Consider the following 41,651-nt stretch of genomic DNA (forward strand, 5'->3'; position numbering starts at 1 on the left):
GGATGGCCAGGTAATTTAGGGCCTGAGTGGACGGATAGTAACATGAAGTATAACGTTGGGTTAGAGGACGTGTATGCTCGAAATAAAGGGAAAATGAAAGAGTAGATGCGAAGCAACTACTCTTTCTAGGGCGTGGAGAAAGGGAAATACTACAAAATTATAAAAAGAAACATGGTAATTTGACACGGTGGGGTCGTATAAAGTGGTGAATGAAATTTTATCGACGATTTTTCAAATATATCAATCATTTCTCGCAATATATCGACGATTTTTTAAATATATCAGCGATTCGACAAAGGATATCGACTAACCAACAAAAAATGACAAAAAAACAGGAGCCACCTAGCTCCTGTTTCCTCTGTAAAAGCTTCATTTGTAAATAATTTCTCTGTTGCATACCTAAAAGAATGCTTCTCTTCTTGGAAGTGTAATTCGCCTACTGTAAAGTAATGAATATTTGGATATGATGTAAAGTGGCTTTTCATGTAAGAAAGTTCATCACTCTTCACTTTTTTGTATCACATATTGTTTCAGTTGTTCCTTTACATCTTCCAGTTTTGTAGAAACTTGGGGGACTTTATATCCGACATATAATGGTGAAACAACAAAACGAGGAACAACTTTACAAATAATTTTTTCCTGGAGATGGTAGAAGAATAAATTATAGCTACTACAACCTTTATGGAAGTCTGTTAGTATGTAACGTACGGTTTGCTGAATATAGTGTGCCATCATGTCGATTGATTTTATATCTTTAATAACAATGTTAAACTCAGTAAAACCGATAATTGGATGTGTAGAAATATTAAGTTCAATTTGTTCATCTCTTTGTACGATTACGCCATGAAAGTTTTTAGGCATTATGTTTTCCTTGTAGTCTACATATTTCATTCCGATAATTTGCATATGTGCATGGTGCAAACTTCCGCCTGAAAATGGGCCGTGATTTTTATATAAAATAACAGAAGTAAATTTGTTGCTATTTTCTAAAGCTAACCAATGTTGAATTGAAAAACGGATTAATTTTCGCATATGTTCTTCTGTATAAGTTGCGATGTGATCATCGCAATTATCCGTTTCGATAAGAACTGTTTGGAACGTATCTTTCAGTGTTGGAAATTTATTTTTTAACCAGATAATAGAGCCTTCGGTTTCTAAAATATCAGTAAGGTTTTCTCTATCGCAAAAAGGACAAGCGGTGTTTTTATTGCGAATACTTTCTGGTTTTTGTTTACTAATATCATTGAAAAAATAAAGTTGTTGTGTATCCATTCGTATATGCCCCTTTAAATATATGTGTGAACTGCCCGTTTACTGTATTCGTGAACAGGAAAGGGAAATCCTTTATAGTGAGAAGCGAGGCAGGGGCGGAAAGTTTTAATAGAAAGAACAAAAGACAAGGTATCCTAACTACATAAGGGTATCTTGTCTTTTATTTTTTCTGTAATAATGTGTATGGATAATATAGAGTGTTTTCATTTTGTTTCTTTTTTCTATTTTGTAATGTGTGTAAGACAAAAATTGTGCCTACAACTGTAAAAATGGCTTTCTTCATATTCATTTTCTCCTTTTTATTGTTCATTTAATTCTTGGCTAACTGCTTTTGCGTCAATTAAAGCGTGGAGAATCATTTTTACCATGTTCATCATGTTTCTTCCTCCTTTTATAGTTGGATTTGTTCTTTTACAACTGCTTGTCCATTTACTAACGTTTCGGATTGTATCCTCCTTTAATCTATCTCTTGCTTACACTTTTATTGTATAAAGAGGTACTGTTTCGTACTATCGCTTTCCATTACGTGAACATAACAGTTTTGTAAGTTTGGATGTTATTTTTTGAAATGTTTAGTCTATCTTCATTATTTTCAGAAAAATGACTATTCAAACGTTGAATTGGGGAATATAATAAAGAAGTAAGTATTAAATTCCGTATGAAGGGAGTGAATGAGATGAAACGTTCTTTAGCTGCGCGTGCAAAATTTTTAGATTTTATTTATTTTTGTCGTGCGATTTTTCATGATGTAGTTGTTAACGGGATACGTATGCCCTTTTTTAGCAATTGCATAGTAGCTATTGAACGATAGAAATCTCTTCACCCATTTTATAAAACGTGTGAAAAGGGAGCTATTTGGCTTCCTTTTTCTATGCTAAAACCATGGGGAAAGTTTCTTTTCTTATGGTTTTTTACGTTGAAAGGAGTACGGAAAATGACAATTTGTAGTGTAAATAATGTGACGAAATCTTTTGGTGGAAACATCATATTTGAAAATATATCGCTTGAAATAAAAACTGGCGAACGTATTGGATTAGTTGGCCGGAATGGTAGCGGGAAAACTACGATTTTTCAATTGTTAACAGGAATAGAGAATATAGATGTTGGTGCCATTCATATGAAGAAAGGAACACGTATCGGTCATGTAGCACAAATACCGAATTTTGTTGATGAAACAACTGTATATGACGTATTAAGCTCTGCGTTTACTAAAGAGAAAGAATTAGAAACAGAAATGCGTGAGTTAGAAAAATGTATGGCGGAGAAACAAGATTCAACTCGTTTAGAAAGGTTAATGGAGAAATACGGTATAGTGCAGGAGCAATTTGCATTTCTAGGTGGCTATGAAATAGAGGCAAGTATTATGAAGGTGGCAAATGGTTTGCAAATAATAGATCTATTTCCACGTAATTTTACAGAATTAAGTGGTGGAGAACGAACGAAGGTGAGCTTAGCTTATATGCTATTGCAAAAACCAGACTTACTTTTATTAGATGAACCGACAAATCATTTAGATTTATTTGCAGTAGAATGGCTTGAACAATTTTTGAAAGAGTATGCGGGAACAGCTGTTGTCATTTCGCATGATCGTTATTTTCTTGATGAAGTAGTAACGAAAATTTTGGATTTAGAAGATGGAGAACTTCACGTATACCATACAAATTACTCACAGTTTGTGAAAGAGAAGGAAGAACGGTTACTGCAAGAATTTCAGTCCTATCAAGAACAACAAAAGAAGATAAAGAAAATGAAAGAAGCAATTAAACGTTTAAGAGAATGGGCGAATCAAGCGAATCCTCCGAATGAAGGCTTGCATAAACGTGCTAGAAATATGGAACGCGCATTAGAACGGATGGAGAAGTTAAAGAAGCCAATTATAGAAAGAAAACAGATGGGACTTCAATTCGAGGGGCAAGAGAGAAGTGGAAAAGATGTTGTTGTAATGAAGGAAGTTAGTAAAGGTTTTGCTGACCGTTCTTTATTCCATGGTGCAAATTTACACGTTCGTTTTCAAGAGCATGCAGCTATTGTTGGTCGTAATGGTACAGGAAAAACAACGTTATTAAAGCTATTGTTAGGGGAAATGAAACCTGATGCCGGAGAGATTCGAATCGGTAGTGGTGTGAAAGTCGGTTATTTATCACAGCATGCACATGAAAGTCTACAGGTCAATGTACTGGAAGCTTTTCGTGAGTGTGTAGCTGTAACGGAGGGAGAAGCAAGGCACATATTAGCACGATTTTTATTTTACGGGCCAGCTGTTTTTAAAAAGGTCAATCAGCTTAGTGGAGGAGAGCGGATGAGGCTAAGGCTAGCTCAGCTTATGTATCAAGATATAAACTTCCTTGTATTAGATGAACCGACAAATCATCTTGATATCGAATCAAGAGAAGTGCTGGAAGAAGCACTTGAACACTATAATGGAACAATTCTTGCTGTTTCACATGACCGCTACTTTTTAAATAAGTTATTTGAAAAAACGTATTGGATTGATGAACACAAATTATTTGAGTTTGCAGGAAATTACGCTTGGGCACGTGAAAAATGGACAGAAAAAGTAGAAAGGGAAGAAGTAAAACAACAAGTCCCAAAAATAAAAGTAATGCCTGTAAAGAAGAAAGAAGTTACTAGTGTAGAAGAAATAGAAGCTCAGCTTATGCATATAGAAAAAGATATATATAGGCTAGAGTTCATGATGGAAGAAACGAGCGACATTGAAATCTTGGCACAGTTGCATAAAGAAAAAGAGGAAAAAGAACGATTACGAATGGAATTATATAATCAATTAGATAGTATGATGGAATAGATGAAAGAAAAACAAGCCATTTTCTCGGAATATGTGAAGGTGGCTTGTTTTTTATTCATACCTATTTAACTAAGAAGGAAATGGTATAATTTTCTTGTTGTTACAGAAAGTAATATTTCAAAAACAAGAGGAGACTTTTATGTTAGGATATGCACGTATTATTACGATTGTTATGATTTGCATGGTGTATATAAACCATGTTTCACGTGAAACAGTAGAGTTACAAATTTTTGTTTGGAGTGCATGTTTCATTTATGTTATAAATCATGTTGTACTTATACAACCACATCAGGGGAGATGGCGTGAATTTTATGTATTCCTCACAAACGGATTAGTTACAGCGTTACTAGGTTTTTTATTTCCTGAGACATGTTTGTATTTAATCATATTCGGGATTGATGCGGTAGGAGTATTTATTCATACGTGGCGAAAAGTAGTTATATATTTTTTTGTGAGTTTCTTCTTTTTATGTTGGTTTACTATTTTACTATATACGTATCAATATACCGGAAAGATAGAAGTGGATAATAATACGATTAATTTCATGTTTGTTGTCTTCAGTGCTTTAGCCGGGAACTTAATTAAAAAATTGACAATAGCTCGTCAAACTGTTGACGATCAATATGAAAAATTGACGTTATCACATAAAGCCTTAAAAGAAGCGCATGAACAATTACAGCTTTATGCAAAGGAAGTAGAAGAATTAACTATAGTTCGGGAGCGGAACGATATTGCTCGAGAAATTCATGATACGGTTGGTCATAATATGACAGCGTTACTTGTGCAATTACAGCTTGCTGAAGCTTTATGGAAGCAAAAATCGAATGATACAGAAGAAGTTTTACATACATGTCATGAATTAGCTAGGAAATCCCTTCAAGAAGTAAGGACTTCAGTGCGTGCGTTGAAGGAAGAAAAGGATTTAGGAAATATAGTAGAAAATATGAAGGGAATGCTAAATGATTTTTCAAGGACAACGAAAATACAAGTCACCTTTCATTTGCAAGGGGACCCAGTTATAATTCCGTTGTCGTTGCAACCTACTTTATTACGGATTATGCAAGAGTCATTAACGAATGCGAAACGTCATGGAAAAGCTAGTTTATGTGAAGTTAGACTTTCGTGTTTGAATGAAAAAATTATGCTATTTATCATGGATAATGGTGTTGGCATAAATGAGATGAGCCCTGGTTTTGGGTTAATGAATATGAAAGAACGCGTAGAGGAACATGGCGGAATGATTCGATTTGAGAGCGAAAAGGAAAAGGGATTTCGATTAAAGATTGAATTCCCGCTTCAGGAAAAGACGTGGGTAATAGGAGGAACGATATGATTCGGATTATGATTGTTGATGATCAGTCACTTATTCGGGATGGTTTAGCAGTGTTATTAAATTTACGTCCAGAACTTGAGGTGGTAGGAACAGCTAATGATGGGGATGAAGTAGTTCAAAGGGCTGAACAATTACAGCCGGAAATTATTTTGATGGATATTCGAATGCCAAGGGTAAGTGGTGTGGAAGGAACGCGTTTAATAAGAGAAAGATTTCCTAATATGAAGGTTCTTATGTTGACGACATTTAATGATAGTGAACTAATTTTTGAAGCATTAGAGCAAGGAGCGAGTGGTTATTTATTAAAAGACATGGAGACGGATGCAATTGTTCAGGCGATATTAACAGTTCATGGGGGCGGAGCTGTGCTTCCGCAAGATATAACAGTGCAAATTGTGAAGGAACTAAAAAGAACAAAAGTAGTGGAAATATCAGAGCAAAATCAGCCAAAGCAAATGGAACAATTAACAGAGCGTGAAATAGATGTATTAAGAGAAATAGGCTTTGGATTAAATAATAAAGAAATTGCTGAGAAATTGTTTATTACAGAGGGAACTGTAAAAAATCATGTTTCTAACTTAATTAGTAAGCTCGAGCTGAGGGATCGGACACAAGCAGCTATATATGCGGTGAGATATGGTGTTACAACATACACATGACTTTTGGCATAGAGAAAAATAAAAAAGCAGCAAATTATGCTGCTTTTTTATTTTGCATTTCTATCCTAAGGATGATGGAAGAAAGAGGGTGTTTTTTTACAATGAAACTGTAGATTAATGTAAAGGGGTTGAATCGGCATGTTAGTCGTAGATCATATTACAAAATCGTTTGGGAAGAAGGAAGTTGTAAAGAATGTTTCTTTTGAAGTGGGAAAAGGAGAAATATTTGGTTTGCTTGGTCCAAACGGTGCAGGAAAGTCGACGACGATATCAATGATTTGTGGGCTTATTTCATATGATGAGGGTGATATAAAAGTTGGAGGGCGATCTGTAAAAGAGTATCCATTGGATGCGAAAAGAAAAATTGGTATTGTCCCGCAAGATATTGCTTTATACCCTACACTCTCAGCGAAAGAAAATTTAATTTTTTGGGGGAAAATGTATGGTTTAAGCGGAGCTATTGCAAAGAAACGAGCAGATGAGGTATTAGCATATGTTGGTTTACAAGAGCGTGCGAAAGATAAAATTGAAACATTCTCAGGTGGAATGAAACGCCGAATTAACATTGGTGCGGCACTTATGCACGAACCAGAGTTATTAATTATGGATGAGCCGACAGTTGGGATTGATCCACAATCACGGAATCATATTTTAGAGACGATAAAAGGGTTAAATGAGAAAGGCATGACGGTTATTTATACGAGTCATTACATGGAAGAAGTGGAGTATTTATGTGAACGAATCGCCATTGTTGATCAAGGGAAGGTCATTGCATTAGGAACAAAATCAGAATTGTGCAATCGTCTTGCTGATGGCTTTATGGTGAAGTTACAACTGAATCGTTATAGCCAGGAGTTACTACAGAAAGTAAAAGAAATTCCCACTGTAGAACGAATTATCATTGATGAAGATACGAATACACTCGATATTGGACTGAAGACTGGAGAAGCTGTCGGTACGGTTGTTTCAATTGTAGTAGAAAATCATGTGCAAATTTTAAAGCTTGAAGTACAAGAGCCAAATTTAGAAGCTCTCTTTTTACAGTTGACAGGGCGTTCACTTCGTGATTAAGGAGGCAAAAAAACATGAAAAGTTTTATCATCGCATGGAAAGACTTAAAAATTCGTTTAATAGATCGGCGTGGATTTATGATGATGTTACTTATGCCACTTCTATTAACAGTTATTTTAGGATCAGCGCTAAGCAACATATTTAATAGCGGAGGGTTACCTAAAATGGTAATTGGTTATTATCAAGAAGGAACAGACGAGTTTGCAAATGTATTTCAAAAAGATGTATTGCAATCAAAGGAAATAAAAGATGATATAAAAGTAGAGGTAGTAACCTCGCAAAAGGTGTTAGAGGATATGGTAAAAGAGCAGCAAATTGATGTTGGAATTATGATTCCAGATAGGTGGAGTGAACATGTACAGGATGGAAAATTACAAGAGCCAAAACTGTTTACAGATCCATCAAAAGATATACAAGCAAAAATTGCTGAGTCGCTTATTCGTTCCTTCTCAGAGCGTGTGCAAACAGTGGCCGTTTCTACTAAGACTGTCGCAGCAGACTTAGCAAAGGCACAGCCAGGAAATATAGAACAGGTTGCAAAAGAGGTAAGTGGTAATTTACAAGTAGTGGCGGCTTCGAATACGGATGGAATTGAAAAAGGAACAATCGGTAAAAAAACAGTGGCTGCGATGCAATATTATGCTGCAGCAATGTTAGTGATGTTTTTATTATTCAACATAACAATAGGGGCAAAATCTATTGTAACAGAGCAACGAACTGAGACATTAGCACGGCTATTAAGTACACCTACAAGCTCATTTGCCATTTTATTAGGTAAATTCTTTGGTACATTATTATTCGCTTGTATTCAATTTGGGGTATTTGTAGTTGCTACTCACTATGCATTGCATGTGAATTGGGGCGGGGATATTTCGCAAATTGTAGTAGTAGGAATTGCTTATGCAATTTGTGTTTCTGGTTTATCTATGCTCATGGCGGCATTTATCCGTGAAGAAAAAACGGCGGATGTAATGGGGGGAATCGGAATTCAGTTGTTAGCTATACTAGGAGGATCAATGTTACCAATCTATGCATTTCCAGATACATTGCAAAAACTTGCTAATATTGCCCCGAATAAATGGGCGCTGACAAGTTTTTTAAACATTATGTCGGGTACATCATGGTATGCATTACTTCCGATTATCTTAAGTTTGTCTAGTGCGGGTATTGTTTCCGTTATTATCGGAACTTTTCGCTTACGCACGAGATAGGAGGAGAAATAATGAAAAAAGTTTGGGCGCTTTGTTGGTTGGAATTAAAACAAATTTTAATTAAGCCACGAAGTTATATACTCATGTTCGGAATGCCGATTATTTTTACACTCATTTTTGGTGGACTTTTAGGCGAGAGTGGAAATGAGAAAGTAAATATTAGTTTAGTAGATCAAGATGGATCTACATTATCCAACTCCTACTATAAAGAAATAAAGAAAAGTGATTTAATTTCGATAGAGAAGGTAACGTATGAAGAAGCGGAACAGAAAATTGAAAGTAAGAAGTTCTCGGGTGTTGTGATAATACCAAAAGACTTTCAAAAGAGTATGACAGCAGGAAAGGTAGAGAAGATTACGTTCCAATCAAGCGCTGATTTTACAGGAGGATCACCTGTAGAACAAGTATTACAAAGTGCAATAAAAAAGATGGAAATAGAAGTAGCGGCAGCACGGAATTTGGAGAAACATGGAGGGATGACTTGGGAGGAGACGTATGAAACGATTCATACAAAGGGAGAACCAGTCCCACTTCAAAAGGAATCCATTGTACTAAAGGAGAAAAAGTTGAATAACGTAACAGGGCGGGCTGCCGGATTTTCCATCCTTTTTGTAATGATTGTGATGTTAAGTGCGACAGGAACAATTTTAAATACAAGACAAATTGGTGTGTGGTATCGCTTATTAGGAACGCCTACTGCAAAGGCACAAATACTTTTGGGATATATACTTTCTTTCTTTTTAATTGGCTGGATTCAATTTGGCACTTTAATGGTATTAACAAATGTTCTATTCGATGTACAGTGGGGAAATTTATTAGGGACAATCATACTTGTCTCAGTGTTATTACTAGCGGTCATTGGTTTAGCTCTATTACTAGCAGGTATTGTAAAGACAACGGAGCAACAATCAGCTTTAGGTAATATTGTAGTCGTTTCAACTTGTATGGTTGGTGGGCTGTATTGGCCTATTGAAATTGAGCCGGAATGGATGCAAAAGGTAGCAAATTTTGTCCCACAAACTTGGGCAATGCGCGGGTTTACAGAATTAATTGCAAGAGGAGGTACATTGGCAGATATAGCAGGATATGTAGGTATACTCATGTTATTTGCTGTTGTATTCTTCGTAATTGGTTTAACAAAAATACGTTATGATTGAAAAAAGAAAGCAGAGTTTACGGCCTCGACCGCTGAACTCTGCTTTCCTCTTGTGTACCGCTTTCCCCTATAGAAATAACAATCGCAATGCCGAACATAAAGATAAATGCTAAAAAGAGGACGAACTTTGGAAAGAACGGAAATAGTAGCAACGCCCCGACTATCATGAATGTCAAAACAACATAGTGCAAGACATATTGGAATAGTTTGTCCATATTTTCGCCCCCTTTTTGGTAATTTTTTATTATTCTATGCTTATCTATGGAATAATAGACTGATTTTTAAATAGTTTATTCGGTTTGTATATAAGGATTGACAGAATAAGGATAATGGAATAATCTTGGATTTAATTCATACTATTTTTATAGGAAAAGTGAAAATGGTATAAGGAAGGGGGGGTAGTTCGTTATATAGTTAGAAAATATGAGATAAGGGTGAAGAGTATGAAGAAGGTATTTTCTGGCTTACTTGCTACATTTTTAAGTACGTCTGTACTACTTGCAGGATGTGGTCAAGAAGAAGCGAGTACGAATGAGAAAGTAACTGTTTCAAAAGTAAAAGATGAATTTATTCAAGCAAGTGACGAATCAAAAAATCCAGCAAAAGCGAAAGAAAGAAAAGATACCTTTGTCATGGGAATGCCGAGTCCAGGCGGGATATTTCTTCCGCACTTTATGGAAAATGGTTGGGATGGAAATATAACACAACTCATTTTTTCTCCACTTGTTGGATTAGATAAGGAAGGGAAGCCAATCCCGATTTTAGCAAAAAGTTGGGATGTTTCTGCTGATCAGCTCACATATACATTTCAATTAAGAGATGATGCCAAGTTTAGTGATGGTTCCTCAGTAACGGCAGATGATGTGGCGTTTACATTAACTCTTTTACATGATCCAACGTATAGTGGAGCTACCGATATAAGTCAAACTGCTATTAAAGGTGGGCAAGCATATAAAGAGGGGAAATCCAGTACAATTGAAGGTATTCAAATCGTCGATCCGAAAACGATTAAAATTACGACGGAAAAGGTAAATGCGCAAACATTGGCTCTTATAGGTGGGGAGGTTATATCAAAAGCCTATTATGGAAAAGAGTATAAACAAGGCCAGTTAGACTCTTTAAAAGAGTTATATGGGAAACCGATGGGAGCAGGTGCTTATAAATTAGATAAGTATATTCCAGGACAAGAAGTTCGTTTTGTAGCGAATGAAAATTATTTTGAAGGAAAACCGAAGATTGAGCATTTCATTTATAAAATTACGAAAGGTGATACGAAATTACAACAGTTTCAAACAGGTGAAGTAGATTATGATGGTTTTCAGGCAAATGCGGAAACAGTAGAGCAACTAAAAGGATTAGGATTTGCAAATATCAATGTATATACGGGAAGTTCTTACGGATATATTAAAATGAATTATAGAAAAACATATTTTAAAGATAAGCGTGTTCGTCAAGCCTTCATTTATGGGTTAGAACGTCAAAAGGTGATTGACACATATTTCCAAGGGTACGCTTCACTCGTTAATACACCGATTACTCCTGTTTCTTGGGCTTATACAGAAGAAGGCATTAATAAGTATGAGTACAACTTAAATAAGGCAAAAAAATTGCTTGATGAAGCTGGTTGGAAAGAAGGAGCAAATGGGATTCGCGAAAAAGATGGTCAAAAATTGAAAATAAGTTACTTTTCTGCTCCAGACAGTAAAATGAATGATGTTTTGATACCAATTATGAAAGAAGACTATAAAAAAATGGGTGTGGATTTTAACCCAGAATATATGGACTTTAATACGATGATTGCAAAGGTTATTAAAGGAGAGTATGACTTAGCGATGGTATCTACTCCGATGATTGATGACCCAAGTGGCACAATTGAAGAGTTCGTTTCAACTAGTAAACGGAATTATGATGGATATCATAATCCAAAGATAGATGAATTAGCAACACAAGCATTACAAACGTTAGATATTGAAAAAAGAAAAGAAATTTATAAGAAATTGTATCAAGAACTGAGCGAAGATCCTCCTGTTATTTTCTTAAATAATAGCAAAGAAGTTTCTGCTCATAATGCAAGAATACAAGAATTACAGGAAGATAATTATAATGGGATTTTGTTAAGTTTGCCAAAATTAAAGATTAAGTAAATGAATGATTAAAATATTCTAAAAACTAGCATGAAAATAATTGACAAAATATAACTGGCGATATAAGCTAATAACAATAAAGTCTACCGGAAAGGTCGGAATAATATTGTTACCCCCTCACAAACATCTCTTTTTTTATATTTAAAACCGACTTTTCCGATGGATTATAAAGTGTGTTTTGGGGAAACATACATGGAGGCAATAAGAAAGATAGGTTTATCAAGGGTGGAGAATATTTTAAAGAAAGCAAAGGTGGGGACAATGAAGAAAAAGACAAAGAAATGGGCTGGTGTATTTTCGGTATTACTAAGTAGTTCGCTTGTGTTGTCAGCTTGTGGGGGAGAAGAAGAAAAGGCTTCAACAGAACCTGTTAAGCAACAGGATTTGAAGAATGTGAAGGTTGAAAAAATTGTGGCTACAGATAAGACAAAGATTCCAGATAAGGCAAAAAATCGAAAAGATACATTTATTTCTGGCATTTCCAAACCAGGCGGTGTTTTTTTACCTTATTTCCAAGACAATGGTTGGGATGGCAACGTAACATCTGTTATTTTTGCTCCGCTTGTTAGAACAGATAAGCAAGGCAAACCAGAACCAGTTCTTGCGGAGAAATGGGATGTTTCTTCAGACCAACTAACATATACATTCCACTTACGTAAAGGTTTGAAATTTAGTGATGGATCTCCACTAACAGCAGATGATGTAGCATTTACATTAACACTTCTACATGATAAAGCGTATGAAGGTGGGGATGATGTTTTACAATATGCAATTAAAGGCGGACAGGATTATAAAGATGGAAAAGCAACTTCAATTGAAGGAATTAAAATAGTAGATCCACAAACAATCCAAATTACAACAGAGAAAGCAAACGCACAAGCATTAGTAGGATTAGGGAGAGAAGTACTTTCTAAGGCTTATTATGGGAAAGATTATAAGCAAAATACAAGTTTAGATTATTTGAAAGAGTTATACGGCAAACCACTCGCTGCTGGTCCTTATAAATTTGAAAAATATGTTCCTGGGCAAGAAGTCCGTTTCGTAGCAAATGAACATTATTATGCAGGAGAACCAAAAATTAAAAACTTTATTTATAAAATTACGTCAGCAGATACGAAATTTCAGTTATTCCAAACAGGTGAGGTAGATTATACAGGGGTTGGAACAGGTGATGAAATATTAGAACAAGTAAAGGGTTTAGGATTTGCAAATATTGAAATCGAAACAGCATCTTCATTCTCTTATATAAGAATGAATAGTAAAAAACCATATTTACAAGATAAAAAAGTACGCCAAGCACTTATTTATGGATTAGATCGTAAAAAATATGTTGATACCGCATTGAAAGGTTATGGCACTGTAGCGAATGTACCAATTCACCCAACTTCTTGGGCATATACAGACGAAGGGATTAATAAGTACGAATATAACTTGGAAAAAGCGAAAAAATTACTGGATGAAGCGGGTTGGAAAGCTGGCTCGGATGGAATTCGTGAAAAGGATGGTCAAAAACTAAAGTTAACGTATTATGGTTCAAGTTCAGCAAAAGAGGGAGACTTATTTATTCCGATTGCCAAAGAGAACTATAAAGAATTAGGCGTTGAATTCAATCCGGAATTCATGGACTTCAACACAATGCTTTCCAAAGTGAATAAAGGTGACTATGACTTAGCTAGCGTTTCAACACCAATTACGGCGGATCCAAGTGAAACAGTTGGCGGCTATTCCTCTGAAGGTGAAGGAAATAGCTTAGGGTACAAAAATAAAAAAGTTGATGAATTAATTAAAAAAGGAATTGAAACAGTTGATCTTGAAAAACGTAAACCGATTTATAAAGAATTGTATAAAGAATTAAGTGATGATCCCCCTGTTATTCTATTAAACTATCGTAAAGTCATTACAGCTTATAACGCAAATATAAAAGGTATTGACCCTGAAAAGTACGATGGAATTAGTACAAACTTACCGGTATTATCGATTGAAAAATAATGATAAGGCAGTATAAATAGAAGACATTTTTTCATTGGGCAAGTAGAAAAGCCGCTTTGAAAAAATGTTTTCTATTTTAAGTACATAAGATTGGGGGAAACAAAAGGTGAAAACATATATCATTCGTAGGCTGTTACAGATGATTCCTACATTGTTTGGTACATCAGTGATTATCTTTTTCTTATTCGCGCTCCTTCCAGGTGATTATATTGATTCAAATCCAAAGATCACACCGGAAAGAGCAGAAGAACTTAGGGAACTATATGGATTGAATAAACCGATTGTTGAGCGATACTTTCATTGGTTAGGTAATGCATTGCATGGAGATTTTGGGTTTTCATTACAATATCAAGAGCCGGTAACTTCACTTCTTAATAAATTTATTTGGAATTCTTTTATTGTTGCAGTTATCGCGCTGTTTTTTATTTGGTTTATTGCCCTTATCATTGGTGTGTTTTCGGCGACGAAGCAACATTCTTTATTCGATAAGCTTGTTACCGTTGGTGTCTTTGCAGCGATGTCATTTCCATCGTTCTTTATCGGACTATTTTTAATTAAAATCTTTGCTGTTGATTTTCATTTATTACCGATAGGTGGAATGATTGATGTCGGCAGTAATTCAACAGGATTTCCATATGTATTGGAAGTGCTTAAACATATGATTTTGCCAGTATTCATTTTGACGCTTCTTGGTGTAGGTTCACTAACGCGTTATTTTAGAACGAGCATGCTTGAGGTTGTAAGACAAGATTACATTCGAACAGCTCGTGCAAAAGGTTTGAAGGAAAAGGCTGTCATTTATAAGCACGCATTAAAAAATGCTATTTTACCAGCTATTACATTACTTGCTTTTGAATTACCGGGCCTATTCTCTGGAGCTATTATTATTGAGCAAATTTTTAATTGGCCAGGGATCGGGAGTATTCAATTAGAGGCATTAAATTTCCGTGATTATACAGTATTAATGGGATTTACGATGTTTCTTTCCGGTTTAACAATTTTTTCGAATTTTTTAGCGGATATTGTATACGCCGTTGTTGATCCGCGTATTCGGTTGAAGTAAGGGGGGAGAAGAGATGGAAACTGTTACGGCAATAACAGAGAACAAGATAAAGAAGAAAAAAAGGAATGAATCATCACCGTGGCGACAAGCTTATAAAAAAATAAAGAAAAATAAAATGGCATTGGTAGGTTTTTACGCATTAATTTTTATGTTTTTATTTTGTTTCATTGGGCCGTTTTTATCACCATATGCATCAGGGAAAATACAAGTTACGCTTATCAATAAACCGCCTAGTTTCTCTCATTGGCTTGGTACAGATCAATTAGGAAGAGACGTTTTAACGAGACTGATGCAGGCGGGCCGAATTTCATTAACAATCGGTTTAGCATCTATGGTGTTATCTGTCATACTTGGCGCATTACTAGGAGCTATTTCAGGATTTTATCGTGGTATTGTCGACAATATTATTATGCGTCTTGCTGATATTTTAATGTCGATGCCGGGATTACCATTACTTATTATTATGGGAGCTATCTTATCAGAGTGGAAAATCCCCTCTGAATATCGTCTTTACGTAATTATGATTATTTTAAGCTTAGTAGGTTGGCCGGGGCTTGCTCGTCTTGTAAGAGGACAAATTTTATCGCTTCGGGAACAAGCGTTTATGCAGGCTGCTGATGTTTTGGGGCTGAAGGATTATCGTAAGATTATCTATCATTTAATTCCCAATGTATTGCCCTTATTAATTGTTGTCTCAACTTTAGGTGTTGCAGGTTCCATTTTAGGTGAATCCGCATTAAGCTATTTAGGTCTCGGAGTTGTTCCCCCTACACCATCATGGGGAAATATGATTAATGCGGCAAACTCATTAATCGATTTCCAAAAGCGCCCATGGTTATGGATTCCACCTGGTTTTGCGATTTTTATAACAGTTGTCTCAATTAATTTACTTGGTGATGCACTTCGTGATGCATTGGATCCAAAGATGAAGCGGTAGGTGAGGAAACATGAGTAAAGCAGTAGTTGAGCTAAAGGATTTACAAACGCACTTTCAAACGGAAGAGGGAACGGTAAAGGCCGTTAACCATGTTAGTTTTTCCGTTCGAGAAGGGGAAACAGTTTGTGTAGTAGGTGAATCAGGTTGCGGGAAGAGTGTCACGGCTTTATCTATTATGGGACTTATTGCTGAATCTGGAGGCATCGTTGGTGGTGATATTCTTTATGAAGGGAAAAGCCTGCTCGGGATGAAAGGGAAGGAGCTTCGTAGTTTAAGAGGGAATGATATTGCGATGATTTTCCAAGAGCCAATGACATCTCTTAACCCGGTTTTTACTGTTGGAGAGCAAATTGTGGAAGTGTTAAGAGAGCATGAACTTCTGAGTAAAAATGAAGCGTATAAAAAAGCGATTGAGTTAATTCGTAAAGTTGGTATTGCACGTGCTGATGAAATTATTCACTCCTATCCACATGAATTAAGTGGGGGAATGTTACAGCGGATTATGATTGCAATTGCACTAAGTTGTAACCCTAAACTATTAATTGCTGATGAGCCTACAACGGCTCTTGACGTTACAATTCAAGCGCAAATACTAGATTTATTAAGACAGGTAAAAGAAGAATTTAAAACATCTATTTTATTAATTACACATGATTTAGGTGTTGTGGCAGAAATGGCGGATTATGTTGTAGTGATGTATGGCGGTAAAGTAATTGAAGAAGCGCCTGTTTTAGAATTATTCCAGAACCCGAAACATCCGTATACAAAAGGATTACTAAGATCAAAACCAGTAATGGGAAAACGCACAGATAAACTCTACTCTATCCCAGGGCAAGTGCCCAACTTAGTTGGTTTAGGTGAATTTTGCTACTTTAGTGGGCGCTGTGAGCAGTGCATGGACATGTGCAAAAAGGAAGCGCCGAATTTAGAAGTGTATGAAGACAATCATAAAGTAGCTTGCTGGTTATATGAGGAGCGTGCTGAGCAATGAGCGAACCGTTATTAGAAGTAAAGAATTTAAAAACATACTTTCCAATTAAGGGCGGCGTATTTAGTAGAACGATTGGGCATGTAAAAGCGGTAGATGGAGTGAGTTTTACAATTAATAAGGGCGAGGTATTTGGTCTTGTTGGGGAATCAGGAAGTGGAAAAACGACAATTGGTAAAACGATTCTTCGCCTTGTTCAAAAAACAGAGGGCGAAGTGAAGTTTAAAGGTCAAGATGTGCACACGTTATCGAAAGAAGAATTACGAAAACACCGTCCTAATATGCAACTTGTCTTCCAAGATCCATTTAGTTCATTGAATCCGCGGATGCGTATTGGAGAAGCGCTTGGTGAACCGATGATAGCACATGGCTTAGCGACGAAAGAAAATGTTCGTGAAAAAGTGTTAGAAGTGTTAGATCTATGTGGTTTAGCGCCATATCATATTGATCGTTATCCCCATGAGTTTTCTGGAGGACAACGTCAGCGAATTGTTATCGCGAGAGCAATGGTATTAAATCCAGAATTTATTGTTGCGGATGAACCAGTTGCAGCGTTAGATGTATCGATTCAAGCGCAGATTATAAACTTGTTTAGTGAACTACAGGAGAAAAAAGGTTTATCTTATCTATTTATTTCACATGATTTAAGTGTTGTCGAACATTTATGTACAAAAATAGGTATTATGTATTTAGGAACAATCGTAGAAACAGCAAACCGGGATGAATTGTTTGCGAATCCACTTCACCCGTACACAAGAGCATTACTATCAGCTGTACCGATTCCAGATCCAACTGTTAAGCGAGAACGAATTATTTTGCAAGGGGATATTCCAAGTCCAGCCAATCCGCCGTCAGGCTGCCGCTTTCATACACGTTGCCCGTTTGTAACGGATGTTTGTAAACAAGCTGTACCGGAATTTCGTGATGTTGGAGAAGGACATCTTGTTGCATGTCATCATGTATAAAAGAAAAGGACTCTTTCACATACGAAAGAGTCCTTATTTTATTTACTTGAAGATGGTTGCTTTAATACATACTGTTCAATTGCGTGAGCAACACCATGTTCGTTATTCGTTAATGTAACAACATCACATAATTTTTTTACTTCTTCTTCGGCATTCCCCATTGCAACAGATAAGCCAGCTACTTCTAACATTGGTACATCATTGAAGTTATCGCCAATTGCAATTGTATTTTGAATCGGAATGTTGAAATAAGATGCCATTTCTTGTAATCCATTACCTTTATGACCATGTTTGTCCATAATTTCTAAATTAGTCGGCGCTGACGCTGTCACCATAATTTCTTCATCTTCTTGTAAAGATTGTAGTAATTGTGAGCGCTGCTCGTCATTAAATGTCGAGATAAAGAATTTTGAAATTTCTAAGTCTGGATTATTTACGACATCTTCGATTTTTTGGTAATCGGTAATTAAGTTTGATTTTTTCTGTTTCTCTGTAATTCGTTCAAGTTCTTCCATTGTAACATCAAGCGCATTCTCATTTTCTTTGAATGCCTGCATGACTTGTTCTTTCCAATTATAAGGAGAATAAACGCCGTTATTTGTGTACAGTTTATATGGAAAACCTTCATACTCTAGTAATTTAGCAAGCTTGTATACTTTATCAGTTTGTAAACAACGTGCGTTAATTACTTTTCCGTCAACATATACAATTGCCCCATTGCTTGCTCCGACTGGAAGCGATAACTCATACTCTTCCAATAGTTTTAAAACATCTTCTTTTGCACGCCCAGAGCAAATCATTACAATATGCCCTGCTGCTTTAGCATCACGAATAGCTTGTAAATTTTCTTTGGAGATTTCAAGATTAGATGATAGTAGTGTACCATCCATATCTAGTGCGATTAATTTCAAACTGACCACCTCTTTGCTTTTATTATACATAGTTATCTTTAGGAAACATATTAACTTATCTTGGATTTTATAGAAAAGTTAGTGTGAGGAATGAGGAAGAATTTGTACACCCTACGTTTATTCATAACATTGCTCAATCAAGGATTCAAGAAAACGAAGTTCCTGTAGGAGGAGGTTACAGCTAGTAGTGAAAAAGAAGAAAAGAATCTTATTTTGTAATAAGGTGAAACTTTAATCAGCCCTCACCAATCGGGATTTTACGGGCAGCCCGACTCCCACCTAACTGCTTTGCTGTCGCTGAATTTTGAGGTGGAAGTCTTACTGCCCGCAAATAGCGTGATAAAAGTAGTAAGGCTATTTATAATTCTTTCTACTTATATGTCTTTTACTTTTCCGGCATATAAGTTGTGATTGTGAAAACAAAAGAAGTTCTCCGCATATTTTCTTTTTTTTATTTTCACATAGTATGGGGCTAAAAAAGGAACTGACAGTTCCTGTCCGTGAGCGAATACTCTTTTCACTCAAAAGAAATGGTTTTGTGTAGCTCTTTCAATGAAGATATCTACTTTTTATTTCGTTGTATAACTGTAATGTTACATTAATATTACAAACATATATGCATTGAAAAGCGCTATATAAAAGGGTTTGTGGATATTTTTTGATAATATCGTAAAAAAAATGTAATAATTTTTCCGTATTTATATTGCAGGATGAAAAAAGTTATGTTACATTAATGTTACAAACATTACACAACATAATTCAATGTAACGTTAAGATGAAAACTATGAATGAGTTGTTTCTTATACATATCTATTAATAAGGAGAGAATAACAATGAAAAATGAACAAGTATTACAAGTAACAAAGATGGATTTACTAGGATCAGCAGGTGGAGCAGCAGTATTAACAGCATTAATCGTATTTCTTTCAAGTGCATTAGTATAATAGAGAATTTGTACAAGCAGTAAAACGAACAGTATGAAACAAAAATAAAATTGAAAGGAGAATGGAAATGATGGAAAACAGAGAAGTATTACAAGTAACAAAAATGGACTTATTAGGATCAGCAGGTGGAGCAGCAGTATTAACAGCACTAATCGTATTTCTTTCAAGTGCATTAGTATAATAGAGAATTTGTACAAGCAGTAAAACGAACAGTATGAAACAAAAATAAAATTGAAAGGAGAATGGAAATGATGGAAAACAAACAAGTATTACAAGTAACAAAGATGGATTTATTAGGATCAGCAGGTGGAGCAGCGGTATTAACAGCATTAATCGTATTTCTTTCAAGTGTGTTAGTATAATAGAAATTTTGTATAAGTAATCGCGTAGAACAAAGATTTTAAAATAAAGCTGAAAGGAGAATGAGGAGTATGGAACAAGTATTACAAGTAACAAAGATGGATTTATTAGGATCAGCAGGTGGAGCAGCAGTATTAACAGCACTTATTGTATTCCTCGCGAATGTATTAGTATGATGAGGATAGATAAGAGGAATTTCTCATATATTATTCGTACCATTATTCAAAAAAAATAAAGACTCTAGCATATTATAGATAGTTAATATGTTAGGGTCTTTTTTGTATTCTCCTAGTTTTCTATATGTTCTATATCCACATCATTAAATCTTATCTGTATAAATACAAATTGAAAAACCGACATAAAAACCATTTCCTTTTTAGATGGGAGAGAGGATCTGGCTCAGCATAGAAGCGGTCAGTGCCTTTTTTAGCCCCATTCCATGTAAAAATAGAAGGAGAAAATGAGTGAAGACCTCTGTCTGTTTTTCATAACCGTAATGTATCTGTTAGAAAATCAAAATGGATTTATATATATGTATGAATTCCCTGTTATGAGAAGAGAAAAAAGTCGAATTTTATACGAAAGAAAAAAAGAGGTATTTGACAGAAAAGATAGAAAACTTTAAAGGTCGGAAATTTGTTAGCTTGCTAACTAATTTTTTTATTGGTGGCTGGAAGCGTTTTCGGTTGGTTCTATGTAGTATTCAATTTATTTACAGGGGGATGAAGAATTTATGAAACAAAAATCTATGGATACGTTAGCTGCACAAATGGAGGATTTCTTTCCGGTACGTGATGTCGATCATTTAGAATTTTATGTAGGAAATGCAAAGCAATCAAGTTATTACCTTGCAAGAGCATTTGGGTTTAAAATTGTTGCTTATTCTGGATTAGAAACGGGGAACCGTGAAAAGGTATCTTATGTTCTTGTGCAAAAAAACATGCGTTTTGTTGTGTCTGGAACTTTAAATAGTGATAGTCGTATATCAGAATTTGTAAAGCTCCATGGTGATGGAGTGAAAGATGTAGCTTTACTTGTTGACGATGTTGAGAAAGCATATTCAGAAGCTATAAAACGAGGTGCTGTTGCGATTGCTCCGCCGGAAGAGTTAACAGATGAGCATGGAACATTAAAAAAAGCAGTAATCGGTACGTATGGTGACACGATTCATACGCTTGTAGAGCGTAAAAACTATAAAGGTAAATTTATGCCTGGTTATGAAGAGGTTGAATTTAATATTCCGAGTGAAGAATCAGGATTAATCGCTGTAGATCACGTTGTTGGTAACGTTGAAAAAATGGAAGAGTGGGTTAGTTACTACGAAAATGTTATGGGCTTTAAACAAATGATTCATTTTGATGATGATGATATTAGTACAGAGTATTCTGCATTAATGTCGAAAGTTATGACAAATGGAAGCCGTATTAAGTTTCCAATTAATGAACCGGCAGATGGAAAACGTAAATCACAAATCCAAGAATATTTAGAGTTTTATAATGGCGCAGGTGTACAGCATTTAGCATTATTAACAAATGATATTGTGAAAACAGTTAAAGCTCTTCGCGCTAATGGAGTTGAGTTTTTAGATACGCCAGACACGTATTATGATGAGTTAACAGCACGCGTCGGTGAAATTGATGAAGAAGTTGATAAGTTAAAAGAACTTAAGATTCTTGTGGATCGTGATGAAGAAGGCTACTTGTTACAAATCTTTACGAAGCCAATCGTGGATCGTCCAACATTATTTATTGAGATTATTCAGCGTAAAGGCTCTCGTGGATTCGGAGAAGGGAACTTTAAAGCTTTATTTGAATCTATTGAAAGAGAACAAGAACGCCGCGGAAATCTATAAATTGTTATCTGTCAGTGGGGGGGGATCCCTCACTGATTAAAGTTGTATTTTATATAAATAGTGAGGAGGAATCGTGATGAAATTTATTACATTTCGTCTTCCTTCAGGAGAAATGTGTGCAGGTTGGCTGGAAGGTGACAAAGTAATCGATATGAATCTAGCAAGTAATGGCATTCTTCCTTCATCTATGCTCGATTTTTTAGAGAAAGCGGATGAATATATAGAAATAGCGCGTGGTATTCGAAAACCAACAAGTGGCGTGTACGCTTTGAAAGATGTGCAGCTTTGTGCAGCCCTTCCAAATCCAAGTAGTATTCGAGATTTTTATGCATTTGAACAGCACGTCAAAACGGCTCGTGGACGTCGCGGCTTAGATGTTGTTCCGGAGTGGTATGATATTCCGGTTTTTTATTTTACAAATCATCGTGCGGTTATTGGGCCAAATCAATTTATTGTTGGGCCAAAACGTTCTCAAAAGCTAGATTATGAATTAGAAATAGCTTGTGTCATTGGGAAAGAGGGAAGAAATATTTCACGTGAGCAAGCAGAAGAATATATTTTCGGTTATTGTATTATGAATGATTGGAGTGCGAGAGATTTGCAAGCTCTAGAAATGAAAGTAGGGCTTGGTCCAGCGAAAGGAAAGGACTTTGCTACTTCATTAGGAGCTTATCTTGTTACGAAAGATGAGCTAGAAGTTTATCGTACAGGTGAACGTTATGACTTAGAAATGACTGCTCGCGTGAATGGAGAAGTTTTGTCTAAAGGGAATTTCCGGGATATTTACTATACGTTTGCAGAAATGATAGAACGTGCCTCAGAGGATGTTACCTTATATCCAGGAGATGTAATTGGTTCTGGTACAGTGGGCACAGGATGTATTTTAGAACTTGGTACAGAAAAGTGGTTGCAAGATGGTGATGTTGTAGAACTTACAATTACCGGGTTAGGTACATTGTGTAATGTAGTGAAAAAAGAAATGAAAGCAGGTGATGGGCATGTATTATCGTCACATGGGGGAGCTTCCTCATAAACGACATGTACAATTTCGTAAAGAAGATGGATCGCTTTATCGTGAACAGGTAATGGGAACAAAAGGTTTCTCTGGAACACAATCCATTTTGTATCATCATTATATGCCAACTGAGGTAGGGCATGCTGCGCTAGCGTATTCTTGTCAGTTGCAGTATGAAGAAGACGTGGCGCTTGCTCATCGTCATTTTCGTACGAAAGAAACTAAAAAAACTGGAGACGCGGTAAGTGGAAGGGACTTTATATTAGGAAATAAAGATTTATTAATCGGGGTCGTGAATCCGACGGAAAAAATGGATTATTTCTATCGTAATGGTGATGGAGATGAAATGTTATTTGTTCATTACGGAACAGGAAAAATTGAGACGATGTTTGGGACGATTCATTACCGGAAAGGTGATTATGTAACGATTCCGATCGGAACAATTTACCGAGTGATTCCAGATGAGGGAGAGACTAAGTTTCTTGTTGTAGAGGCGAATAGCCAAATTACAACACCGCGTCGTTATCGTAATGAGTATGGTCAATTGTTAGAACATAGTCCTTTCTGTGAAAGAGACATCAAGGGACCAGAGAAGTTAGAAACATATGATGAAAAAGGTGAGTTTGTCGTTATGACAAAGTCGAGAGGTTACATGCATAAGTATGTTATGCAGCATCATCCGCTAGATGTTGTCGGTTGGGATGGATATTTATACCCTTGGGTTTTTAATGTAGAGGATTTTGAGCCAATTACGGGTCGTATTCATCAGCCACCACCAGTTCATCAAACTTTTGAAGGGCATAATTTTGTTATTTGTTCTTTTGTGCCACGTTTATATGATTATCATCCAGAAGCAATTCCAGCGCCGTATTATCATAGTAATGTAAATAGTGATGAAGTTCTTTATTATGTGGAAGGAAACTTTATGAGCAGAAAAGGTGTAGAAGAAGGTTCAATTACACTCCATCCGAGTGGTATTCCACATGGACCGCATCCTGGTAAAACAGAAGCGAGCTTAGGAAAAAAAGAAACGATTGAATTAGCGGTTATGATCGATACATTCCGCCCGCTTCGTATTGTGAAACAAGCACATGAAACGGAAGATGAAAAATATATGTATAGCTGGATTGAAGACGGTTCATATACTACAAAATAAAAGAAAGAGGCATGCTCATAAGGTGAGTGCGCCTCTTTCTTTAGTTGGAATCGACAATTTATAGGATAACAAAAATATTTATAAAAAGATATAGAGATATAGTTATATACATAATTTGTATGTCGAATCACGAGATTATTTAATGTGGTAAATAAATATAGAAACGGAAGGCTTTCCAGCGTCGCTATATTTTGTTTTTAAAGTTAATAAAATATTTTTTTATTTATTTCGACAAAAGTATTGACTGAAAAACGCACTGTGATTAGAATGGAATAATAAATTAAAATTTCAGAAAATTTAAAAAAGAGGTGCATGCTATGAAGCAAATTTTTCAAAAGAAACCAATTGCAAAACTGATGCGAGAAAGCCAACAGAAAACATTAGCGAGAACATTGGGAGCGCTGGATTTAACAATGCTTGGGATTGGAGCTATTGTCGGGACTGGAATTTTTGTTCTTACGGGTGTTGTGGCAGCGAAACATTCTGGACCAGCTATCATTTTATCATTTGCTATAGCCGCACTAGCTTGTGCCTTTGCTGCATTTTGTTATGCGGAATTTGCATCGTCTGTTCCGGTTTCCGGAAGTGTTTATACGTATACATACGCGACGATGGGAGAGGTATTTGCATTTTTAATTGGCTGGGATTTAATGCTGGAATATTTATTAGCGACATCTGCGGTAGCTAATGGATGGTCTGCATATTTTCAATCTTTATTAAAAGGTTTTGGGATTCATATTCCGACCATTTTAGCTTCTGCCCCTGGAACGGGAAAGGGTGGCCTTATTGATTTACCTGCTGTTATTATCATTTTAATTATGACAGTTCTTTTATCTAGAGGTGTACGTGAAAGTGCTCGCGTAAACAATATTATGGTTTTTATTAAAATAGCAGTTGTAATACTCTTTATCTTTGCTGGTTTTAATTATGTAAAGCCGGAAAACTGGACGCCGTTTATGCCATTTGGTCTTGATGGTGTAATGGCAGGAGCTGCGACAGTATTCTTTGCATTCATTGGATTTGATGCTGTATCAACAGCAGCGGAGGAGGTAAAACGGCCGCAACGTGATTTACCAATCGGTATCATAGCATCATTACTCATTTGTACTCTTCTTTATATTATCGTCTCACTCGTTTTGACTGGGATTGTCCCTTATGGTCAGCTGAATATTTCTGATCCGGTAGCTTTCGCACTTCAGTTTATTGGACAAGATGGTTTAGCGGGTGTTATTTCGGTGGGAGCAATTACAGGAATTACAACTGTAATGTTAGTTATGATGTATGGGCAAGTTCGTGTTTCATATGCAATGAGCCGAGATGGTTTATTGCCGAAGCGCCTTGCAAAAGTTCATCCGAAATTTAAAACACCATTTTTAAATACATGGACAACAGGTGTTATAGCAGCACTTATTTCAGGGCTAATTGATTTAAATGTGCTAGCACATCTTGTAAATATGGGGACATTATCTGCATTTGCACTTGTAGCTGTAGCTGTTATTGTAATGAGAAGAACACATCCAGATTTACCACGTGCTTTTAAAGCGCCACTTGTACCGGTTTTACCTGCATTAACAGTTATCTTTTGTGTATATTTAATGCTCCAATTATCAGGAACCGCATGGATGAGTTTTGGCATTTGGATGGTGATTGGTGTAGCGGTTTACTTCTTATATAGCCGGAAGCATAGTGTTTTAAGTAATACAAAAGATGAGGAAGATGTGGCAAATTTATAGGAAAAAAGATCCGTTCTAAATAGAATAGAACGGATCTTTTATTTTGAAAATTTACATTTTTCTAAAAATAATATAAGATAAGGAGTGGTTGATTAAAGGGGTGTTGTAAATGAAAAAGACGTGGCGCGAGCTACAAGCAATGGATCGTAATGTGTGGATTCGTTTTATAGGAGAAACATTGAATGGAATTGCAATGATGATGTTAATGCCATTTTTTGCATTGTATTTAAAAGATAAAGTAGATTCTTTATTACAAGTAGGAATCATTATGGCTCTTTCTCCTATTGCGGCCAGCTTTGGTTCCCTTATAGGGGGGCGAATTGCCGATATATATGGTAGAAAACCAATTATGATAGTTTCGATGGCAAGTAATGCATTGTTAATGCTTGGATTTTTATTTATAGAAGGGTTTCTGCCTTATGCTATTTTGTCTGTTTTGTTAGGATTAAGTAATTCACTCTTTCATCCAGCGGCGTCGGCAATGGTAGCGGATGTTACAGTACCCGAAAAGAGGACTGAGGCATACGGTTTATTACGAATGGGGCATAATATTGGGGCAGCAATTGGGCCGATTATGGGGGCTTCGGTAGTTGTTCTCTCGAAAAATGTAGTGTTTATTATTGCTGCTTCTTCAATGCTGTTTTATGCACTTCTTGTGCTAATATTGATTCAAGAAACAATGCCGAAAGCTACATTGAAAGAGAACGGGGTTACGAAAAAGGAGACAGAACCTGCTTGGAGAGTTATTTTGAGAGATAGGGTACTGATGATCTATTTATTGGCAGGTATTATTATTTCTATGGGTTTTTCGCAAACAGAAGGTATGCTTCCCCTTCATTTCGATAACGAAATGAAAGAAATATTTGGTGAAAATAACCCGTATCCATATTTGATGGCTTTAAATGGTTTGTTAGTTGTTTTATTTCAATTCCAAATTTCAAAATGGGCAACAGATAAACCGGTTGGAAAGACAATGCTATATGGGGCCTGGTTATTTGGAATCGGGCTGTTATTCATCGGTTGGCTTCCAAGGTGGTTTGGTGAATTGGGAACAGGTGCTACGGTTATTTTCATAACATTACTTGTTGTCTATGCGGTATATACGCTAGGTGAAATGATTATGTCTCCTGTACAAATGACATTTGTTGCAAATTTGGCGCCGGAGCATTTGCGCGGAACATATATGGGAGCGGCAAGTTTACAGTGGATTACAGGGAATGCATTCGGCCCACTTCTTGGCGGCCTACTACTTGATCGATCGCTAGGGCATTTCTTATTCACGATTTTAGGAGTCGGATGTGTTATAGCGGGCCTTGTATATATTTCGTTAGATCGTCTTGTGGAACAAAGGCAAAAGGGAAGTGTGGCGAAACAAACCTCGTAGTCAATAGGTAACATACACAAAAAGAGGTATTTCTTCATATATATTAGGTACATAACGAGGAGCGTAATACAGTTTTCTTATAAGGAAAAGATAGGAATGTAGAATAATTGTGCATAAAAAGGAAATTGGTGAAATTACAAAGCCATTTATGGAACTTTTATTTTGTTTTATTACCCTTGAGCAGCAAAAGTAGGGACAAGAAAAGTTTTACTTTATTTAAATAGGAACTACCTATTTCTATAAAAAGTGCTAAAATAGAAAAATGAAAACAATTGGTTAGGGTGATTTCATTGACGAAAATTAAATTAGGTTTATTATATGGTGGAAAATCAGCAGAGCATCAAGTATCATTACAAACAGCTCTTGCTGCTATTAAAGCATTAAATCAAGAAAAATTCGAGATTCATCCAATTTATATTACAGAGCAAGGTCAGTGGATGCGTGGCGAACGCATTGAAGGTGAAGTAACGAGCGTGCAAGCATTACAAATGAATGGAGAGGAAAATGCAATTTCTCCAGTATCATTAAGTACAGAAATTATCCCATCATCTTCTTCTAAACAAGAAGAGGCAATTGATGTTATTTTCCCGCTGTTACACGGACCGAACGGTGAAGATGGAACAGTACAAGGTTTACTAGAATTATTGAATGTTCCATACGTTGGTAACGGTGTATTAGCATCTGCAGCTGGTATGGATAAAGTTGTTATGAAAAACATCTTTGCTGAAGCAGGATTGAAACAAGCGAAGTATGCATCTTTCATTCGTAGCGTATGGGAGAAAAATCCTCCAACAGCTTATGATAAAGTAGAAGAAAAACTAGGATACCCGTGCTTTGTAAAACCAGCAAACCTTGGATCAAGCGTTGGTATTAATAAATGTAAAGATCGTGAAGAATTAGAAAAGGCATTTGAAGAAGCATTCCAATTTGACCGCAAAATTATCGTAGAAGAAAATATTGTAGGGCGTGAAGTGGAAGTTGGCGTTTTAGGAAATGATGAGCCAAAATGCTCTGTTGTTGGTGAAATCATGCCGAAGAAAGAGTTTTATGATTATAAATCAAAATATATTGATGGCGATACGGCATTAATTATCCCAGCTGAAATTACAGAACAAGAGTCGAATGTGATTCAAAAAGATGCAATTCGTGCATTCCAATCTTTAGATGGCGCTGGATTAACAAGAGCGGACTTCTTCTTAACAAAAGATGGAGAAGTATATATTAATGAAGTAAATACAATGCCAGGATTTACGCCATTTAGCATGTTCCCGTTATTATGGCAACATACTAACTTACCGTATCCAGAGTTAATTGAGGAATTAATTCGTTTGGCGATTGAGCGTCACGAAGAAAAGCAAAAAATTAAATATACAATCTAACAAAAAAGGGGGGAGCACTATTCAAGAGAATAGTGTTTCTTCTATGTAAGGAGTGTTTTTATGATAAAGCGCACGTTAAAACAAGTGGAACAAATGATGAATGGGACAGGATTATTAGAAAAATATGCTGAAATTACTATACAAGGCGTATCAATTGATACACGAAAAATTGAAAAAAATAATTTATATGTTCCGATTCAAGGTGAGCGTTTTGATGGTCATTCTTTTGTAGATAAAGCAATTGAAAATGGTGCTGTAGCTACACTTTGGAAAAGAGATGTGCAAAATCCGCCAACGAATATACCAGTGATTTTTGTAGAAGATACGCTATCTGCATTACAAACATTAGCGAAAAGTTATCGTGATCAGTTAGATGTGAAAGTTATAGGTGTAACAGGAAGTAATGGTAAAACGTCCACGAAAGATATTGTGACAAGTCTTCTTGCAACTAAATTTAAGGTTCAAAAAACAGAGGGGAACTTTAATAACCATATTGGTTTACCCCTTACGATTTTGAATTTAGAAGAAAATACAGAAATGGCTGTATTAGAAATGGGGATGTCTAGCAGAGGTGAAATTGAATTTTTATCTAAGTTAGCTCGTCCAAATGCAGCGATTATCACAAATATTGGGGAAGCGCATTTGATGGATTTAGGTTCTCGTGATGCGATTGCTGAGGCGAAGCTTGAAATCGTTACTGGCCTACAAGAAGGCGGAGTATTTGTATACAATGGGGATGAACCGCTATTAACAAATCGCGTTCCAAAGATGAATTTAGTGGCAGAAACTGTTACGTTTGGTGATGCTAGAGCGAACGATTATTATCCAACTTCTGTAACATTGCAGGCGACAGGGACGTACTTTAAGATGAATCAGGATGAAGGTGTTGTATTTTATCTCCCGGTTCTTGGGAAACATAATGTATATAATACACTGGCATCAATGGCGATTGCAAAATACTTCGGTGTAACGTGGGAAGAAATGAAACAAGGTTTACTAACACTTCAAATGACAGGTATGCGCATGGAGATTGTAAAAACAGAAAATGGGTTAACAATTATTAATGATGCATATAATGCAAGTCCAACGGCTATGGAAGCTGCCTTCCATTTAATGAATGGATTAGATGGATTTTCTAAAAAAATTGTTGTTCTTGGTGATATGTTAGAACTTGGAGATCAAGAAGTACAATTTCATTACGAAGTTGGTAAGTTGATTGATCCGGCTCAAATTTCCTATGTATTTACGTATGGTAAACTTGGTACCCAAATTGCTGAGGGAGCAAAAATTAACTTCCCTAATGAACGTGTAAAAGCGTATGATGATAAAGAAGAGCTTGTGAAAAATTTACAAGCAATCGTTGATGTGAAGGACATTGTATTAGTGAAAGCATCTCGTGGGATGAAGTTGGAAGAAGTTATTACGATGTTGAAATAATTGGTTTATGTAAATAGGGATGACAGATAACGAAATCGCAAAAACTTCTAATAAGCGCTTACAGTAAAAAAATGAAAAATAAAAGTGTAGAAAAAGACCTTTATTATGAAATAAGGTAACAGTTGGGTTTGCTTTTTACACATACAAAACTTATAATTGATAAAGTGTAATAACGTTTAGAAGTATTTTCGTGAAGAATATACGCCCGTTTATATACGTGAGCATTCAGGAAAAGGGCTTTTCCGCAAATTCGGAAAATGCCTTTTTTTAAATGATAAGTATAGGATAGAAAAGGAGAAGTAACATTGACAACATTTCGAGAATTAGGATTAAGTGAGTCTTTACTGCAATCGGTTGAAAGTATGGGCTTTGAAGAGGCTACGCCAATTCAAGCTGAAACAATTCCACATGCTTTGCAAGGTAAAGACATTATTGGGCAAGCGCAAACAGGTACAGGGAAAACAGCAGCATTCGGATTACCACTATTAGACAAAGTGGATACACATAAAGAATCAGTTCAAGGTATTGTTATCGCGCCAACACGTGAATTAGCGATTCAAGTTGGAGAAGAACTTTACAAAATTGGTAAGCATAAACGCGTTCGTATTTTACCGATTTATGGTGGCCAAGATATTAACCGTCAAATTCGTGCTCTAAAAAAACACCCACACATTATTGTTGGTACGCCGGGACGTATTTTAGATCACATTAACCGTAAGACACTTCGTCTACAAAATGTAGAAACGGTTGTTCTTGATGAAGCAGATGAAATGTTAAATATGGGCTTCATTGAAGATATTGAAGCAATTTTAACAGATGTGCCAGAAACACATCAAACATTATTATTCTCAGCGACAATGCCAGATCCAATCCGTCGCATTGCTGAGCGTTTCATGACTGAGCCTCAGCATATTAAAGTAAAGGCAAAAGAAGTAACAATGCCAAACATTCAGCAGTTCTATTTAGAAGTGCAAGAAAAGAAAAAGTTTGACGTATTAACACGCTTATTAGATATTCAATCTCCAGAGCTTGCGATTGTATTTGGTCGTACAAAGCGCCGTGTTGATGAATTATCAGAAGCATTAAACTTACGTGGTTATGCAGCAGAGGGTATTCATGGTGATTTAACACAGGCGAAGCGTATGTCTGTATTACGTAAATTTAAAGAAGGTTCTATTGAAGTGCTTGTTGCAACAGACGTTGCAGCGCGTGGTCTTGATATTTCAGGTGTAACACATGTATACAACTTCGATATTCCACAAGATCCAGAATCATACGTTCACCGCATTGGTCGTACTGGCCGTGCTGGTAAAAAAGGTATTGCGATGCTATTTGTAACGCCACGTGAATCAGGACAATTGAAAAATATCGAGCGTACAACTAAGCGTAAGATGGACCGCATGGATGCACCTACACTGGATGAAGCATTAGAAGGTCAACAACGTTTAATCGCTGAAAAGCTTCAAAGCACAATTGAAAATGATAATTTATCATACTACAAACGTATTGCAGAAGAAATGTTAGAAGAAAATGATTCTGTAACTGTTGTAGCAGCTGCTCTGAAAATGATGACAAAAGAACCAGATACAACACCAATTTCTTTAACATCAGAACCACCAGTTGTTTCAAGAGGAGCTAAAAAACGCGGTGGTAACGGAAATGGATACCGTGATGGTAACCGTAACCGTAATCGCGATGGTCGTGGCGGCGATGGTCGTAATCGTGACCGTAACCGCGATGGTCGTAACCGTGATGGCAACCGTGACGGTAACCGTAGCCGTGGTCGCAAAGGAGAAGGGCAAGGTCGCCCAGGATCTTCAAATGGACGCGGTGAAAGAAAACATCATAGCCGTAAGCCACAAGCTTAATAAAAGAGAGGATGTCCAAAAAAGGGCATCCTTTTTTATTTGTGTAATTGCGCATACTACATAATAAATTCTATAGAAAAGAGGGGCTTTATGCTCGTAAGACTTGGTTATGTAGCGATGAGTATGCACTTGAAAAATGCATCTCCTTCTCAAACGATGACATACGCGCAGTTTCAACGTATGAAAGATCGAGAGGCGGCGATTCATAAGCTTGAAAGAATTGCTAATTCTAATTTAGAAAATTGTTTGCGGTTATTAAAACATAATAAGGGACATGATATATCCTTTTTTCGGCTTAGTTCAAAATTAATTCCTTTAGCAAATCATGAAGAATTGCTCAATTGGAACTATATTCGTCCTTTAAAGGAGAATTTAAAAGGGTTAGGTGAATTTGCACATCAAATGAAGATGAGGATCGATTTTCACCCGGATCATTTTGTTGTATTAAATTCACCGCAAGAAAATATTTTTAAACAGTCGGTAAAAACGCTTCAGATGCACCGGAAGTTGTTAAAGGGAATGGGGATCAAACGAGGACATCGCTGTGTGTTACATGTTGGTGGTGGATATAATAATAAAGAACTTGCATTAGAACGTTTCATTGAAAATTGGTCCAACGTTCCTGCAAGCATTCAAGAAATGATTATGTTAGAAAATGATGATACGACTTTTTCATTAAAAGAAACGTTATATTTAGGTGAAAAACTGGCAATTCCGGTTGTATTTGATTTGCACCATCATATGATGAATAACGATAAAGAGGATTGGTATGAAGGGTGGGAACGTGTAGTGAATACTTGGAAAGTGTCTTTATTGCCAATTAAAATGCATATTTCTAGTCCGCGAAAAGGAAAGGATCCTAGAGCTCATGCGGATTTTATTGATGCAGATACATTTTTATCTTTTTTACAGAAAATTAAAGGTAGTGTTTCGCAAATAGATTGTATGATTGAAGCGAAAAAGAAGGATGAGTCTTTATTTCAATTAATGCGAGATCTTGGTGCAAAACCAGAGGTGGAAATAATCGATGGTGGGAGCTTTTATGTTAAATAAGCTCTACACCATCTTTTTTTTTGTTAAAAATGGAGTATAAATACCACCCATTAGTAGTCCTGTTAAATGGCTAATAGGATTAGCAGAAGGGGTAGAGAAGGTGACAAGAAGTAATAGAAAAATAATTGAAGAAAAGAAAACGAAGTCTTTCGGTTGATAAGGTCGATAGCGACTATATAAAAGAAAAAGTTGTGCACCAAGTAAACCGAAAATGCCACCTGATGCGCCGGCATGGACATATCCGATAGGCATCATAATATAAGAAAAAATATTACCACTAATGCCAGCAGTAAAAAATAAAATAGGGAAACGAACACTTCCTAGTTGTTTTTCGATAGAATGACCGAGGAAAAATAGACAAATGCTATTGGAAAGAAAGTGCTGGAAATTTACATGTATAAATAGCGAAGTTATAAATCGCCACCATTCTCCCTCAGAAATATATTCATTGTAAGCAGCTAAAGTAGGGAAGAAAAAATCTCCTAGTATTATCATGAGGAGTTGCAAGCAAAGTAAAGAGAGGACGACAGGTTGTAAGGTGATCCGAATAGGTGTTATTGGCATTTTATGTTTTCACTCCTTTTGCATCGGAAAGAATCTCTGTTATTCTTACAATATGAATGAAGGAAGACAAATAGAAGAAGGGGAATTTTGAAATGATTATAGGGATTGGAATTGATATTATCGAATTGAATCGAATTGAAAAAATGCTAGATGGAAAGTTGAAATTAATGGACCGTATTTTAACGAATGAAGAACGTAGTGTTGCTTCCGGATTAAAAGGAAATCGTCTTGTAGAGTTTGTAGCAGGCAGGTTTGCAGCTAAAGAAGCGTATTCTAAGGCAGTTGGGACTGGTATTGGGAAAGAAGTGAGTTTTTTAGATATTGAAATCAAAAATGATGATAGGGGTAAACCAGTTCTTATAACAAACACGGAGCATATTGTTCATCTATCGATTAGTCATAGTAGAGAATTTGCAGTGGCCCAAGTTGTTTTGGAAAGCTCGTCACGCTAGTCTGCATATTTCATATCTTTGTCTCATATATTTGAGTTAGCGATAAGGAAGAAGTATCTTCCATTCATTTATAGGGCAAAGGGGTTGAAATGATGAAAAGGCGGCTATTTTTAGTTATTGTCGGTTTATTGACCGTTTTCGTGCTAGCGGGTTGTATGGAAAAGAAACAGGAAGATGTTGTGCGAGATTTAGAGGCAAAGGTTAAGGGGATGAAGAGTTATCAAGCTGAAGCGAAATTATCTATTAAAACAGGGAATGAACCACAAGAGTATAACGTGGAAGTGTGGCATAAAGAACCTTCTTATTATCGTGTGAATTTAAAGAATGCGAAGAAGGATCAGAGTCAAATCATTTTAAGAAACGATGAAGGTGTTTTTGTGTTAACGCCAGCACTTAATAAGAGTTTTCGTTTCCAAAGCGATTGGCCGCAAAATAGCAGTCAAGCTTATTTATATGAATCACTTGTAAGGGATATCCTAAAAGATGAGAAGAATCTTTCGTTTGAGAAAACAGATAAATATTACGTGTTTAAAACAAAAACGAATTATCACCATCAAAATATGCTGCCGAAGCAAGAGATTAAATTGAATAAAAGTGATTTAGCCCCTGTTTCAGTCAAATTGATGGATAATGATCAAAATGTTCTTGTGAAAGTAGATTTTTCAAAGGTGAAGTTTGATACAAAATTTGATAAAGATGCATTTGATACAAAACAAAATATGGCTCGTGCGCAAGTAGATGTACAAACGACAGTGAAACAAGATAAACCGTTCGCGATTTTATATCCACGTGATACTCCGCGGGGAATGGTTTTAAATGAAGAGAAAGAGTTAAAAACAGACAGTGGTAATCGTGCGATACTCACATACACTGGGGACAAGAAATCCTTTACATTAATACAAGAAAAAGCGAAAGTCGCTGAAGCTTCAGCATCGATAAGTGTAAGTGGAGAATTAGTTGATCTTGGCTTTACAATTGGAGCTCTAACAAAAGAATCGTTAACATGGTCGCATAATGGGGTAGAATATATGCTCGTGTCTAAAGGTTTAAAGACAGATGAGATATTAATGGTAGCTCGTTCTGTTGCAGAAAAGCAGGTAAAATAAACTTTTTAGACGTGGTGATGTATATGCGCCACGTTTTTCTTGTCTTTGGGAATGGATTTCATAAAAAGACGAATATAAAAGAATGGACTTCGCATATCGTATATAAGGAAGTGTTTTCTTATGGAAGAGTCACCGTTTTACCGTGATACATGGGTAGAAGTGAACTTGGATGCCATTTATAACAATGTAATGCATATTAAAGAAATAATTCCGAGAGATGTGGAAATTTTTGCTGTAGTAAAAGGGAACGCATATGGACATGACTATATTCCAGTAGCAAGAACCGCGTTGGAAGCAGGTGCAACAAGATTAGCAGTCGCTTTCTTAGATGAGGCGCTAGTGCTTCGCCGCGCTGGAATTACTGCGCCGATTTTAGTGCTGGGCCCTTCGCCGCCACGTGATGTAAATGTAGCTGCTGAGAATGATGTAGCATTAACTATTTTTCAAAAGGAATGGATTGAAGAAGCCGTAGAGATTTGGAGTAGCCCGTTCTCACTAAAATTTCATATTAAATTCGATAGTGGTATGGGAAGGATAGGGATTCGTAAGCGTAATGAGTTAAAAGAGTTTTTACGGATATTAGAGGATGCTGCTCCTTTTCTAGAGTTAGAAGGGGTATATACGCATTTTGCAACAGCAGATGAAGAGGAGACATCTTACTTTGATAAGCAGTATAACACTTTTTTAGAGCAATTGAATTGGTTGAAAGCATTCGGAGTGAATCCAACATTTGTTCATACGGCAAATAGTGCGGCTACTATGAGGTTCCATGGAATTACATTTCAGGCTGTCCGGATTGGAATTGCGATGTATGGGTTATCACCTTCTGTAGAAATACGTCCTTTTTTACCGATAAAATTAGAACCGGCTTTCTCGCTTCATACGACAGTCGCGCATATTAAACAAGTTATAAAAGGTGATGGGATTAGCTATAGTGTCACATATAGAGCGAAGAAAGAAGAGTGGATAGCGACGGTGCCAATTGGTTATGCAGATGGCTGGCTTAGACGGCTTCAAGGATTTAAAGTACTTGTGAATGGGGAAAGAGTTCCGATTGTAGGGCGAATTACAATGGATCAATTTATGTTGCATCTTCCTTGGGAAGTGCCGCCTGGAACAAAGGTTACCTTGATAGGAAAGCAAGGTAATGAGTATATTAGTGCAATTGAAGTTGCTGAGTATTCGAATACCATTAGTTATGAAATTATCGCGACAATTAGTTTTCGTATTCCGCGTATATTTATACGACATGGGGAAGTAGTCAAAGTAATAAATTATTTAAATGATATATAAATGAACATCATAATAATGGTTATGATTTATAGAAAATGAATTATGGGGTCGAATATCGTTGAATGCTACAGTCCTTCATTAATAGAAGGTTTATGTTATTTATTATGAAAAAGAGATAAAAAGTAAATGAAAGTGAATGTTTTGCTAACGAATTGGAAAACATAAACAAGGAATAAGGAAGTCTTTGCAACAGGCTCCATACAATGGTATTATTACAATAGGTGTCATATATATATTTGGGTGTGTAGTTGACGGTGGAGGTGTATTTTTGTGTCCGAATCAAGTGTAACTACTGAAATCGTGGTTCGGTTGCCGAAGCAAGTGGTAACGGAATTGGACGGAATTGGAAAACAAGAGAATAAGAATCGCCATGAACTAATTTGCCAGGCAACACAACTGTTATTGCGTCAACATAAGACAAAGAAACGCTACCAACATGAATCAATGCGACGTGGGTATATTGAAATGGGAAAAATTAATCTTGGTATTGCATCTGAAGCTTTCTTAGCAGAGTATGAAGCAGCTCATACGGTAGAACGCTTAGTTAGCGGGGGGTAATATTTTGATTGTAAAACGCGGCGACGTGTATTTTGCAGATCTTTCCCCAGTTGTTGGTTCTGAGCAAGGAGGCGTTCGTCCGGTTCTTGTCATTCAAAATGACATCGGAAATCGTTTTAGTCCGACTGTGATTGTAGCGGCTATTACTGCACAGATTCAGAAAGCAAAATTGCCCACACATGTGGAAATTGATGCAAAAAAGTACGGATTTGAGAGAGATTCTGTTATCTTGCTCGAGCAGATTCGAACAATCGATAAGCAGCGCTTAACGGACAAAATTACTCATTTAGATGAGATGATGATGAGTCGTGTAGATGAAGCACTGCAAATTAGTTTAGGACTAATAGATTTTTAAATCGGCAGTTTAAGTTGCTCTCTTTTTGGAGCAACTTTTTTTATTAGAGGAGGTTTCGGTTGTATATGGAAATGTTAGATAATCGACAAGCGTTAATGAAAATGTTAGTGAAAGAATTAGGCTTTACAGAAAAGCAAGTTCGTCATGTTATTCAATTAACAGAAGAAGGTAACACAGTTCCATTTATTGCTCGTTACCGAAAAGAATGGACAGGCTCTTTAGATGAGGTGCAAATTCGTGCAATCTTAGAAAGATGGCAATATATGATGCAGCTTGAAGATAGAAAGGAAGAAGTTCTTCGTCTGATTAATGAAAAGGGAAAATTAACAGAAGAGCTGAGTAAACATATTGTATCTGCAACGAAGCTACAAGAAGTAGAAGATTTATATCGCCCTTATAAAGAAAAGAGAAGAACAAAAGCAACAATCGCGAAGGATAAGGGGCTTGAACCGCTAGCTGAATGGTTACTTCTCTTTGCGAAAGAAAATCCGCAAGAGCAGGCGAAAAGATTTGTTAATGATGAGAAAGAAGTGCAATCTGTTCAAGAAGCCTTACAAGGTGCACAAGATATTATTGCAGAACTGGTATCAGATGATGCGGCATATCGTAGCTGGATTCGAAATGTTACCTTTACAAAAGGGATGATTGCATCCGCGGTAAAGGATGAAGAAAAAGATGAGAAAAATATATATGAGATGTATTACAGTTATGAGGAACCGTTGCAAAAAGTTGTACCACATCGTGTGTTAGCTATGAATCGTGGTGAAAAAGAAGAAATTCTAAAAGTCTCGGTTGTTCCGCCTGCTGAAGAGATTGTTCGCTTTTTACATAAAAAAGTAATTCGAGATGCTACTTCTAAAAGTGCAGAATATGTACAATTAGCGATTGAGGATGGATATAAGCGATTAATTCAACCGTCAATTGAAAGGGAAATTCGGAAAGAATTAACTGAAACAGCAGAAGAACAAGCTATTCATATTTTCTCTGAGAATTTACGTAATTTATTGTTACAACCACCAATGAAAGGAAAGGTAGTACTAGCAGTAGATCCTGCATATCGAACAGGGTGTAAGTTAGCAGTAGTAGATGATACAGGGAAAGTTCTACATATTGATGTCGTTTATCCGCATCCACCTGTTCGGAAATATGAAGATGCAAAAACAAAAGTTACTTCTATTATAGAAAAATATCAAGTTCAGATGATTGCAATCGGAAATGGTACAGCTTCTAGGGAAACAGAAGAGTTTATAGTAGATATTTTACAATTAGTGCCGCAAGATGTATTTTATATTATTGTCAATGAAGCAGGTGCTAGTGTATATTCAGCTTCTGATTTAGCCCGTGAAGAATTTCCGGATTTGCAAGTTGAAGAGAGAAGTGCTGTGTCGATTGGACGCCGTCTACAAGATCCGCTTGCAGAACTTGTGAAAATTGATCCGAAATCAGTAGGAGTCGGGCAGTATCAACATGATGTATCACAAAAGAGATTAAATGAATCACTAACTTTTGTCGTGGAAACAGCTGTTAACCAAGTAGGGGTGAACGTGAATACGGCCTCTGTAGCGTTATTACAATATGTTTCTGGATTATCGAAGACAGTTGCGAAAAATATTGTGAACAAACGGGAAGAAGATGGGAAGTTTACTAAGCGTACAGAGTTAAAGAAAATAGCACGGTTAGGTGCGAAAACGTATGAACAATGTATCGGTTTCTTACGTATACTAGAAGGTAAAAATCCACTTGATAGAACAAGTATTCACCCAGAGCAATATAAAAATGTCGAATTATTATTAAAAAGTTTAGGGCTATCGATTGATGATGTAGGACAACCGCATTTACAAAAGTCTTTAGAGGGAGTGGAGCTTTCTAAATTATCTCAAGAGACGAATATTGGTGAACCGACATTAATCGATATTATCGATGCTTTAATTAGCCCGGAACGAGATATGCGCGATGAATTACCGAAACCACTTTTGAAAAAGGGAATTCTCAAATTAGAAGATTTAAAGCGTGGTATGGAGTTAGAAGGAACGGTTCGAAATGTTGTTGATTTTGGTGCATTCGTAGATGTTGGTGTGAAACAGGATGGATTAGTACATATTTCGAAACTTAGTAAACAGTTTGTAAAGCATCCGTTAGATGTAGTGTCTGTTGGACAAATTGTAAAAGTTTGGGTAGATGATGTTGATATGAAAAAAGGGCGCGTTGCTTTATCTATGTTACCTATTGAATAGCGATGCGAAAAGGGCAGGGATAAACCTGCTCTTTTTTAATGAAGTAATGTTAGTAAGAATGTAATTAGTGGGAGGATACCCCACTAATTACATGTTCACTTTATCAGGAATTTTGATGCATTCTGCTATAATAAAACCAGCATTCGTTTAGCAATTTGATTTGATACCGGTTTTTTTCAAAATATGCACGTTGCATTTGTTTTCGGAGCCACGTTGGCATAAGAATCCCCCCTTGTTTAATCCGGCTCTAACAAGCAGCTCCGGAATAGAAGATAGGCTAGAGCCTCATCTTAGGAACTGTTTATAAGAGTTTGGTTAGCGAAATTCTACGAATAAATGAGGAAGAAGATAGTTCATAGAAATTACGCTGTTTGAATGAGGATGGGTATATGTACTATTTAATGTATGTATAGGGATGAAGAAAAGTGTAAGTTTATTTTTAGTTTTTGGGGGAATAAAAATGAATGGAAAAGAAGTTCAAAGACTTGTAGAAGAAATTTCATTACAATATTTCGGAAGAGCCTTTTTGCATAAGGCGATGTTCAATCACCGACTACGCACAACTGGGGGAAGGTATTTGCTTAGAAGTCATAATATAGAATTAAACTGTCGTTATTATGAAGTGTACGGTCAAGGAGAATTAATCGGTATTATTAAGCATGAGTTGTGTCATTATCATTTGCATATTATGGGTAGAGGGTATCAGCATCGTGATCGAGATTTTCGTCAATTGTTGAAAGAAGTTGGTGCTCCTAGGTTTTGTAAGAGGATAAGGGAAGAAAAGAAAGAGGTTAAAACATATATGTATGAATGTGTAGAATGTACTTTTCAATATGTAAGAAGACGTCAAATTAATACAAAAAGATATGTTTGTGGAAAGTGTAAAGGGAGATTGCAAGAGGTAAAAAACACCTTGACAGTTAAAAGTCAATCCAGTATATTATAAACATGTCACGTTTGTACAAGATGTTTTATAAAATACCTTGACTTATAATGTGATTTTTTATAAGATATAAATTGTCTTTCTTATTCCGCAGTAGCTCAGTGGTAGAGCTATCGGCTGTTAACCGATCGGTCGTAGGTTCGAGTCCTACCTGCGGAGCCATACAGAGAAGTACCCAAGTGGCTCAAGGGGCTCCCCTGCTAAGGGAGTAGATCGCTAACGCGGTGCGAGGGTTCGAATCCCTTCTTCTCTGCCATTTATATTGGCCCGTTGGTCAAGTGGTTAAGACACCGCCCTTTCACGGCGGTAACACGGGTTCGAATCCCGTACGGGTCACCACTTTCGGAGGATTAGCTCAGCTGGGAGAGCACCTGCCTTACAAGCAGGGGGTCGGCGGTTCGATCCCGTCATCCTCCACCATATAATGTATAAACAATATCGTCGCGGGGTGGAGCAGTACGGTAGCTCGTCGGGCTCATAACCCGAAGGTCGCAGGTTCAAATCCTGTCCCCGCAACCAATGGTCCCGTGGTGTAGTGGTTAACATGCCTGCCTGTCACGCAGGAGATCGCCGGTTCGACCCCGGTCGGGACCGCCACTTTAACTTCTGCTACTTAAGCAGTTGTTTTTTATTGCTTATTGTGATAAAGTAATCTTTGTCGCTAAAATAGAATTTTTTCGATGGGCTATAGCCAAGCGGTAAGGCAACGGACTTTGACTCCGTCATGCGCTGGTTCGAATCCAGCTAGCCCAGCCATTACGAGCCATTAGCTCAGTTGGTAGAGCATCTGACTTTTAATCAGAGGGTCGAAGGTTCGAATCCTTCATGGCTCATTCTTTTTTATTTTCGCGGGTGTGGCGGAATTGGCAGACGCACCAGACTTAGGATCTGGCGCCTTTGGCGTGGGGGTTCGACTCCCTTCACCCGCATATGCGGTCGTGGCGGAACGGCAGACGCGCTAGGTTGAGGGCCTAGTGGGGGAAACCCCGTGGAGGTTCAAGTCCTCTCGGCCGCACCAAAGAAAAAATAAAAAAGTGCTTGCATTTGAAAATGCAATGTGATAAGATAATTGAGTCGCTGAAATACAACAACGACGAAACATCATGAATAAGCGCCCGTAGCTCAATTGGATAGAGCGTTTGACTACGGATCAAGAGGTTAGGGGTTCGACTCCTCTCGGGCGCGCCATAACGGGAAGTGGCTCAGCTTGGTAGAGCACCTGGTTTGGGACCAGGGGGTCGCAGGTTCAAATCCTGTCTTCCCGACCACGCGGGTGTAGTTTAGTGGTAAAACAAGAGCCTTCCAAGCTCTGGTCGAGAGTTCGATTCTCTTCACCCGCTTTTAGTTCTTTGAAAACTGAACGAAACAAACAACGTGAAACGTCAATTTTTATTTTAGATGCTAGACAAACTAACTTTATTGGAGAGTTTGATCCTGGCTCAGGATGAACGCTGGCGGCG

At 36.8% G+C, this 41,651-nt stretch carries 39 protein-coding genes, 13 tRNA genes and 1 pseudogene (1 of these 53 only partly in view); 47 read left to right on the forward strand and 6 right to left on the reverse strand.

Annotated features, from left to right (window positions below):
• Positions 1 to 105: the 3' portion of a transglycosylase SLT domain-containing protein gene (locus ACX5JI_RS23260; protein ID WP_459503375.1), read on the forward strand. 420 nt of this gene lie to the left of the window's left edge; only the last 105 of its 525 coding nucleotides appear in the window; its start codon lies beyond the left edge, outside the window; the stop codon is at positions 103 to 105.
• 393 nt (positions 106 to 498) lie between these two features.
• Here the strand turns inward: ACX5JI_RS23260 and ACX5JI_RS23265 are convergent, their stop codons facing one another.
• Complete coding sequence (locus ACX5JI_RS23265) at positions 499 to 1,272, reverse strand: DUF4931 domain-containing protein (protein WP_459503376.1); 774 nt, start codon at positions 1,270 to 1,272, stop codon at positions 499 to 501.
• Positions 1,273 to 1,432: 160 nt separating this feature from the next.
• Positions 1,433 to 1,561: a spore coat protein B gene (locus ACX5JI_RS23270; protein ID WP_459503377.1), complete on the reverse strand. Its 129-nt coding sequence runs from the start codon at positions 1,559 to 1,561 to the stop codon at positions 1,433 to 1,435.
• Between the two features lie 387 nt (positions 1,562 to 1,948).
• Between ACX5JI_RS23270 and ACX5JI_RS23275 the strand changes: the two genes are divergently transcribed.
• The 7 genes from ACX5JI_RS23275 to ACX5JI_RS23305 all read left to right on the forward strand — a co-directional run bounded on the left by ACX5JI_RS23275 (position 1,949) and on the right by ACX5JI_RS23305 (position 9,509).
• Positions 1,949 to 2,083: an RAxF-45 family protein gene (locus ACX5JI_RS23275; RefSeq protein ID WP_459503378.1), complete on the forward strand. Its 135-nt coding sequence runs from the start codon at positions 1,949 to 1,951 to the stop codon at positions 2,081 to 2,083.
• 123 nt (positions 2,084 to 2,206) lie between these two features.
• Positions 2,207 to 4,078 (forward strand): ribosomal protection-like ABC-F family protein, encoded by a 1,872-nt coding sequence (abc-f, locus tag ACX5JI_RS23280; protein WP_459503379.1) that lies wholly within the window; start codon positions 2,207 to 2,209, stop codon positions 4,076 to 4,078.
• A 139-nt stretch (positions 4,079 to 4,217) separates the two neighbouring features.
• The gene (locus ACX5JI_RS23285) at positions 4,218 to 5,411 is read left to right on the forward strand and encodes a sensor histidine kinase (RefSeq protein ID WP_459503380.1); all 1,194 of its coding nucleotides are present in this window, start codon (positions 4,218 to 4,220) and stop codon (positions 5,409 to 5,411) included.
• Positions 5,408 to 6,070 carry a response regulator gene (locus tag ACX5JI_RS23290; protein ID WP_459503381.1) on the forward strand — a complete coding sequence of 221 codons (663 nt, stop codon included), beginning with the start codon at positions 5,408 to 5,410 and terminating at the stop codon, positions 6,068 to 6,070. The genes ACX5JI_RS23285 and ACX5JI_RS23290 overlap by 4 nt, the downstream gene beginning before the upstream one ends.
• Positions 6,071 to 6,208: 138 nt before the next feature.
• Positions 6,209 to 7,141: an ABC transporter ATP-binding protein gene (locus tag ACX5JI_RS23295; protein ID WP_459503382.1), complete on the forward strand. Its 933-nt coding sequence runs from the start codon at positions 6,209 to 6,211 to the stop codon at positions 7,139 to 7,141.
• A gap of 14 nt (positions 7,142 to 7,155) precedes the next feature.
• Positions 7,156 to 8,352: an ABC transporter permease gene (locus ACX5JI_RS23300; protein ID WP_459503383.1), complete on the forward strand. Its 1,197-nt coding sequence runs from the start codon at positions 7,156 to 7,158 to the stop codon at positions 8,350 to 8,352.
• An 11-nt stretch (positions 8,353 to 8,363) separates the two neighbouring features.
• Positions 8,364 to 9,509: an ABC transporter permease gene (locus tag ACX5JI_RS23305; protein WP_459503384.1), complete on the forward strand. Its 1,146-nt coding sequence runs from the start codon at positions 8,364 to 8,366 to the stop codon at positions 9,507 to 9,509.
• Positions 9,510 to 9,525: 16 nt separating this feature from the next.
• Here ACX5JI_RS23305 and ACX5JI_RS23310 read toward each other — a convergent pair whose 3' ends face one another.
• Entirely contained in the window at positions 9,526 to 9,723 is a 198-nt protein-coding gene (locus ACX5JI_RS23310; protein WP_459503385.1) for a hypothetical protein, read from the reverse strand.
• A gap of 228 nt (positions 9,724 to 9,951) precedes the next feature.
• On the opposite strand from ACX5JI_RS23310, the gene ACX5JI_RS23315 reads away from it, so the two are divergent.
• The 6 genes from ACX5JI_RS23315 to ACX5JI_RS23340 all read left to right on the forward strand — a co-directional run bounded on the left by ACX5JI_RS23315 (position 9,952) and on the right by ACX5JI_RS23340 (position 17,594).
• On the forward strand, positions 9,952 to 11,652 hold the full coding sequence (locus tag ACX5JI_RS23315) for an ABC transporter substrate-binding protein (RefSeq protein ID WP_459503386.1): 1,701 nt from the start codon (positions 9,952 to 9,954) through the stop codon (positions 11,650 to 11,652).
• Positions 11,653 to 11,913: 261 nt separating this feature from the next.
• Positions 11,914 to 13,641: an ABC transporter substrate-binding protein gene (locus ACX5JI_RS23320; protein ID WP_459503387.1), complete on the forward strand. Its 1,728-nt coding sequence runs from the start codon at positions 11,914 to 11,916 to the stop codon at positions 13,639 to 13,641.
• 106 nt (positions 13,642 to 13,747) lie between these two features.
• On the forward strand, positions 13,748 to 14,704 hold the full coding sequence (locus tag ACX5JI_RS23325; protein ID WP_459503388.1) for an ABC transporter permease: 957 nt from the start codon (positions 13,748 to 13,750) through the stop codon (positions 14,702 to 14,704).
• 13 nt (positions 14,705 to 14,717) lie between these two features.
• A complete protein-coding gene (gene opp4C, locus ACX5JI_RS23330; protein ID WP_459503389.1) occupies positions 14,718 to 15,641 on the forward strand; it encodes an oligopeptide ABC transporter permease in 924 nt (307 codons plus the stop codon).
• A gap of 10 nt (positions 15,642 to 15,651) precedes the next feature.
• On the forward strand, positions 15,652 to 16,632 hold the full coding sequence (locus ACX5JI_RS23335; protein WP_459503390.1) for an ABC transporter ATP-binding protein: 981 nt from the start codon (positions 15,652 to 15,654) through the stop codon (positions 16,630 to 16,632).
• A complete protein-coding gene (locus ACX5JI_RS23340; protein WP_459503391.1) occupies positions 16,629 to 17,594 on the forward strand; it encodes an ABC transporter ATP-binding protein in 966 nt (321 codons plus the stop codon). The genes ACX5JI_RS23335 and ACX5JI_RS23340 overlap by 4 nt, the downstream gene beginning before the upstream one ends.
• Before the next feature lie 38 nt (positions 17,595 to 17,632).
• Here the strand turns inward: ACX5JI_RS23340 and ACX5JI_RS23345 are convergent, their stop codons facing one another.
• Positions 17,633 to 18,505 carry a Cof-type HAD-IIB family hydrolase gene (locus tag ACX5JI_RS23345; protein ID WP_459503392.1) on the reverse strand — a complete coding sequence of 291 codons (873 nt, stop codon included), beginning with the start codon at positions 18,503 to 18,505 and terminating at the stop codon, positions 17,633 to 17,635.
• A gap of 833 nt (positions 18,506 to 19,338) precedes the next feature.
• Here ACX5JI_RS23345 and ACX5JI_RS23350 point away from each other — a divergent pair.
• The 13 genes from ACX5JI_RS23350 to uvsE all read left to right on the forward strand — a co-directional run bounded on the left by ACX5JI_RS23350 (position 19,339) and on the right by uvsE (position 32,686).
• Positions 19,339 to 19,449: a DUF3948 family protein gene (locus ACX5JI_RS23350; protein ID WP_459503393.1), complete on the forward strand. Its 111-nt coding sequence runs from the start codon at positions 19,339 to 19,341 to the stop codon at positions 19,447 to 19,449.
• Positions 19,450 to 19,519: 70 nt separating this feature from the next.
• The gene (locus ACX5JI_RS23355; protein WP_459503394.1) at positions 19,520 to 19,630 is read left to right on the forward strand and encodes a DUF3948 family protein; all 111 of its coding nucleotides are present in this window, start codon (positions 19,520 to 19,522) and stop codon (positions 19,628 to 19,630) included.
• A 70-nt stretch (positions 19,631 to 19,700) separates the two neighbouring features.
• On the forward strand, positions 19,701 to 19,811 hold the full coding sequence (locus ACX5JI_RS23360) for a DUF3948 family protein (RefSeq protein ID WP_459503395.1): 111 nt from the start codon (positions 19,701 to 19,703) through the stop codon (positions 19,809 to 19,811).
• Between the two features lie 60 nt (positions 19,812 to 19,871).
• A complete protein-coding gene (locus ACX5JI_RS23365) occupies positions 19,872 to 19,985 on the forward strand; it encodes a DUF3948 family protein (protein ID WP_459503396.1) in 114 nt (37 codons plus the stop codon).
• Positions 19,986 to 20,542: 557 nt separating this feature from the next.
• Positions 20,543 to 21,661 (forward strand): 4-hydroxyphenylpyruvate dioxygenase, encoded by a 1,119-nt coding sequence (gene hppD / locus ACX5JI_RS23370; RefSeq protein ID WP_459503397.1) that lies wholly within the window; start codon positions 20,543 to 20,545, stop codon positions 21,659 to 21,661.
• A 76-nt stretch (positions 21,662 to 21,737) separates the two neighbouring features.
• Positions 21,738 to 22,694, forward strand: a complete 957-nt coding sequence (locus tag ACX5JI_RS23375; protein ID WP_459503398.1) for a fumarylacetoacetate hydrolase family protein — start codon at positions 21,738 to 21,740, stop codon at positions 22,692 to 22,694.
• Positions 22,660 to 23,832, forward strand: coding sequence for a homogentisate 1,2-dioxygenase (locus tag ACX5JI_RS23380; RefSeq protein ID WP_459503399.1), 1,173 nt, complete (start codon positions 22,660 to 22,662; stop codon positions 23,830 to 23,832). The genes ACX5JI_RS23375 and ACX5JI_RS23380 overlap by 35 nt, the downstream gene beginning before the upstream one ends.
• Before the next feature lie 317 nt (positions 23,833 to 24,149).
• Positions 24,150 to 25,565: a branched-chain amino acid transporter BcaP gene (gene bcaP / locus ACX5JI_RS23385; RefSeq protein WP_459503400.1), complete on the forward strand. Its 1,416-nt coding sequence runs from the start codon at positions 24,150 to 24,152 to the stop codon at positions 25,563 to 25,565.
• 109 nt (positions 25,566 to 25,674) lie between these two features.
• Positions 25,675 to 26,949 carry an MDR family MFS transporter gene (locus ACX5JI_RS23390; RefSeq protein ID WP_459503401.1) on the forward strand — a complete coding sequence of 425 codons (1,275 nt, stop codon included), beginning with the start codon at positions 25,675 to 25,677 and terminating at the stop codon, positions 26,947 to 26,949.
• Between the two features lie 290 nt (positions 26,950 to 27,239).
• Positions 27,240 to 28,328, forward strand: a complete 1,089-nt coding sequence (locus ACX5JI_RS23395; protein ID WP_459503402.1) for a D-alanine--D-alanine ligase — start codon at positions 27,240 to 27,242, stop codon at positions 28,326 to 28,328.
• A 60-nt stretch (positions 28,329 to 28,388) separates the two neighbouring features.
• Positions 28,389 to 29,765, forward strand: a complete 1,377-nt coding sequence (locus tag ACX5JI_RS23400) for a UDP-N-acetylmuramoyl-tripeptide--D-alanyl-D-alanine ligase (protein ID WP_459503403.1) — start codon at positions 28,389 to 28,391, stop codon at positions 29,763 to 29,765.
• A gap of 305 nt (positions 29,766 to 30,070) precedes the next feature.
• Complete coding sequence (gene cshA, locus ACX5JI_RS23405; protein WP_459503404.1) at positions 30,071 to 31,633, forward strand: degradosome RNA helicase CshA; 1,563 nt, start codon at positions 30,071 to 30,073, stop codon at positions 31,631 to 31,633.
• Between the two features lie 90 nt (positions 31,634 to 31,723).
• A complete protein-coding gene (gene uvsE / locus ACX5JI_RS23410; protein WP_459503405.1) occupies positions 31,724 to 32,686 on the forward strand; it encodes a UV DNA damage repair endonuclease UvsE in 963 nt (320 codons plus the stop codon).
• Here the strand turns inward: uvsE and ACX5JI_RS23415 are convergent.
• A pseudogene (locus tag ACX5JI_RS23415) lies at positions 32,679 to 33,250 on the reverse strand (rhomboid family intramembrane serine protease). The gene uvsE and the pseudogene ACX5JI_RS23415 overlap by 8 nt on opposite strands.
• A 92-nt stretch (positions 33,251 to 33,342) precedes the next feature.
• Between ACX5JI_RS23415 and acpS the strand changes: the two are divergent.
• The 6 genes from acpS (at position 33,343) to ACX5JI_RS23445 (ending at position 39,248) form a co-directional block, all read left to right on the forward strand.
• Positions 33,343 to 33,702, forward strand: coding sequence for a holo-ACP synthase (gene acpS, locus ACX5JI_RS23420; protein WP_459503406.1), 360 nt, complete (start codon positions 33,343 to 33,345; stop codon positions 33,700 to 33,702).
• 155 nt (positions 33,703 to 33,857) lie between these two features.
• On the forward strand, positions 33,858 to 34,808 hold the full coding sequence (locus ACX5JI_RS23425) for a LolA family protein (protein WP_459503414.1): 951 nt from the start codon (positions 33,858 to 33,860) through the stop codon (positions 34,806 to 34,808).
• Positions 34,809 to 34,928: 120 nt separating this feature from the next.
• The gene (gene alr / locus ACX5JI_RS23430) at positions 34,929 to 36,101 is read left to right on the forward strand and encodes an alanine racemase (protein ID WP_459503407.1); all 1,173 of its coding nucleotides are present in this window, start codon (positions 34,929 to 34,931) and stop codon (positions 36,099 to 36,101) included.
• A gap of 270 nt (positions 36,102 to 36,371) precedes the next feature.
• Positions 36,372 to 36,659 (forward strand): antitoxin EndoAI, encoded by a 288-nt coding sequence (locus ACX5JI_RS23435; protein WP_000004571.1) that lies wholly within the window; start codon positions 36,372 to 36,374, stop codon positions 36,657 to 36,659.
• Between the two features lie 4 nt (positions 36,660 to 36,663).
• Positions 36,664 to 37,014 (forward strand): type II toxin-antitoxin system endoribonuclease NdoA, encoded by a 351-nt coding sequence (gene ndoA / locus ACX5JI_RS23440; RefSeq protein WP_003194532.1) that lies wholly within the window; start codon positions 36,664 to 36,666, stop codon positions 37,012 to 37,014.
• 65 nt (positions 37,015 to 37,079) lie between these two features.
• Positions 37,080 to 39,248 carry a Tex family protein gene (locus ACX5JI_RS23445; RefSeq protein WP_459503408.1) on the forward strand — a complete coding sequence of 723 codons (2,169 nt, stop codon included), beginning with the start codon at positions 37,080 to 37,082 and terminating at the stop codon, positions 39,246 to 39,248.
• Between the two features lie 103 nt (positions 39,249 to 39,351).
• Here the strand turns inward: ACX5JI_RS23445 and cmpA are convergent, their stop codons facing one another.
• Positions 39,352 to 39,468, reverse strand: coding sequence for a cortex morphogenetic protein CmpA (gene cmpA, locus ACX5JI_RS23450; RefSeq protein ID WP_459503409.1), 117 nt, complete (start codon positions 39,466 to 39,468; stop codon positions 39,352 to 39,354).
• A 240-nt stretch (positions 39,469 to 39,708) separates the two neighbouring features.
• Between cmpA and ACX5JI_RS23455 the strand changes: the two genes are divergently transcribed.
• From ACX5JI_RS23455 to ACX5JI_RS23520, 14 genes are all read left to right on the forward strand, one after another.
• On the forward strand, positions 39,709 to 40,194 hold the full coding sequence (locus ACX5JI_RS23455; protein WP_459503410.1) for a SprT family protein: 486 nt from the start codon (positions 39,709 to 39,711) through the stop codon (positions 40,192 to 40,194).
• An 84-nt stretch (positions 40,195 to 40,278) separates the two neighbouring features.
• A tRNA-Asn gene (locus ACX5JI_RS23460) sits at positions 40,279 to 40,353 on the forward strand.
• Between the two features lie 3 nt (positions 40,354 to 40,356).
• A tRNA-Ser gene (locus ACX5JI_RS23465) sits at positions 40,357 to 40,447 on the forward strand.
• Between the two features lie 8 nt (positions 40,448 to 40,455).
• A tRNA-Glu gene (locus ACX5JI_RS23470) sits at positions 40,456 to 40,530 on the forward strand.
• Between the two features lie 5 nt (positions 40,531 to 40,535).
• Positions 40,536 to 40,611: transfer RNA gene (locus tag ACX5JI_RS23475), tRNA-Val, on the forward strand.
• A gap of 22 nt (positions 40,612 to 40,633) precedes the next feature.
• Positions 40,634 to 40,710, forward strand: a tRNA-Met gene (locus tag ACX5JI_RS23480).
• Positions 40,711 to 40,712: 2 nt separating this feature from the next.
• Positions 40,713 to 40,788 (forward strand) — tRNA-Asp (locus tag ACX5JI_RS23485).
• Between the two features lie 84 nt (positions 40,789 to 40,872).
• A tRNA-Gln gene (locus tag ACX5JI_RS23490) sits at positions 40,873 to 40,947 on the forward strand.
• A gap of 4 nt (positions 40,948 to 40,951) precedes the next feature.
• Positions 40,952 to 41,024 (forward strand) — tRNA-Lys (locus tag ACX5JI_RS23495).
• A 15-nt stretch (positions 41,025 to 41,039) separates the two neighbouring features.
• A tRNA-Leu gene (locus ACX5JI_RS23500) sits at positions 41,040 to 41,120 on the forward strand.
• 3 nt (positions 41,121 to 41,123) lie between these two features.
• Positions 41,124 to 41,209 (forward strand) — tRNA-Leu (locus ACX5JI_RS23505).
• A 93-nt stretch (positions 41,210 to 41,302) separates the two neighbouring features.
• A tRNA-Arg gene (locus ACX5JI_RS23510) sits at positions 41,303 to 41,379 on the forward strand.
• Positions 41,380 to 41,382: 3 nt separating this feature from the next.
• Positions 41,383 to 41,459: transfer RNA gene (locus ACX5JI_RS23515), tRNA-Pro, on the forward strand.
• Position 41,460: 1 nt separating this feature from the next.
• A tRNA-Gly gene (locus tag ACX5JI_RS23520) sits at positions 41,461 to 41,531 on the forward strand.
• Positions 41,532 to 41,651: the final 120 nt, after the last annotated feature.

The organism is Bacillus sp. C1, from assembly GCF_054570475.1.

Bases quoted from the DNA above. Each gene is read 5' to 3' on its own strand.
- ACX5JI_RS23265 (WP_459503376.1), bottom strand. From the start codon at position 1,272: ATGGATACACAACAACTTTATTTTTTCAATGATATTAGTAAACAAAAA.
- ACX5JI_RS23270 (WP_459503377.1), bottom strand. From the start codon at position 1,561: ATGAATATGAAGAAAGCCATTTTTACAGTTGTAGGCACAATTTTTGTC.
- ACX5JI_RS23275 (WP_459503378.1), top strand. From the start codon at position 1,949: ATGAAACGTTCTTTAGCTGCGCGTGCAAAATTTTTAGATTTTATTTAT.
- abc-f (WP_459503379.1), top strand. From the start codon at position 2,207: ATGACAATTTGTAGTGTAAATAATGTGACGAAATCTTTTGGTGGAAAC.
- ACX5JI_RS23285 (WP_459503380.1), top strand. From the start codon at position 4,218: ATGTTAGGATATGCACGTATTATTACGATTGTTATGATTTGCATGGTG.
- ACX5JI_RS23290 (WP_459503381.1), top strand. From the start codon at position 5,408: ATGATTCGGATTATGATTGTTGATGATCAGTCACTTATTCGGGATGGT.
- ACX5JI_RS23295 (WP_459503382.1), top strand. From the start codon at position 6,209: ATGTTAGTCGTAGATCATATTACAAAATCGTTTGGGAAGAAGGAAGTT.
- ACX5JI_RS23300 (WP_459503383.1), top strand. From the start codon at position 7,156: ATGAAAAGTTTTATCATCGCATGGAAAGACTTAAAAATTCGTTTAATA.
- ACX5JI_RS23305 (WP_459503384.1), top strand. From the start codon at position 8,364: ATGAAAAAAGTTTGGGCGCTTTGTTGGTTGGAATTAAAACAAATTTTA.
- ACX5JI_RS23310 (WP_459503385.1), bottom strand. From the start codon at position 9,723: ATGGACAAACTATTCCAATATGTCTTGCACTATGTTGTTTTGACATTC.
- ACX5JI_RS23315 (WP_459503386.1), top strand. From the start codon at position 9,952: ATGAAGAAGGTATTTTCTGGCTTACTTGCTACATTTTTAAGTACGTCT.
- ACX5JI_RS23320 (WP_459503387.1), top strand. From the start codon at position 11,914: ATGAAGAAAAAGACAAAGAAATGGGCTGGTGTATTTTCGGTATTACTA.
- opp4C (WP_459503389.1), top strand. From the start codon at position 14,718: ATGGAAACTGTTACGGCAATAACAGAGAACAAGATAAAGAAGAAAAAA.
- ACX5JI_RS23335 (WP_459503390.1), top strand. From the start codon at position 15,652: ATGAGTAAAGCAGTAGTTGAGCTAAAGGATTTACAAACGCACTTTCAA.
- ACX5JI_RS23340 (WP_459503391.1), top strand. From the start codon at position 16,629: ATGAGCGAACCGTTATTAGAAGTAAAGAATTTAAAAACATACTTTCCA.
- ACX5JI_RS23350 (WP_459503393.1), top strand. From the start codon at position 19,339: ATGAAAAATGAACAAGTATTACAAGTAACAAAGATGGATTTACTAGGA.
- ACX5JI_RS23355 (WP_459503394.1), top strand. From the start codon at position 19,520: ATGGAAAACAGAGAAGTATTACAAGTAACAAAAATGGACTTATTAGGA.
- ACX5JI_RS23360 (WP_459503395.1), top strand. From the start codon at position 19,701: ATGGAAAACAAACAAGTATTACAAGTAACAAAGATGGATTTATTAGGA.
- ACX5JI_RS23365 (WP_459503396.1), top strand. From the start codon at position 19,872: ATGAGGAGTATGGAACAAGTATTACAAGTAACAAAGATGGATTTATTA.
- hppD (WP_459503397.1), top strand. From the start codon at position 20,543: ATGAAACAAAAATCTATGGATACGTTAGCTGCACAAATGGAGGATTTC.
- ACX5JI_RS23375 (WP_459503398.1), top strand. From the start codon at position 21,738: ATGAAATTTATTACATTTCGTCTTCCTTCAGGAGAAATGTGTGCAGGT.
- ACX5JI_RS23380 (WP_459503399.1), top strand. From the start codon at position 22,660: ATGTATTATCGTCACATGGGGGAGCTTCCTCATAAACGACATGTACAA.
- bcaP (WP_459503400.1), top strand. From the start codon at position 24,150: ATGAAGCAAATTTTTCAAAAGAAACCAATTGCAAAACTGATGCGAGAA.
- ACX5JI_RS23390 (WP_459503401.1), top strand. From the start codon at position 25,675: ATGAAAAAGACGTGGCGCGAGCTACAAGCAATGGATCGTAATGTGTGG.
- ACX5JI_RS23400 (WP_459503403.1), top strand. From the start codon at position 28,389: ATGATAAAGCGCACGTTAAAACAAGTGGAACAAATGATGAATGGGACA.
- uvsE (WP_459503405.1), top strand. From the start codon at position 31,724: ATGCTCGTAAGACTTGGTTATGTAGCGATGAGTATGCACTTGAAAAAT.
- acpS (WP_459503406.1), top strand. From the start codon at position 33,343: ATGATTATAGGGATTGGAATTGATATTATCGAATTGAATCGAATTGAA.
- ACX5JI_RS23425 (WP_459503414.1), top strand. From the start codon at position 33,858: ATGGAAAAGAAACAGGAAGATGTTGTGCGAGATTTAGAGGCAAAGGTT.
- alr (WP_459503407.1), top strand. From the start codon at position 34,929: ATGGAAGAGTCACCGTTTTACCGTGATACATGGGTAGAAGTGAACTTG.
- ACX5JI_RS23445 (WP_459503408.1), top strand. From the start codon at position 37,080: ATGGAAATGTTAGATAATCGACAAGCGTTAATGAAAATGTTAGTGAAA.
- cmpA (WP_459503409.1), bottom strand. From the start codon at position 39,468: ATGCCAACGTGGCTCCGAAAACAAATGCAACGTGCATATTTTGAAAAA.
- ACX5JI_RS23455 (WP_459503410.1), top strand. From the start codon at position 39,709: ATGAATGGAAAAGAAGTTCAAAGACTTGTAGAAGAAATTTCATTACAA.